Source organism: Mesorhizobium sp. WSM3224, from assembly GCF_000427725.1.
GTDB lineage: Bacteria > Pseudomonadota > Alphaproteobacteria > Rhizobiales > Rhizobiaceae > Mesorhizobium.
Window position 1 is genome coordinate 119,660 of sequence record NZ_ATYO01000009.1, and the last position, 54,761, is coordinate 174,420.

Annotated in this window: 55 protein-coding genes and 1 riboswitch (2 of these 56 running past the window's edge); of the genes, 27 read left to right on the plus strand and 28 right to left on the minus strand. The window is 63.7% G+C overall.

Features of this window, described 5'->3' with window-relative positions; all coding sequences use genetic code 11:
- Positions 1-1,751 carry the 3' portion of a TIGR02302 family protein gene (locus tag YU3_RS0117525; protein WP_027167473.1) on the plus strand. The gene continues 844 nt to the left of window position 1, outside the view, so only the last 1,751 of its 2,595 coding nucleotides appear in the window; its start codon lies off the left edge, out of view; its stop codon occupies positions 1,749-1,751.
- A 35-nt stretch (positions 1,752-1,786) separates the two neighbouring features.
- Here YU3_RS0117525 and YU3_RS36720 read toward each other — a convergent pair whose 3' ends face one another.
- Entirely contained in the window at positions 1,787-2,659 is an 873-nt protein-coding gene (locus YU3_RS36720) for a LysR substrate-binding domain-containing protein (RefSeq protein ID WP_051333977.1), read from the minus strand.
- Positions 2,660-2,701: 42 nt separating this feature from the next.
- On the opposite strand from YU3_RS36720, the gene YU3_RS0117535 reads away from it, so the two are divergent.
- Entirely contained in the window at positions 2,702-3,754 is a 1,053-nt protein-coding gene (locus YU3_RS0117535) for a permease (protein WP_245273531.1), read from the plus strand.
- Between the two features lie 162 nt (positions 3,755-3,916).
- Here YU3_RS0117535 and YU3_RS0117540 read toward each other — a convergent pair whose 3' ends face one another.
- Entirely contained in the window at positions 3,917-4,801 is an 885-nt protein-coding gene (locus YU3_RS0117540; RefSeq protein WP_027167475.1) for a LysR family transcriptional regulator, read from the minus strand.
- A gap of 188 nt (positions 4,802-4,989) precedes the next feature.
- Between YU3_RS0117540 and YU3_RS0117545 the strand changes: the two genes are divergently transcribed.
- Positions 4,990-5,943, plus strand: a complete 954-nt coding sequence (locus YU3_RS0117545; RefSeq protein WP_027167476.1) for a DMT family transporter — start codon at positions 4,990-4,992, stop codon at positions 5,941-5,943.
- Here YU3_RS0117545 and YU3_RS0117550 read toward each other — a convergent pair.
- The 3 genes from YU3_RS0117550 to YU3_RS0117560 all read right to left on the minus strand — a co-directional run bounded on the left by YU3_RS0117550 (position 5,926) and on the right by YU3_RS0117560 (position 7,582).
- Complete coding sequence (locus YU3_RS0117550) at positions 5,926-6,297, minus strand: response regulator (RefSeq protein WP_027167477.1); 372 nt, start codon at positions 6,295-6,297, stop codon at positions 5,926-5,928. The genes YU3_RS0117545 and YU3_RS0117550 overlap by 18 nt on opposite strands.
- 83 nt (positions 6,298-6,380) lie before the next feature.
- Complete coding sequence (gene hpt, locus YU3_RS0117555; RefSeq protein ID WP_027167478.1) at positions 6,381-6,923, minus strand: hypoxanthine phosphoribosyltransferase; 543 nt, start codon at positions 6,921-6,923, stop codon at positions 6,381-6,383.
- 23 nt (positions 6,924-6,946) lie between these two features.
- Positions 6,947-7,582, minus strand: coding sequence for a hypothetical protein (locus YU3_RS0117560; protein ID WP_027167479.1), 636 nt, complete (start codon positions 7,580-7,582; stop codon positions 6,947-6,949).
- A 180-nt stretch (positions 7,583-7,762) separates the two neighbouring features.
- Here YU3_RS0117560 and ftsE point away from each other — a divergent pair, with 180 nt between their 5' ends.
- The 3 genes from ftsE to YU3_RS36725 all read left to right on the plus strand — a co-directional run bounded on the left by ftsE (position 7,763) and on the right by YU3_RS36725 (position 10,329).
- Positions 7,763-8,422, plus strand: a complete 660-nt coding sequence (gene ftsE / locus YU3_RS0117565) for a cell division ATP-binding protein FtsE (protein WP_027167480.1) — start codon at positions 7,763-7,765, stop codon at positions 8,420-8,422.
- Positions 8,415-9,404, plus strand: coding sequence for an ABC transporter permease (locus YU3_RS0117570; RefSeq protein ID WP_027167481.1), 990 nt, complete (start codon positions 8,415-8,417; stop codon positions 9,402-9,404). Before ftsE ends, YU3_RS0117570 begins: the two co-directional genes overlap by 8 nt.
- Before the next feature lie 196 nt (positions 9,405-9,600).
- Entirely contained in the window at positions 9,601-10,329 is a 729-nt protein-coding gene (locus tag YU3_RS36725) for a YdcF family protein (protein WP_245273532.1), read from the plus strand.
- A 340-nt stretch (positions 10,330-10,669) separates the two neighbouring features.
- Here YU3_RS36725 and YU3_RS0117580 read toward each other — a convergent pair whose 3' ends face one another.
- On the minus strand, positions 10,670-11,293 hold the full coding sequence (locus tag YU3_RS0117580; RefSeq protein WP_027167482.1) for a pyridoxamine 5'-phosphate oxidase family protein: 624 nt from the start codon (positions 11,291-11,293) through the stop codon (positions 10,670-10,672).
- 130 nt (positions 11,294-11,423) lie between these two features.
- Positions 11,424-11,975, minus strand: a complete 552-nt coding sequence (locus tag YU3_RS0117585; protein WP_027167483.1) for a peroxidase-related enzyme — start codon at positions 11,973-11,975, stop codon at positions 11,424-11,426.
- Positions 11,976-12,077: 102 nt separating this feature from the next.
- On the opposite strand from YU3_RS0117585, the gene YU3_RS0117590 reads away from it, so the two are divergent.
- Positions 12,078-12,980 (plus strand): LysR family transcriptional regulator, encoded by a 903-nt coding sequence (locus tag YU3_RS0117590; protein ID WP_027167484.1) that lies wholly within the window; start codon positions 12,078-12,080, stop codon positions 12,978-12,980.
- An 81-nt stretch (positions 12,981-13,061) separates the two neighbouring features.
- Entirely contained in the window at positions 13,062-13,856 is a 795-nt protein-coding gene (locus tag YU3_RS0117595) for a 1-acyl-sn-glycerol-3-phosphate acyltransferase (RefSeq protein ID WP_027167485.1), read from the plus strand.
- Between the two features lie 4 nt (positions 13,857-13,860).
- On the opposite strand, the gene YU3_RS0117600 is transcribed toward YU3_RS0117595, so the two are convergent.
- The 3 genes from YU3_RS0117600 to YU3_RS0117610 form a co-directional block, all read right to left on the minus strand.
- Entirely contained in the window at positions 13,861-14,481 is a 621-nt protein-coding gene (locus tag YU3_RS0117600) for a LysE family translocator (RefSeq protein WP_027167486.1), read from the minus strand.
- A 231-nt stretch (positions 14,482-14,712) separates the two neighbouring features.
- Complete coding sequence (locus YU3_RS0117605; protein ID WP_027167487.1) at positions 14,713-15,660, minus strand: aldo/keto reductase; 948 nt, start codon at positions 15,658-15,660, stop codon at positions 14,713-14,715.
- A 269-nt stretch (positions 15,661-15,929) separates the two neighbouring features.
- Positions 15,930-16,451, minus strand: coding sequence for a gamma-glutamylcyclotransferase (locus tag YU3_RS0117610; protein WP_027167488.1), 522 nt, complete (start codon positions 16,449-16,451; stop codon positions 15,930-15,932).
- A gap of 124 nt (positions 16,452-16,575) precedes the next feature.
- Between YU3_RS0117610 and YU3_RS0117615 the strand changes: the two genes are divergently transcribed.
- Positions 16,576-17,574 (plus strand): DUF2125 domain-containing protein, encoded by a 999-nt coding sequence (locus tag YU3_RS0117615; RefSeq protein WP_027167489.1) that lies wholly within the window; start codon positions 16,576-16,578, stop codon positions 17,572-17,574.
- 7 nt (positions 17,575-17,581) lie between these two features.
- Positions 17,582-18,526, plus strand: coding sequence for a sugar kinase (locus YU3_RS0117620; protein WP_027167490.1), 945 nt, complete (start codon positions 17,582-17,584; stop codon positions 18,524-18,526).
- A gap of 188 nt (positions 18,527-18,714) precedes the next feature.
- Here the strand turns inward: YU3_RS0117620 and YU3_RS0117625 are convergent, their stop codons facing one another.
- The gene (locus YU3_RS0117625) at positions 18,715-19,650 is read right to left on the minus strand and encodes a prephenate/arogenate dehydrogenase family protein (RefSeq protein WP_027167491.1); all 936 of its coding nucleotides are present in this window, start codon (positions 19,648-19,650) and stop codon (positions 18,715-18,717) included.
- 5 nt (positions 19,651-19,655) lie between these two features.
- Positions 19,656-20,759, minus strand: a complete 1,104-nt coding sequence (hisC, locus tag YU3_RS0117630) for a histidinol-phosphate transaminase (protein WP_027167492.1) — start codon at positions 20,757-20,759, stop codon at positions 19,656-19,658.
- Between the two features lie 135 nt (positions 20,760-20,894).
- Positions 20,895-20,972, plus strand: a riboswitch (SAM riboswitch).
- A 94-nt stretch (positions 20,973-21,066) separates the two neighbouring features.
- Between hisC and YU3_RS0117635 the strand changes: the two genes are divergently transcribed.
- Both YU3_RS0117635 and metW read left to right on the plus strand, forming a co-directional pair.
- Positions 21,067-22,236, plus strand: coding sequence for a homoserine O-acetyltransferase (locus tag YU3_RS0117635; RefSeq protein ID WP_027167493.1), 1,170 nt, complete (start codon positions 21,067-21,069; stop codon positions 22,234-22,236).
- A 79-nt stretch (positions 22,237-22,315) separates the two neighbouring features.
- Positions 22,316-22,930 carry a methionine biosynthesis protein MetW gene (metW, locus tag YU3_RS0117640; RefSeq protein WP_027167494.1) on the plus strand — a complete coding sequence of 205 codons (615 nt, stop codon included), beginning with the start codon at positions 22,316-22,318 and terminating at the stop codon, positions 22,928-22,930.
- A gap of 50 nt (positions 22,931-22,980) precedes the next feature.
- Here the strand turns inward: metW and YU3_RS0117645 are convergent, their stop codons facing one another.
- On the minus strand, positions 22,981-23,301 hold the full coding sequence (locus tag YU3_RS0117645) for a DUF1330 domain-containing protein (protein ID WP_027167495.1): 321 nt from the start codon (positions 23,299-23,301) through the stop codon (positions 22,981-22,983).
- A gap of 335 nt (positions 23,302-23,636) precedes the next feature.
- On the opposite strand from YU3_RS0117645, the gene YU3_RS0117650 reads away from it, so the two are divergent.
- Positions 23,637-24,566, plus strand: coding sequence for a glycosyltransferase family A protein (locus YU3_RS0117650; protein ID WP_027167496.1), 930 nt, complete (start codon positions 23,637-23,639; stop codon positions 24,564-24,566).
- Positions 24,567-24,587: 21 nt separating this feature from the next.
- Here the strand turns inward: YU3_RS0117650 and YU3_RS0117655 are convergent, their stop codons facing one another.
- The 3 genes from YU3_RS0117655 to YU3_RS0117665 form a co-directional block, all read right to left on the minus strand.
- Positions 24,588-25,388: a DUF1194 domain-containing protein gene (locus tag YU3_RS0117655; protein WP_084508116.1), complete on the minus strand. Its 801-nt coding sequence runs from the start codon at positions 25,386-25,388 to the stop codon at positions 24,588-24,590.
- A gap of 53 nt (positions 25,389-25,441) precedes the next feature.
- On the minus strand, positions 25,442-27,259 hold the full coding sequence (locus YU3_RS0117660) for an ABC transporter ATP-binding protein/permease (protein WP_027167498.1): 1,818 nt from the start codon (positions 27,257-27,259) through the stop codon (positions 25,442-25,444).
- Positions 27,260-27,374: 115 nt separating this feature from the next.
- Entirely contained in the window at positions 27,375-28,136 is a 762-nt protein-coding gene (locus YU3_RS0117665; RefSeq protein WP_027167499.1) for a methyltransferase domain-containing protein, read from the minus strand.
- Between the two features lie 117 nt (positions 28,137-28,253).
- Between YU3_RS0117665 and gloB the strand changes: the two genes are divergently transcribed.
- Positions 28,254-29,021, plus strand: coding sequence for a hydroxyacylglutathione hydrolase (gene gloB, locus YU3_RS0117670; RefSeq protein ID WP_027167500.1), 768 nt, complete (start codon positions 28,254-28,256; stop codon positions 29,019-29,021).
- 34 nt (positions 29,022-29,055) lie between these two features.
- A complete protein-coding gene (locus tag YU3_RS0117675) occupies positions 29,056-29,487 on the plus strand; it encodes a cupin domain-containing protein (RefSeq protein WP_027167501.1) in 432 nt (143 codons plus the stop codon).
- On the opposite strand, the gene YU3_RS0117680 is transcribed toward YU3_RS0117675, so the two are convergent.
- From YU3_RS0117680 to YU3_RS0117690, 3 genes are all read right to left on the minus strand, one after another.
- A complete protein-coding gene (locus YU3_RS0117680) occupies positions 29,484-30,155 on the minus strand; it encodes a lysoplasmalogenase family protein (RefSeq protein WP_027167502.1) in 672 nt (223 codons plus the stop codon). The genes YU3_RS0117675 and YU3_RS0117680 overlap by 4 nt on opposite strands.
- On the minus strand, positions 30,152-31,039 hold the full coding sequence (locus YU3_RS0117685) for an EamA family transporter (RefSeq protein ID WP_027167503.1): 888 nt from the start codon (positions 31,037-31,039) through the stop codon (positions 30,152-30,154). Before YU3_RS0117685 ends, YU3_RS0117680 begins: the two co-directional genes overlap by 4 nt.
- 89 nt (positions 31,040-31,128) lie before the next feature.
- Positions 31,129-31,920 carry a DUF3108 domain-containing protein gene (locus YU3_RS0117690; RefSeq protein WP_027167504.1) on the minus strand — a complete coding sequence of 264 codons (792 nt, stop codon included), beginning with the start codon at positions 31,918-31,920 and terminating at the stop codon, positions 31,129-31,131.
- Between the two features lie 258 nt (positions 31,921-32,178).
- On the opposite strand from YU3_RS0117690, the gene rpmB reads away from it, so the two are divergent.
- The 5 genes from rpmB to YU3_RS0117715 all read left to right on the plus strand — a co-directional run bounded on the left by rpmB (position 32,179) and on the right by YU3_RS0117715 (position 36,918).
- A complete protein-coding gene (rpmB, locus tag YU3_RS0117695) occupies positions 32,179-32,475 on the plus strand; it encodes a 50S ribosomal protein L28 (protein ID WP_027167505.1) in 297 nt (98 codons plus the stop codon).
- A gap of 96 nt (positions 32,476-32,571) precedes the next feature.
- Positions 32,572-33,252, plus strand: a complete 681-nt coding sequence (locus YU3_RS0117700) for a queuosine precursor transporter (RefSeq protein WP_027167506.1) — start codon at positions 32,572-32,574, stop codon at positions 33,250-33,252.
- 64 nt (positions 33,253-33,316) lie between these two features.
- On the plus strand, positions 33,317-33,991 hold the full coding sequence (locus YU3_RS0117705) for a hypothetical protein (RefSeq protein WP_027167507.1): 675 nt from the start codon (positions 33,317-33,319) through the stop codon (positions 33,989-33,991).
- 121 nt (positions 33,992-34,112) lie between these two features.
- A complete protein-coding gene (locus tag YU3_RS0117710; protein WP_027167508.1) occupies positions 34,113-35,888 on the plus strand; it encodes a hypothetical protein in 1,776 nt (591 codons plus the stop codon).
- Between the two features lie 220 nt (positions 35,889-36,108).
- Entirely contained in the window at positions 36,109-36,918 is an 810-nt protein-coding gene (locus YU3_RS0117715; protein WP_036258771.1) for a hypothetical protein, read from the plus strand.
- A gap of 203 nt (positions 36,919-37,121) precedes the next feature.
- Here the strand turns inward: YU3_RS0117715 and YU3_RS0117720 are convergent, their stop codons facing one another.
- From YU3_RS0117720 to YU3_RS0117735, 4 genes are all read right to left on the minus strand, one after another.
- On the minus strand, positions 37,122-38,138 hold the full coding sequence (locus YU3_RS0117720; protein WP_027167510.1) for an esterase-like activity of phytase family protein: 1,017 nt from the start codon (positions 38,136-38,138) through the stop codon (positions 37,122-37,124).
- Positions 38,135-40,033 carry a cobaltochelatase subunit CobT gene (gene cobT / locus YU3_RS0117725; RefSeq protein WP_027167511.1) on the minus strand — a complete coding sequence of 633 codons (1,899 nt, stop codon included), beginning with the start codon at positions 40,031-40,033 and terminating at the stop codon, positions 38,135-38,137. Before cobT ends, YU3_RS0117720 begins: the two co-directional genes overlap by 4 nt.
- An 11-nt stretch (positions 40,034-40,044) precedes the next feature.
- Positions 40,045-41,031 (minus strand): cobaltochelatase subunit CobS, encoded by a 987-nt coding sequence (gene cobS / locus YU3_RS0117730; protein ID WP_027167512.1) that lies wholly within the window; start codon positions 41,029-41,031, stop codon positions 40,045-40,047.
- A 123-nt stretch (positions 41,032-41,154) separates the two neighbouring features.
- Complete coding sequence (locus tag YU3_RS0117735; protein ID WP_036258774.1) at positions 41,155-41,784, minus strand: J domain-containing protein; 630 nt, start codon at positions 41,782-41,784, stop codon at positions 41,155-41,157.
- A 177-nt stretch (positions 41,785-41,961) separates the two neighbouring features.
- Here YU3_RS0117735 and YU3_RS0117740 point away from each other — a divergent pair, with 177 nt between their 5' ends.
- Positions 41,962-42,264 carry a BolA family protein gene (locus YU3_RS0117740; RefSeq protein ID WP_027167514.1) on the plus strand — a complete coding sequence of 101 codons (303 nt, stop codon included), beginning with the start codon at positions 41,962-41,964 and terminating at the stop codon, positions 42,262-42,264.
- Positions 42,265-42,276: 12 nt separating this feature from the next.
- Here YU3_RS0117740 and YU3_RS0117745 read toward each other — a convergent pair whose 3' ends face one another.
- Positions 42,277-43,830, minus strand: a complete 1,554-nt coding sequence (locus YU3_RS0117745; RefSeq protein WP_027167515.1) for an acetolactate synthase large subunit — start codon at positions 43,828-43,830, stop codon at positions 42,277-42,279.
- Between the two features lie 113 nt (positions 43,831-43,943).
- Entirely contained in the window at positions 43,944-44,750 is an 807-nt protein-coding gene (locus YU3_RS0117750; protein ID WP_027167516.1) for an alpha/beta hydrolase, read from the minus strand.
- A gap of 309 nt (positions 44,751-45,059) precedes the next feature.
- Between YU3_RS0117750 and YU3_RS0117755 the strand changes: the two genes are divergently transcribed.
- The 3 genes from YU3_RS0117755 to YU3_RS0117765 are packed head-to-tail and all read left to right on the plus strand — an operon-like array spanning position 45,060 to position 49,896.
- Complete coding sequence (locus tag YU3_RS0117755; RefSeq protein WP_027167517.1) at positions 45,060-47,009, plus strand: PrkA family serine protein kinase; 1,950 nt, start codon at positions 45,060-45,062, stop codon at positions 47,007-47,009.
- A 19-nt stretch (positions 47,010-47,028) separates the two neighbouring features.
- Positions 47,029-48,339, plus strand: a complete 1,311-nt coding sequence (locus YU3_RS0117760) for a YeaH/YhbH family protein (protein WP_027167518.1) — start codon at positions 47,029-47,031, stop codon at positions 48,337-48,339.
- A gap of 12 nt (positions 48,340-48,351) precedes the next feature.
- Positions 48,352-49,896 carry a SpoVR family protein gene (locus tag YU3_RS0117765; protein ID WP_027167519.1) on the plus strand — a complete coding sequence of 515 codons (1,545 nt, stop codon included), beginning with the start codon at positions 48,352-48,354 and terminating at the stop codon, positions 49,894-49,896.
- Positions 49,897-49,949: 53 nt separating this feature from the next.
- Here YU3_RS0117765 and YU3_RS0117770 read toward each other — a convergent pair whose 3' ends face one another.
- Genes YU3_RS0117770 through YU3_RS0117780 form a run of 3 tightly spaced genes read right to left on the minus strand, consistent with a single transcriptional unit; the run spans position 49,950 to position 52,593 of the window.
- On the minus strand, positions 49,950-50,846 hold the full coding sequence (locus YU3_RS0117770; RefSeq protein WP_027167520.1) for a transporter associated domain-containing protein: 897 nt from the start codon (positions 50,844-50,846) through the stop codon (positions 49,950-49,952).
- Positions 50,843-51,985: a 3-dehydroquinate synthase gene (gene aroB, locus YU3_RS0117775; RefSeq protein WP_027167521.1), complete on the minus strand. Its 1,143-nt coding sequence runs from the start codon at positions 51,983-51,985 to the stop codon at positions 50,843-50,845. Before aroB ends, YU3_RS0117770 begins: the two co-directional genes overlap by 4 nt.
- Positions 51,982-52,593 (minus strand): shikimate kinase, encoded by a 612-nt coding sequence (locus YU3_RS0117780; RefSeq protein WP_027167522.1) that lies wholly within the window; start codon positions 52,591-52,593, stop codon positions 51,982-51,984. Before YU3_RS0117780 ends, aroB begins: the two co-directional genes overlap by 4 nt.
- 173 nt (positions 52,594-52,766) lie before the next feature.
- Between YU3_RS0117780 and YU3_RS0117785 the strand changes: the two genes are divergently transcribed.
- The 3 genes from YU3_RS0117785 to YU3_RS0117795 all read left to right on the plus strand — a co-directional run.
- Positions 52,767-52,931, plus strand: coding sequence for a hypothetical protein (locus YU3_RS0117785; RefSeq protein WP_027167523.1), 165 nt, complete (start codon positions 52,767-52,769; stop codon positions 52,929-52,931).
- A gap of 10 nt (positions 52,932-52,941) precedes the next feature.
- Entirely contained in the window at positions 52,942-53,856 is a 915-nt protein-coding gene (locus YU3_RS0117790; RefSeq protein ID WP_027167524.1) for a site-specific tyrosine recombinase XerD, read from the plus strand.
- A gap of 99 nt (positions 53,857-53,955) precedes the next feature.
- Positions 53,956-54,761 carry the 5' portion of an acetyl-CoA carboxylase carboxyltransferase subunit alpha gene (locus tag YU3_RS0117795; protein ID WP_027167525.1) on the plus strand. 145 nt of this gene lie beyond the right edge of the window, so 806 of the gene's 951 nt are visible here — the first part of the coding sequence; the start codon lies at positions 53,956-53,958; its stop codon lies beyond the right edge, outside the window.

A 54,761-nucleotide genomic window follows, 5' to 3' on the forward strand; every position in this document is an offset into this window, starting at 1 on the left:
CCGGTAAGCTGAACACGAACGGCACGCTGACGCTGAAATCCGCTGAAAGCGATCTCGGCCACTGGGCCTTTGCCGTCATTCCCGACAAGCCGCCGACGATCCGCTTCGTCGGCGAGCCGAAACGCGCCGTCAACGGCGCCATCGAGCTCAATTACGAGATTGCCGACGACTACGGCGCCGCTTCCGCCAAGGCCGTTTTCGAGCTGTCGGATCCGCCGGCGGCCAATTCGCATCCGCTTTACGGCCCGCCCGATATGCCGCTGACCCTGCCGCGCCGCGGCGGCAAGGCCAACGCTGCCAAGACGACCAAGGACCTGACCGAGCATGTCTGGGCCGGCAGCAACATCAAGCTCACGCTCACGGCTACGGACGACGCAGGCCACACCGCGACCACCGACACCAAGACGCTTGCGATGCCGGAGCGGCCCTTCGCCAACCCGCTGGCCCGCGCGGTGATCGAACAACGCCGGCTGCTGGCGCTCGACACCAATGCCAAGCCGCGCGTTCTCGACCTGATGGATGCGATCACGCTGCGGCCTGAGGACACGTTCGACAACATGTCGAACTATCTCGCCATCATGAGCGCCAGGAGCCGGCTGAAGCTCTCCGAGAGCGACAACCAGTTGCGCAACGTGGTGTCCTATCTCTGGGAGATCGCGCTCGGCATCGAGGAAGGCAATCTGTCGGCCGCAGAGCGGCGGCTGCGCCAGGCGCAGCAGGCGTTGCAGGATGCCATCAAGAACGGCGCCAGCGATCAGGAGATCGAAAAGGCGATGAAGGAACTGCGCGAGGCGATGAACCAGTTCCTGCAGGAATTCGCCCAGCGCGCGCAGCAGAACCAGAACGCGCCGCAGATGCAGCAGAACGGCCGCGAGCTGCGCCAAAGCGATATCGATCGAATGATGGACCAGATCGAGAATCTGGCCAAATCGGGTGATCGCGACAAGGCCCAGCAGCTTCTCTCCGAGCTGCAGGACATGATGAACAACCTGCAGGCCGGCCGCCAGCAGCAGGGCGGCGAGCAGGACAGCGAGCTGCGCCAGCAGATGGACAAGCTCGGCGATATCATGCGCCGCCAGCAGGAGATGATGAACGACACCTTCCGCCTGGACCAGATGCAGCGCGGCCAGCGTGGCCAGGGCGGCGAACAGCAGCAGCTTGGCGAGGATGGCGAACAGGGCCAGTCCGACGAGCAGCAGCAGCAGCCGGGCCCCGGCCAGGACCGCGATCCGCTGGGCCGGCCGAAAATGTCGCCGAAGGATCTGGCCGATGCGCTGAAGCAGCTGCAGGAAGGCCAGGGGCAGCTGCAGAGCGAGCTCGACCAGTTGAAGAAAGGTCTGGAAGGCCTTGGCATGGAACCCAATGAGGGCTTCGGCGAGGCCGGCAAATCGATGGGCAATGCCGAACAATCGCTAGGCCAAGGCGATGGCGACCAGGCGGTCGGTCACCAGGGCCGGGCGCTGGAGGCGCTGCGCCGCGGCGCCAAGGACATGATGAAGCAGATGCAGGCCATGCAGGGCGACCAGGGCGGCAGCGAGCAGGGCGGCCGCGAGCAGAATGCGGACCGCGATCCGCTCGGACGCCCACGCGCCACCAATGGCCCCGACGACGGCACTTCGGTCAAGGTTCCCGACGAGATCGACGTCCAGCGTGCCCGCCAGATCCTCGACGCGATCCGCAAGCGGCTCGGCAACGCGCTGAGCCCCGACATCGAGCGCAGCTATCTCGAACGGCTGCTGGAGCTGAAATAAAGCTCACCCACTCCGTTGTGCATGGTCACGTACGGCTAACTTCTCTCGAATGTCCGCGAGATGATCGCTGCCAATTTGTCGGCGAGCCGCCGAGGAGCCTGCGACGACTCGCTGAGCACCAGATGCGTTTCACCCAGTTGCGGCAGCCTCTCATCCGCCAACACCCTGATGCGATCTGTCAGTGTGCTTTGCGGCAACACGCCGATCGCTGCGCCTGCGGCGATCGCGGCGCGAACCCCTGAAACGCTCTGACTGGTGCAAACGATCTGATAGTCCAGTCCGGATTTCCGAAGGAGGTCGAGACAGCGCTCCCTCCACCAGCAAGCCTTGTCGAACAGCGCCACCGGCAGAGGTCGTCGGGCCTCCACATTGTGGAAAGTGGAGCCGGTCCACACGGCACGCTCACTATGGACAACGACGTCGTCTTTCGAGACCCGTTCAGGCGAGTGCAGAGCCAGATCCAATTCACCGGCAGCAAGCGCATGTGGAAACTCCATGCTCGAACTGCAGCGCACGAAAATTCGAGCCGTGGGCTCCACCTCCGTGAAGGTGGCCAGAATAGACGGTAGGATCGTGTCGCCATATTCCTCGGGTATACCGAGGCGGACCTCTTCCTCAGCTGGCGCTGCGCGCAGATCGGCCATCACCTGATTCAGCATTTCGACAACATCACGGGCGACGGGCAGCAGCCGCTCGCCGGCTGCAGTCATGGCAACTCCGCGGCCGTGCCTTTCGAACACGCGCTGCCCGATGACGCTCTCCAGCTTCTGCACTTGTAGGCTAACGGCGGACTGCGTTCGCAACAGGCGAGCCGCGCCGCCGCTAAGGCTCCCTGCCTTGGCCACGGAGAGAAACGTGCGCAGCAATTCGCTGTCCAGTTGAGGGTTTTTACCATCGTCAACGCTCATAGCTGATATTTAAGCTATTCGTTTCACCTATGGAAGCCCGCGATGTATGAATGGCCCAAAGAGGGTGATGCCATGATTGTCGCGCTCCCGAGGCTTCAAAGAAAGCAACTGATCTGGGCGACAGCAGCTGTTCTGACAGTTGTCGTCGCACTTACGTGGCCACAAAAGGCGTATGAGACGCTCCGTTTTGTCTTGGATAGTTTCGCAGACGTCGCGTTGATGATTGCAACGGGGCTAATTATCTCGGCTTGGGTTGCGGCCAGTGGGGCGGCGACGATCACAGCACGGTGGTTCAGGGGACGCCCTGTCGCAACTGTCTTGATCGCGTCGGGTATCGGCACCGTGACACCTGTGTGCGGCGTAACGGTGCTGCCGCTCACGACCGGATTGCTTGGATTTGGCGTTCCGCTTGCGCCGATCATGGCATTTTGGCTTTCTTCGCCTATTACCGGTCCCACAATGCTTACCGCGACGTGGGTGCTGCTCGGTCCTGGATTTGCAATCGGAAAGATGCTTGCGGCTTTTGCGCTGGGCGCCTTTTCCGGCGCGATGACGGCTTTCCTCGCTCGTACACAGATGGTCCAAAACCCGTTGCGGGCACAAGGGGCTATGAAGAGTGGACTGTGTGGCACGTGCCTGCCAACGGATCTATCTTTCCGAATCTGGCGAGACCCCGCGCGTATGCGTGCATTTGGAGCAAATCTTGTTTCCACAACAAGAACCGTCGTGATTTGTTTGACGTTTGCCTTTTCGGCTGAGTTCCTGTTGCGGGACCTTGTGCCGTCTCATCTCCTCACAAACTACATCGGCGAAGACTCACCCTACGCTATCCCGCTAGCAGTGCTGGTCGGTGCACCGATGTATCTCGACGGCCTTGCGGCACTGCCATTGGTTCGAGGCTTACTTGATCTCGGCATGTCGCCCGGCGCGGCAATGGCACTCCTCGTTTCAGGTGGCGCGGTGAGTATTTGGGGCGTCATGGCTGTGGCTTTGGTCCTTAGGCCGTCAACCATCGCCCTGTTCGTCGCACTCGCGGTTTCGGGATCATTGGCCATCGGCTATGTCTTCCAAGCGCTCTGGACGCTTTTTTCGTGAGCGTTGACTTTGTAGATTTGCAACAGAAGGCGCTCGGGCTCGCCGAGCTTTCTGGTCGACGCCGAGCTGTTCTGGGCGACGACTGACTCGACGACGCCATTCGCTGGCTGAAGTAGATGGAGAGCGCTCCCGCCCGACTGAGTTAGCTGCGTCTCTTGATTCTCAGAGACCCACCGTTGCACTCGCCTGTCTGGTCAGCATGAACGCCTCGCGGATCGCGTTCTCCATGCCGTCGATCGCTTCGCCGGTCGCCAGCGGATTGCGATGCAGCACGACATTTGAGGAATCGATGTCGCCGAAACCGTCCGCGACCGTCAGTTCGCGGCAATCGGGCGGGATGTTGCTGCGCGAGATCGGCGCGATCGCCAGACCGGAAGTGACCGCGAGCGTCAGGCCGCCATTGGTGTCGCTGGTGTAAGCGACACGATAGTCGAGGCCGCGCTGCTGCAGCGACTTGATGGCGAAGTCGCGACACCAGCCATTGCGGCTGTAAAGGGCGATCGGTACCGGCCGCTCCTCATGCATGTGGTGCAGCGTCGAGGCCACCCACACCGTCGGGTCGTGCATCAGCACCTCGCCGCCGGAAGAGCCTTCCCATTCGAACACCACGGCGAGATCGAGATCGCCGGCCGCAAGTGCCCTCACCTGCGAATCCGAATGCGCGTAGCGCACCGTGACCTCGACGCGCGGATGGCGCTTGGCGAATTCACCCAGCGCCCGCGACAGGATCGAACGGCCATATTCGGCCGGGATGCCGATGCGGACCAGGCCGCCGAGCGGCGGGGCCACCAGCGAAGCCGCCGTCTCGTCGAGCAGCGAGACGATCCGGCGCGCGTTCGAGATCAATTCGCTGCCGCGGCGCGTCAGCGCCACACCGCGCGAGCCGCGCTCGAACAGATCGTCGCCGACCATGTCCTCCAGCTTCTTCATCTGCATCGAGACGGCCGATTGCGTGCGCCCGGCCTTCTCCGCCGCGCGTGTGAAATTGCCGGTTTCGGCCACCGCCACGAAGGTGCGCAGAAGGTCGCTGTCGAGCACGGGCTTCATCGATCTCGCCATAAGAAATTTTGATTGCTGGCATCATTCCAATTCGTTTGCAACATGTCAAACGCCGAAGGATAGTCGCAGCACCCATTGGATATGCGGCCGCGAAATCGGCCGCGGACCAATCGAAGAGTCCTCACTCGTACCCGCTGCCTGAAAATGGTGGCGGGTTCTTTTTCACTGGATCGATCATGCAGAACCGGATGGTGCTAGGCATTCTGAGCCTCTGCCTCGGGGTGCTTGTCTTTTCGCTGCAGGATCCGCTGGTGAAGGCGGTGTCCGGCGGTTATCCGGTGACTGAGGTGATGGCGATCCGCGCCATCGTCGCGCTGCCGATCCTGATCGTGCTCGTCCAGGCCGACGTCGGCCTGAAGGCGGTGCTGTCGAAGCGCTTCGGCATGCTGACGCTGCGCGCCTTCATCCAGTTCTCGTCCTACACGGTCTACTATCTGGCGATCGCCGCCTTGCCGCTGGCCGACGCGGTGGCGCTGTATTTCATGGCGCCGCTGTTCATCATGGCGATGGCCGGCCCCTATCTCGGCGAGCGCGTCTCGTGGAAAACGCTGGCGACGGTGCTGATCGGCCTGGTCGGCGTGCTTGTGATGGTGCGTCCGGGCGCCGGCGTGTTCGACTGGGCGGCACTGCTGTCGCTGGGCTCGGCCTTCCTGTACGGCTTTTCGCAGTTGATGGCGCGCCGCATCGGCGACACCGAATCATCGACGGTGATGGCCTTCTATCAGAATGGCGCCTATCTCAGCGGCGCCATTGCGGTTGCGACCGTCTTTCATCTTGCCGGCATCACCCATGCGGCGCATCCGAGCGTCGAATTCCTGGTGCGGCCATGGGTGTGGCCGACGATGCCCGATTTCCTGAAGATGGCCGCCTGCGGCCTCGTCGCGTCCGCCGGCATGATCCTGTTGTCGCAGGCCTACCGCATGGCGCCGGCCAACCGCGTCGCCACTTTCGAATACACCGGCATCCTGTGGTCGCCGCTGTGGGGCTTCTTGTTTTTCGCCGAAGTGCCGCGTGAAACGACGGTGCTGGGCGCGGCGCTGATCATCGGCGCCGGCCTGCTTGCGCTCAGCGGCGGGCGCCGGCGAGGTGCCGCTCCGGTGGCCGGTGCGGTCTCAAGCGAAGCAGCTTAATGCCTTGCCGACGCGGGCGCGGATTTCGGCAAGCGTGAACGGCTTCTGCACGACATCGAGGATGATGCCGTTCAATTCCTCGGCGCGTTCGCGCTGGTCGGCATAGCCGGTCATCAGCATGATCTTCATCGCCGGAAACTGCCTTGCGGCAGCGGTCGCCATCTCGATGCCGTCCATCTCCGGCATGCGGATGTCGGACACCACAAGATCGTAGCCGCCCGCCGCCCGTTGGATCAGTTCCAACCCTTGCGCGCCGTCGGTGGCGATGGTGACCATATGGCCGTCGCGCTCGAGCGCGCGGGCAGCGAGGGTACGGACGGACTCATCGTCCTCGACGATCAGAAGCTTTGCCATGCCGAGATAGATGCCGCCGAAACGTTGATGTTTTCTGAAAATTCTAACGATCGGCAGTTTTTTGGGACGACCCCGGCGCCTCCTCAGGCATCGCCTTTCACCACCCCGACAAACGGCAGTTCGCGGAACGCATGGGCGACATCCATTCCATAGCCGACGACGAAATAGTCCGGGCAGTCGAAGCCGACATAGTCGGCGTTGAGCGAGGTCTGGCGGCGCATGCGTTTGTCGAGCAGCACAGCGATGGCGCAGCTTTTGGCGCCGCGCGAAAGCATCAGGTCGCGGGTGAAGGAAAGCGTCTTGCCGGATTCGAGGATGTCGTCGATCAAAAGCACGTCGCGGCCGGCAACCTCGTTATCGATGTCGCGCAGCACCCTGACCTCGCCGCTTGTGGTGCCGGCGCCATAGCTTGAGATGAAGATGAACTCGACTTCCGGCGACAGGCCGACATCATGCATGGCGCGGATGAGATCTGCGGCGAAGACGAACGAGCCCTTGAGAATCGAGATCACCAGGAGGTCGTGGTAGTCGCGCCCGGCGATCTCCTTGGCGAGTTCGAGATTGCGGCGGGCGATCGCCGACGCCGAAAACAGGACCTCGATGTCCTTGCCGCGTACAACTGGCATCAACCACCTTCCAGAGAGATCGCCTAGCCGGCGAAGATTACAGAGACTGTTCTGACGCCGTCTTTAGGCACATCGAGGCGGCTGGAAAAGCCAAATCTTTCGCCGGGCCTCAAGGAACGGTTGGACGTCCCCAGCCTGTAGCGGATGATGTTGCTGTTGTTGTCGGTGACGCGGATTTCGAGCGGCGGCAGCGCCTCCGGCCCTGCCCCGTCATTCGCCGCCTCGCCGTCGACGAACAGCACCGGCTTCAGGCCCGACGCATCGATGCGCGATGTCACGCCGGAAATAGTGAGCGCGCTGGCCGGCTCGGCGGCCATCCGGAACGAACCCTGCCTAACCAGCGCATGACCGCCCGATACCCACAAGGAGGCGAGCGCTATGCCGACGCCGGCGATCCAGAACATCGGACCGCCTCGCGAGGCCCGCGACGGCGCGGCCTCCGGTTTACGCAGCATGCCCATGCCTTCGATCGATGGCGTCGAGAGTATCTGCGGCGACGGCGACGGCGGTTCCGGGTGAGCGGCAAAACGCGGCAGCACGACATAGTCGGCATCGACGATGTCGCCCCCACCGAACGCGACCCGCTCCGGCGCGGCATTTGTAGCCATGCCGGTCATGATTTCGCCGGAAACAGGGCGCGCGGTTCTCTCGTCAGCCATTGCGGCACCAGTGCAGTCTTCGTTTCTTTTACGTAAACGGAATTGGTTAACGCTTCCCCACCGGAATGGCTTTGATGCACGCTGAGCGTCGCAAAATTAACCGCCGGTTAACCATGCCGGCCGATGGTCTTTTAATGTAGATTGTGGCGCGTCGCCGCCGAAAGTTTCAGGTCGCCGAACGTGATCCGCTTCGAAAATGTCGGCCTCCGCTATGGCATGGGTCCGGAGATCCTCCGCGACATTTCCTTGCACATTCCGGAGCGCTCCTTTCAGTTCCTGAGCGGCCCTTCGGGCGCCGGCAAGACGACCTTGCTGCGCCTTTTGTTCATGTCGCTGAAGCCGACGCGCGGCCTGATCACCATCTTCGGCAAGGACCGCTCGCGCATTTCGCGCGGCGAGCTGCCGTTGCTGCGCCGCCGTATCGGCGTGGTGTTCCAGGATTTCCGCCTGCTCGACCACATGACGACCTACGAGAACGTCGCCCTGCCCTTGCGCGTGCGTGGCCGCGAGGAGGCGAGCTACCGCACCGACGTCACCGAGCTCTTGAAATGGGTCGGCCTCGGCGACCGTATGCATGTGCTGCCGCCTGTGCTTTCCGGCGGCGAGAAGCAGCGCGCCGCCATTGCGCGCGCGCTGATCGAACAGCCGGAGATCCTGCTCGCCGACGAGCCGACGGGCAATGTCGACCCGCCGCTGGCGCGCCGGCTTCTGCGGCTCTTCATCGAGCTCAACCGACTGGGCACCGCCGTCGTGATCGCCACCCACGACCTTGGCCTCATGGAGCAGGTCGATGCGCGTCGCATGATTCTGGCCGGCGGAAGGTTGGACGTCTATGACTGATCTTCCGGCCGATCACTTCCAGCACGAAACCGTCGAGGAGACGGCGACGGTCCGCCGTGTCCAGCGCAAGATGGCGCCGATCGTGCCGGCCCAGAACATCGCCGGACGGGCGCTGGTGCTGGTCATCGCCATCATGACCTTCCTGTCGTGCCTCACCTTCGGCGCCGTGACGCTGGTGCGCGATACCGCTTCCGTCTGGGAAAACCAGATATCGCGCGAGGCGACGATCCAGATCAAGCCGGCCGACGGCCTCGACATGGAGGCGGCCCTTGCGCAGGCTTCGCAGATCGCCGGCGAGTTTCCCGGCGTGACGGGCACCAAGATCATCGATCGCGACGCGACGGCGCGGCTTCTGGAACCGTGGCTCGGCAGCGGCCTCAACATCGACGAATTGCCGGTGCCGCGCCTGATCATCGTCACCATCGACGAGGCCAGCCCGCCGGACTTCGCCGCCATGCGCGCCGCCATCACGCCTAAGATCCCAACCGCTGCGCTAGACGATCACCGCACCTGGGTCGACCGTCTGGTCGCCATGGCGCACACGACGGTGACGATCGGCATCGCCGTTTTGGTGCTGATGCTGTCGGCAACCGTGCTGACGGTGGTGTTCGCCACGCGCGGCGCCATGGCCGGCAACGGCCATATCATCGAGGTGCTGCATTTCGTCGGCGCCGAGGCGCGCTTCATCGCGCGCGAATTCCGCTGGCATTTCCTGGTCACCGGCATGAAGGGCGCGGCAGCCGGCGGCGCGTTGGCGATCGTCGTCTTCATCGTCTTTTCCTGGTGGTCGTCGCGCAACATGGCGACACCGCAGGCCGACCAGGCGACAGCGCTGTTCGGCAATTTCGCCATCGGCTCCGCCGGCTATTTCGGCGTCGGCCTGATGGTGCTGGTGATCGGCGCTCTGACCGCTGCGACCTCGCATGTGACCGTCGTCACCTATCTCAGCGACATCGACGTTCGCCAGCCGGATGGGGGCTGACCCATGAGCTATAGCCGAAAATCAGCGGAAAGCGTTATATACAAACAAGAAAACGATCACGGATCGGCCAGATGCCGTAACGCAAAGTGCGCTGTCTTACCTATCAAAGGTCGCATTTCAGAGTTAACCATGGGATGTTTTCAGGATTAACCTGGGGATGATGGACTTGCGGGACTCGACCGGGACGGCTGGGCGGATGCCAGTGGCGCTTGTGCGCGCCGCTGCCCCCGTCAGGTCCGGTCGTCTGAGGTTCGCCCTGCGCGTCTGCGGATTCGTCGTTCTCGCTATCCTGGTGGTTTTTGCCGGCGGCTTCGGGTGGTTCGCCGACAAGGTCAGCCATATGACGACCCCGCTCGACCCGGCCAGGGCCGATGCCATCGTGGTGCTCACCGGCGGGCAGTCGCGCCTCGACGCGGCGATGGAGCTGCTGGCGTCCGGCAAGGGCGAACGGTTGCTGATCAGCGGCGTCCATCCGTCGGCTACCAAACACCAGCTGCAGGCGGCAATGGGCGGCGACAAGCAGCTCTTCTCCTGCTGCGTCGATATCGATCGTGCCGCGCTCGATACCATCGGCAACGCCGAGGAAAGCGCCAAATGGGTGGAGAACCACGCCTATGGCAGCATCATCATCGTCACCAACAATTACCACATGCCGCGCAGCCTGCTTGAAATGGGCCGGCTGCTGCATGGCGCCCGGCTGGAGCCCTATCCGGTGGTCAACACCAATCTCGGCAATGGCGGCTGGCTGACCAAGCCGGAGGCGCTGCGCGTGCTGCTCACCGAATACAGCAAATATGTGCTGTCGCTGGCGCGCGGCTACCTGCCGCTTCGCGCGACGCCCGGGGGCGTCACCCTTGCCGAGGCCTCGGCAACCCTCCCTTCGTCATCCTTTGGCGAAGCAAGGAGCGAAGCGACGCGGCGCTGACCATAGGATCCATTCCGTGACTTCGACGCGCCGCCGCGGTGCAGAATTCTGCTCGGCTGCATTCCTCGGCTGAGGTCACGGAATGGATCCTCGGGTCTGAGCGTCCGCTTCGCTCCCGCTCCGCCCGTGGATGACGAAGTTGGGGAGGCTTCGGCCAATTCCCGGCGTTTGCGATGGTTCACCGAAACGAACGTCTCCGAGAAGCCTGCAGCCTTCCAAATTCCTGTGTCGAAGAACTAATGCATGTCGCCCAGAAGTGTGCAGCGGTTCTGGGACAACGACATGCATAAAAACAAAGACTTAAAGCGTGTCGCTTGAATCCATTTCAGCGCGACACGCTTTAGGCCTCAGTCCGCGCGCCACGCAGGCGCGCGACCTCCTGCTCCAGATCGGCGATGCGCCGGTCGCGCTCGGCAAGGGCGGCGGCGACATCCGCAGCTTCGAAGCGCTGTGGAATGTGCTGCGGGCAATTGGCATCCCAGGCTAAGACCGTGAACAGGATCGCCTGTTCCGGCCGCGCCTTGTAGTCCGGCGGCATAAGCTTCGCCGTCAATTCCGGATCATTTTCGACGATGCGCGCCCTGCCCCAGATCTTGATGCGCTGCCGCAGCATGTAATCGATCAGGAACAGGAAGGCTCTGTCGTTGTCCTCCAGATTGCCCTGGGTGATGAACTGCCTGTTCCCGGAAAAATCGGCAAAGCCGATCGCCTGCTCGTCCAACACCTTGAGGAAACCGGCCGGTCCGCCGCGATGCTGGATATAGGGCTGTCCTTCGGCGTTGGCCGTCGCCAGGAACACGCTGGTCTGCGCCTCGACGAAGGCGGCGAGGTCGGGCGTGATCGTCGCCCGCCAGCCGCCGCGCTGCTCGACCCGCGCATAGGAATCGCGCGACCCCTTGCGGGACTGGATGGCCTTGACGGTCGGTGTGAAGGCGACGTCGCTGGTGAAGGCAGGGGCAATCATGACAACGTCCTCTAATGGCTGGGCTCCGAAAGCGAGTGTGCAGCGGTTCTGGGACAACGACATGCATCGAAACAGTGACTTAAAGCGCGTCGCCTGAATCCGTTTCAGCGCGACGCGCTTTAAGTCCAGGTCAGGCCGCCTGACGAGATTGAACGACGGGGAAGTCGACTTCCGTATCCGCAACCTTGTTGATGTAGTTTGTCCAGACATTGAGAGCGACATGCTGCACGATCTCTATGATCTGCGCGTCGTCGTAGCCGGCACGTCTCACCGCATCGAGGTCAGCTTGGCCGACATTGCCACGCTCGCGCGCGACCTTGGCCGCGAAGCGGACGGCCGCTGCGGCCTTGCTGTCGTTGGAACTCCCTTCCCGGTTGGCAACCATCTCCGCATCGTCCAGACCGGCGAGATTCTTGCCCAGATAGGTGTGGGCGGAAAGACAGTAGATGCACTCGTTGATTTCCGCGACAGCCAGTGCGATGCGCTCTCGCGTCGGCGCCGGCAGCAGGCCCTTGGATAGCGCCGCCGACATTCCGAGATAACCCTCCAGCGCTGCCGGACTGTTGGAGACCAACCGAAACAGATTCGGTGCGACGCCCAGTTGTTTCTCGACGGCCTTGAGCATCGCCTGCGCGGTCTCAGGTGCGTCCGAGATGGTTTCAGGCGTGGGGATGCGTGGCATGTGAACTCCTGTCGAGCTGATGATGCGGCGAAGATGCATTCTTCCACGCACGAACTGTATATGGTATAACTGAAATCTATTATTCCATTTTCTGGAAGAACAATGGACCGCCTCGATGCCATGTCGCTGTTCGTCGCCACCGTGGAGGCCGGCAGCCTTTCCGCCGCCGCGCGACGCGCCGGCGTGCCGCTGGCGACTGTCAGCCGCAAGCTCTCCGAACTGGAGAAGCATTTGAAGACGCGCCTGCTCAACCGCTCGACGCGTCGTCTGACGCTGACCGATGCCGGCCGGTCTTATCTCGCCGCCTGCCGTCGCATCCTCGACGAGGTGAGCGAAGCCGAGCGCACCGCGGCCGGCGAATATTCGAGCCCGACCGGCGAACTGGTCATCACGGCACCGGTCGTCTTCGGCCGCCTGCATGTGCTGCCCGTGATCACCGGCTTTCTCGCCGTCTATCCGCAAGTGGATATCCGCCTGACCTTGTCGGACCGGATCACCCAACTGGTCGAGGAGCATATCGATCTGGCCGTGCGTATCGGCGAGCTGCCGGATTCGGCCATGGTCGCGATCCGCGTCGGTTCGATCCGCCGCATCGTCTGCGTCAGCCCCGCCTATCTCGCCAAGCACGGCATGCCGACGAAACCGCAGGAACTGGCGGGCCACGACTGCATCACCTTTGAAGGTCTCGCCGCGCCAGCAAGCTGGAGTTTTGGTTCAGGCAAGATGGAAATCTCGGTGCCGGTCCGCTCACGTCTTCAGGTCAACACCGCCGAGGCGGCGATCGATGCCGCGATTGCCGGCCTCGGTCTGACGAAAGTGCTCTCCTATCAAGCCGATGCCGCGGTGCGCGCCGGCGCGCTGCGTGTAGTGCTGGAACCGTTCGAGCCGCCGCCCTGGCCAGTGAGCCTTGTGCATGCCGGCCAGGGCCGGCTGCCGGTGAAGCTGCGCGCCTTCCTCGATTTTGCCGCACCGCGCCTGAAGGAGCTATTGGCGCGATCATTGTAGGGTTGGCAACCGACCACTGAGCCGTTTCCTTTTTGCCGCCGCTTGGTGTAACCAACGCACACTTCCTCACGGGCCCCTTGCATGCTCATCATCCGCTCGCTGGCGTTCAACTTCGTCTTCTATCTCAGCCTGATCGTCCAGATGATCTTCTGGACGCCCTATTATTTCCTGTCGCCGCGCCACCGCGCCTGGTTCGTGCCGAAATTCTGGTCCCGCACCTCGATGTGGCTCTATGACAAGATCGCCTCGACCAAGAGCGAAATCACAGGTGTCGAGAACCTGCCGGAAGGGTCCTTCATCCTGGCGCCGAAGCATCAGTCCTTCTGGGACGCGATCGCTTTCTTCCCCTATCTCGACGACGCGCTCTACATCCTGAAGCGCGAGCTGACCTGGATCCCCTTCTTCGGTTGGTACATCATGAAGATGCGCATGATCCCGGTCGATCGCGGCAGCCGCTCGAAAGCGCTCAAGGGAGTCGTCACCGCGACCAGGCAGGAGATGGATCGCAACCCGCGCCAGCTCATCATCTATCCCGAAGGCACCCGCCGCCCGCCGGGCGCCGAGCCGTCCTACAAATACGGCATTGTCGAGCTCTATACGCAGCTCGGCGTTCCCGTCGTGCCGGTCGCCCATGTCGCCGGCCTCTACTGGCCGCGCCGCAAGTTCCTGCGCTATCCGGGCACCATCAAGGCCCGCTTCCTCCCGGCGATCCCGCCAGGCCTCAGCAAGGAGGAATTCATGCAGCGGCTGATCGGCGAGACCGAGGCCGCCTGCGACCAGATGCTCGTCGAGGCAGCGCGGACGCCGAACCCGCCGCCCATGCCGCCGACGGCGGTGCGGCGGCTGGCGGAACTCGGCGTAGCCGCGAAGACCTGATCCTCTATCGCAGCGCCGCCAGGGCGGTGGTCAGCACCAGCGTTGCGGCAAACACCAGATTGATGATCCGCGAGGCCAGCGGATGGCGCAGGAAGCGCGCGAAAGCCGTTCCGGCGAGCAGCCAAACCACATGGATGGCGACGATCATCGCGGCGAGCACAACCAGCCTGGTTGAAGCGTCGAGCTTATCTGCCTGCGACGCGGCGCCGGCGAACATGGCGCCGATCGCCACGTAGGCTTTCGGGTTGGCGACGGCGAGCATGAAGCCGCCGGGAAAATCGGGCTTCGTCGCCGTGCTTGCGCGTTCGGCCAATGGCGGCGCGGTCGCGATTTTGAAAGCGAGATAAAGGATGTAGGCCGCCGAGGCGATCGCAAGCACCGGCGCCAGCCCCGGCACCGAAGTGAGCATGCCGAAAATCCCGGCCGCCACAACCAGAAGCACGGCGATGGTGCCGAGCGCCACGCCCGACGTGTAACCCAGCGAAGGCCGAAAGCCGAAAGCCGCGCCGACCGCGGTCACGCTGATGGTCGCGGGTCCCGGGCTGCCCATGACGACGGTCGCCGCCACGATAAGCGCCAGCACTTGCTGCCAGGGCTGCGCTTCGCCCAAGATGCCACCGGCCATGCCGAACCCTCCTCCTGCCGCGATGCGACAGGACTTACGGGGATTTGTCATGGCCGTCTTGGATGATCGTGCGCGGCGCTTACCGCGATAAGGTGTGTTGAGATTCAGGTCAGGCCGAGCCGAAAATGGCGAATTCCGAGAACCGGAGCGGAGCGTACTTTTCGTACGTGAGCACCGGAAGCACAGGAAGCCGCCATTTGCAGGCCGGCCTCACCTGAATATCAGCACACCTTAGGCGCTGGCGCGGTCGAGCGCTCCGACATCGTCCGCCGAAAGCTTGAGCGAAGCGGCCCGGATCAGACTGTCCATCTGGGCCGGCGTCGTGGCGCTGGCGATCGGCGCAGTGACGCCCGGCCGCGCGATGATCCAGGCCAGCGCCACTTCCGCTTGCTTGGCCGAATGGCGCTCGGCCAGGGCATCGAGCGCGGAAAGGATGCGCATGCCGCGCTCGTTGAGGTAGCCGGCCACGTCCTCGCCGCGTGCGCTTTGCCCGAGATCGGCCTTGCTGCGGTATTTGCCGCTCAGGAACCCCTTGGCGAGGCTGAAATAGGTGATAACGCCGATGTCCTCCGCCTTGCAGAGATCGAGCAGCGGGCCGTCGAGCGACGAGCGATCGTACAAATTGTATTCAGGCTGCAGAACCTCATAGCGCGGCAGGCTGCGCAGGCTGGCGACGTCCAGCGCGGCGCGCAATTGGCCAGCATCGAGATTGGAGCAGCCCGGATAGCGGATCTTGCCCTTTTCGAGCAGCCGCTGATAGGCGCCGAGCGTTTCCTCGTAAGGCGTGGCCGGATCCGGCCAGTGCGACAGATAGAGGTCGATGACATCGACCTGCAGCCGCTTCAGGGATGCGTCGACCGCCTTTTCGATATAGGCGGCGGAGAGGTCCCGCTTGCCCTGGCCCATGTCGGAACCGACCTTGGTGATGACCACGACCTTGTCGCGGTTGCCGCGGCTTTTCATCCAGTTGCCGATGATGGTTTCCGATTCGCCGCCCTTGTTGCCGGGAACCCAGCGCGAATAGGCGTCGGCCGTGTCGATGGCGTTCAACCCCGCCTCGACGAACCGGTCGAGCAGATCGAAGGAGGTCTTCTCGTCGGCGGTCCAGCCGAAGACGTTGCCGCCCAGGACCAGCGGCGCGATGGAAAGGTCGGTGCGACCGAGACGGCGTTTGTGCAAGGCTGATCTCCGTGATGCTGGAACGGGCCTGATGCCCAAGGATGGGTTTGCCGCTAAGCTAGGTCGTGCCCGGCCGAGGTCAAAGGCATGGTTTTGCTTTTTGATCGGACCAGAGCAATTCCAGCAAAGTGCGAGGGGGTCAGGCCCGACGGTTTCGCCGTGGCCTTGCGTCCGGGATTGTGTAAAATCAAAGAGATAGAGGATTGGAGGCGATCTTGTTTCCGCCGGAAATGCCCTTTCACGAAGGCATTTCGCCAGAAATGCCCTTTTCACGAAGGCGCGACCAGACGGCCCACCTCCTCCAGCCAGTGATCGCGGATGCCGAGCGCCTCGAGGTGATCGAGCGTGCTGAGCACATAGTCCTCGTTCCGGCCGGATTGGCCGACGGCGCCGCGAACGATTTTTGCCGCATGGTCCGCGTCGAGCCCGCCGGCATATTGCTCATGCTGCCGGTCGACGATGTAGGCGATCGCCTCGACCGAACCGCCGCCATTCAGCCGGATATCCAGCATGCGTTCGAGATAGACGCTGGTCACCAGCTCGCGCCCACGCAGGTAGGAGAGCACCTCGTCGCGCAGATTGCCGGGAACACGGTAAGCGAGGCCGATGCAGGAGCCGCCACGGTCGAGTCCGAGCACCAGGCCTGGCCGCCCGCGCGTGCCGCGATGCACGAAGGAATAGACGCAAAGCGAGCGCCGGTAGCCGTAAAGCCGGGCGCGGCGCGTCTCGACATGGGCAAATCCAGGCCGCCAGATCAGCGACCCGTAGCCAAAAACCCAAAAATCGCCCATATCGCCAAGCCTGATCGCATTCGAGTGAACGACACCGCACCGTCAAGGTGCTTCTTCTGTCCCCCGCTCGTTTGCGTGAGTGAATCGCCCGCTCGCCACATGAGGGGTTAACGAGAGCCGCAGCATGACGTCAAGTGACGAGCGACCGCCCAGACTTCGCCGCCGGCTGTTCTGGCTTGCCGCGTTCCTTGTCGTGCTGTTCGCGCTCTACAGCGGCGGCTGGTTCTATCTCGCCGACAGGCTCAAGACCGAGGCCGACCAGGCTTCGGCGAAACTCCAGGCCAATGGAATCGTCGCCGGCTGCGCCAGTCTCGCCGTCAGCGGCTACCCAATGAGCTTCACGGTCTCCTGCGACAACATCGCCTATGAGGACGACGCCCGGAAAGTCGCCGCCTCCACCGGAAGCCTCAACGCCGTCGCCGACATTACCGCGCCCTTGTCGCCGGTCGCAGACCTGCGCGGGCCGCTGAGGACCATGGCGCCCGGCATGCCGCCGCTTTTTATCGATTGGGACCAGTTGCAGGCAAAGGTGAAAGTGTCATGGCCGCTGCCAAGGAGCGTTTCGCTGCGGGCCGAAGGGCTTTCCGGCCAGACCGACCCGCAGGACGATACCGACCCCATGCAATTGTTCAGCGCCGGCAAGGCCGCCGGCCAGTTGCAGCCGATCGGCCAGGACATCAACTATATCGGCAGCTTCGGCGATCTCGAGATCAATGCGGATGCCATTGGCGGGCGCGCCTTGCCGGCGCTTGACGGCAGCGGCGAGGTGACGCTGAAGAACGGCGTGGCGCTGATCGCAGCGCCGCCGAAGAGCCTGCGCGGCCAGTCGATCGATATCGCCAAGCTTGACCTGTCGTCGGGGACAGCGCGTATCACGGTGTCCGGACCCGTCTCGGTCGATGCGGAAGGCCTGGTCGACGCAAGTCTGACGATCAAGCTCAAGGATCCCAAGGCAGTGGCAGCCATCCTGGGCGGCGCCATCCCGGAGCATAAGGGCGAAATCGAGCAGGGATTTGCTGGCATTGCCATGCTGGGCAAGGAGCCGTCCTTGCCGCTCAGGATCGTCAAGGGCAAGGCCTCGCTGGGCTTCATCCCGCTCGGCAAGATCAAGCCGCTCGAGTAACGCAACGATGGCGAAGCCGGTCAGACTGCTCAGCGTCGGCGCCTTCACCCTCGACACTATCCTTCGCGTCGAGACTCTTCCGGCGCATCAAGGCAAGTTCATCGCCAGCGACGGCGTCCAGATCGCCTCCGGCATGGCGACGAGCGCCGCTTGCGCCGCACATCGCCTCGGCGCCGAGGTCTCGCTATGGGCAAGCGCCGGCGACGATCTGGTCGGCGACCAGTTGGTCGCCGACATTCAGGCCGAAGGTATCGATTGCAGCCTCATCCGCCGCGTCGCCGGCGCGCGATCAGCGCTGGCCGCGATCCTGGTGGATGCGCATGGCGAGCGCGTCATCGTGCCCTTCTATGACAAGAAGGCGCAGGCCGATCCCGAGGCGCTGCCGCTCGCCGACCTCTCCACCTTCGATGCCGTGCTGGTCGATGTCCGCTGGCCCGGTGCCGCCGCCCTCGCACTGGGCGCAGCCAGATCGATCGGCCGTCCGGCGATCCTCGATGCCGATACCGCGCCGGTCGAGGTGCTGGAGCGCCTGCTGCCTCTGGCCACGCACATCGTTGCTTCCGAGCCGGCGGCGCGCATCGTCTGCGGCCACGCGCTCGACCCTGAAAGCGCCTGCGCCGACCTTGCCTCGCGCACCGATGCCTTTGTCGCGGTGACAGGCGGCGCGGCCGGCACCTGGTGGCACGACCGCGCGACCGCGCGCGTGCGCCATGTCGAGGCGCCGAGGGTCAAGGCGGTGGACACGCTCGCCGCCGGCGACGTCTTCCACGGCGCCTTCGCCGTCGGACTTGCCGAGGCGATGCCGATGGAAGAAGCGCTGCGTTTTGCCAGCGCCGCTGCTGCGCTCAAATGCCTGCGCTTCGGCGGGCGACTGGGCGCACCGAACAGGGCTGAGACGCTAGCGATGATGGCGACGCACTGGCCGTCAGCCCGAGAAGGCAAAGGGAGCTGAGATTCAGGTCAGGCCGAGTCGAAAATGGTGGATTCCGAGAACCGGAGCGGAGCGTACTTGAAGTACGTGAGCACCGGCCTACGCCGGCCATAGCCTTAATTTCACTGCCACGCTACTGATGAATGCTTCGGCCGGCGAAGGCCGGAAGCGCAGGGAGCCGCCATTTGCAGACCGGCCTCACCTGAATATCAGTTCCCTTTGGGGTGCTCGACCGCCTGCCGGCCAAAGTCCGGCACATCGATGTCCTGGCCGGCCTCGATGATCGAGCGGCGAACGGCGCGGGTGCGGGTGAAGAGGTCGAACAGCTTCTCGCCATCGCCCCAGCGGATCGCCCGCTGCAGCGAGGCGAGGTCTTCCGAGAAGCGCGCCAGCATCTCCAGGATCGCATCCTTGTTGTGCAGGCACACGTCCCGCCACATGGTCGGGTCCGAGGCGGCAAGACGGGTGAAGTCGCGGAAGCCGGAGGCGGAATACTTGATGACTTCGCTCTTGGTCACCGCTTCCAAATCGTCCGCCGTGCCGACGATGTTGTAGGCGATGATATGCGGCAGGTGCGACACGATCGCCAAAGTCATGTCGTGGTGCTGCGGGTCCATCGTGTCGATGTTGGAGCCGCAGCGCCGCCAGAATTCGGAAAGCTTCTCAAGGGCTGCGGGATCGGTGCCCGGCAGCGGCGTGAAGATGCACCAGCGGTTCTCGAACAGATCGGCGAAGCCGGCGTCGGGTCCGGACTTTTCCGTGCCCGCCAGCGGGTGTCCGGGGATGAAGTGCACGCCTTCCGGCACATGCGGCTCAATCTGCGCGATCACCGAGGCCTTGGTCGAGCCGACATCGGTGAGGATGGCGCCCTTCTTAAGCGCCGGCGCGATCTCGGCCGCGACCTCGCCGGAAGAACCGACAGGCACCGAGACGACGACGAGGTCGGCATCGCGCACGGCTTCGCTGGCGTCGGTGCTGTAGGAATCGCCAAGGCCAAGTTCCTCGGCGCGCTTCAGCGTTGATGCGCTGCGCGTCGCGATGGCGATGTGGCGCGCCAGGTTCTCGCGGCGGATGACGCGGGCGAGCGACGACCCGATCAGGCCGATGCCGACCAGCGCTACTTTCTCGAACATCGGTGATGCCATGGTCTTTAGCTTTTCAGGAAGGTCTTGAGCGCGTCGATGACGCCGCGATTGGCCTCTTCGGTGCCGATGCTCATGCGCAGCGCATTGGGAAAGCCATAGCCGGTGACGCGGCGCAGGATATAGCCGCGCTGGCTGAGGTAATCGTCCGCGGCCGCCGCCGAGTGCTTCTTGCTGTCGGGAAAATGGATCAGCACGAAATTGCCGACGCTGGGTGTGACGCGCAGGCCGAGCCCGGTCAGCTCCGCGCTGAGCCAGGCCAGCCATTTCTCGTTATGCGTCACGCTGCGCTCGATATGGGCCCGGTCGCGGATCGCGGCGATACCGGCCTCGATCGCGGTCGCATTGACGTTGAAGGGACCGCGAATGCGGTTGATCGCGTCGACGATATGCGCCGGCCCGTACATCCAGCCGATGCGCGCGCCGCCGAGGCCGAGCTTGGAGAAGGTGCGGGTCATGACGACGTTTTCGGAACTGCCGGCCAGCTCGATGCCGGCTTCGTAGTCGTTGCGCCGCACATATTCGGCATAGGCCGCGTCGAGCACCAGGAGCACGTTCTTGGGCAGCGACGCATGCAGCCGGCGCACCTCCTGGAACGGCACATAGGTGCCGGTCGGATTGTTGGGATTGGCGAGGAACACGATGCGCGTCGCCGGCGTCACCGCGGCGAGGATCGCATCGATGTCGGCGCGCTCGTCGGTCTCCTTGACCGCGACTGGCTTGGCGCCCGCCGCCTGGATGTAGATCTTGTAGACCATGAAGGCGTGCTCGGTGAACACGGCCTCGTCACCCGGTGCGAGATAAGTCTGCGCCAGGAGCCCCAGAATCTCGTCGGAACCGTTGGAGCAGATGATGTTTGCCGGGTTGAGGCCATGCACCTCGGCGATCGCCTCGCGCAGCCGCCGGGCGGAGCCGTCCGGATAGACGTCGAGCTTCGCCGCCACTTCGCGCGCGGCCTCGATCGCCTTCGGCGAGGGTCCGAGCGGATTTTCGTTCGACGACAGTTTGTAGACCTTCGTCACGCCGGCTGGCGCGGTGCTTTTTCCCGGCACATAGGCCTCGATGTCCATGATGCCCGCACGGGGCGTCGGACGGGGCTGATCCTGCTTCATGTCACAAATCCGTCGAGAAGGCCTTCAAGGCCGCAGCGGAAATACAGGCCACAGGCTGGAATGTCGAGTGCCGGCGCTTGCGCCAGGACTCTGCCCACCCGTTGACGAAGCGCGGCGCTGGCCCTAGAAGAGCTGCCAGATTTCCGTGGTGATTTGGCCGGTCGGCTTGCAGCCACGTTAAACAACTCGCTAAAGGGCCGTTTGCAACCTGTAACCGGCTTTGCGACGGCAAGCCGGTTTTTTGTTGTCCGTGGCCGGTCGGACAACCGCATCGAACGAAACCGATGTGGACAGGATGAGGATGGTCATGCCCGCTCAGCGCGCTGCAAGAACCAACGACGAGGCCGACCATCCGTCGAGCCCGGTGCTGCAGTTCGGCTCCGACAAGCCGCTGAAGCTCGACGCCGGCTCGCTGCTTTCGCCGTTCCAGATCGCCTACCAGACCTACGGCACCCTGAACGACGCGCGTTCCAACGCCATCCTCGTCTGCCACGCGCTGACCGGCGACCAGCACGTCGCCAACACCCATCCGGTGACTGGCAAGCCGGGCTGGTGGGAAGTACTGATCGGCCCCGGCAAGATCATCGACACCAGTCGCTTCTTCGTCATCTGCTCCAACGTCGTCGGCGGCTGCCTTGGCTCGACCGGCCCGGCCTCGACCAATCCGGCGACCGGCAAGCCCTACGGGCTCGACCTGCCGATCATCACCATCCGCGACATGGTGCGCGCGCAGGCGATGCTGGTCGATCATTTCGGCATTGAAAAGCTGTTTTGCGTGCTTGGCGGCTCGATGGGCGGCATGCAGGTGCTGGAATGGGCTGCCAGCTATCCGGAGCGCGTGTTCTGCGCCCTGCCGATCGCCACCGGCGCCCGCCATTCCTCGCAGAACATCGCCTTCCACGAGGTCGGCAGGCAGGCCGTCATGGCCGATCCGGACTGGCATGGCGGCAAATATCTCGATTTCGGCAAGCGCCCGGAAAAAGGGCTCGCCGTCGCGCGCATGGCCGCCCACATCACCTACCTTTCGGAAGCCGCGCTTCATCGCAAGTTCGGCCGCAACCTGCAGGACCGCGAGGCGCTCACCTTCGGCTTCGACGCCGACTTCCAGATCGAAAGCTATCTGCGCCATCAGGGCATTACCTTCGTCGACCGCTTCGACGCCAACTCCTACCTCTATCTGACCCGAGCGATGGATTATTTCGATCTGGCCGCCGATCACGGCGGGCGCCTTGCCGACGCCTTCGCCGGTACCAAGACGCGCTTCTGCCTCGTCTCCTTCACCAGCGACTGGCTGTTTCCGACCGAGGAGAGCCGCTCGGTCGTGCATGCCTTGAACGCGGCGGGCGCTTCCGTCTCCTTCGTCGAGATCGAGACCGATCGCGGCCACGACGCTTTCCTGCTCGACGAGCCGGAACTGTTCGCGGCCATCAACGGCTTCATCGGCTCGGCGGCGCGCGCCAGGGGGCTCAGCGCATGACCCCGAACCGAAGGTCAGCGAACGCAAAAAGCTGCGGACTTTTCGGACCGGGATCATGCGCCATCCAGGAGGCGAAGCCATGACCGTCAACCGCGCCCAGCGTGTCGACCTCGAGGTCGTGACCGATCTCATCCCGGCCAATTCGCGCGTGCTCGATGTCGGCTCGGGCGACGGCCTGCTTCTGGAGCTTTTGCAGGAGACCAAGCAGGTCGACGGCCGAGGGCTGGAACTGTCGCAGCGCGGCGTCAACGAATGCGTGGCGCGCGGCCTTTCCGTCATCCAGGGCGACGCCGACACCGATCTCGAATTCTACGCCGACAAGGGCTTCGACTTCGTCGTCCTGTCGCAGACCCTGCAGGCGACGCGCAACCCGAAGGTCGTGCTCGACCAGTTGCTCAGGATCGGCAACCGCGCCATCGTCTCCTTCCCCAATTTCGGCCACTGGCGCGTGCGCTTTTCGCTGCTGATCAAGGGCAGGATGCCGGTCACCAAGGACCTTCCCTATTCCTGGTACGACACGCCCAACATTCACTTCTGCACCATCCGCGACTTCGTCAACCTGTGCGAGGAGCTCGGCGCGACCGTCGAGAAGGCGACCGCGCTCGACGCCAACGGCCAGAAGATCGGCCTGTCGATGCCCTGGTGGTTCTGGAACTTCTTCGGCCAGCAGGCGGTGTTTTTGTTGAAGCGCTGACGCGAGATCCAAAAGCGTCTGGTTCTTGCCGGGTCCTCCTCGATGTCCCGCTAGCCAAGCACATCCGTGGCCTTGTGCGGATGCTCGATGCCATCGACGAAGATGACGTCGGATTCGGAGTTGTCGGTGCGCAGCTTGAGGATTTGTTGATACGCGGACGACCGGTACCAGTCCCGCGCATGCTGCCTGTCCGGAAATTCGATGACGATCAAATGCCCGGGCCAGCTGTTCTCGACGACCTCGACATCGCCGCCATGGACCATGAAGCGCCCGCCGAACGGCGCCAGCGTGGCGTCTATCTTCTCGAGATACTCGACCATCCAGGGGCCTGGCGTGACTTGGCGCATATGGGCAACGGCGTAAGCGGTCATGATCCTGCTCCTTTATGGATCGAAGCCGATCGGCCGGCCTCGTGGCATCACCATGCAAAAGCCAGGTAGTCCAGTCGATTACCTTCGACGTCATCGGGACAAGGCACCCTCCTTGGCCATGGCGAGCGGACCATCACACCGGCCGGAATGCCGATTGTGTTGCCGTCAAACCGCAATGTTGCGGAAAAGCCACCAGCTCCGGCATTTCCTGGCGGGCGCGGCGTGACACAAGAGTGGCTTTTTTGTAGCTTCAGCCCGCAAATCAAAGGTGGGACACGAAGATAGCCATCAGACCCATCCGGCAAACATCAGAACCGACCGGCAGTGGCAGCCCGATGTCGAGCGAAGACGGTCCGCTGATTACCGTGATCACGCCGACGCACAATCGGCGCAGCCAGGTCGTGCGCGCGGTGGAAAGCGTTCTGGCGCAGACATTTACCCGCTTCGAGCACATTGTTGTCGACGACGGTTCGACGGACGGGACCGCCGCCGCGCTTGCCGAAATCCGCGACCCAAGGCTGATCTATGTCGGCGCCAAATGGCGCGGCGCCAATGCCGCGCGCAATGCGGGCATAGAACGCGCGCGAGCGCCTGTTGTGACCTTCCTCGATTCGGACGATGTCTATCTGCCCGACCGGCTGGAGCGGACGCTGGCGCGCTTCGACGAGAACCCTTCGCTCGAAGTGCTGATCAGTTCCTACCTGTCGGTGAAGGGCAGCCGCAGCACCAAATGCATCAATCGCAACGCCCTTCTCGACAAGAGCACGCTGCAGCGCGCCCTGGTCTCGCAGACCATCTTCATTGCCGGCTCCGCAATCACGGCCCGGCTCGGGTCACTGCTGGCGATCGGTGGCTACGACAGCGACGTGACGCGCATGCAGGATCGCGAATTGCTGCTGCGCTTTGCCCAGCGCAGCGGCGCCTTGCTGTCCGAGGACATCGACTGGAAAAAATACAATTCGGAGAATTCGATCTCCGGCCGCCGCGACGGCTATGTCGAGGCCTATGCCAATCTGATCGGCAAGCACCCTTATATCGCCGACCGCTATCCCGACGTTCCACCTTACATGATCGCGCGGCAGATCATCGCCGACATCCTCAAGGGCAGGTTGCCGCAGGCGTTTTCAGGCTATCATGCCAACCGATCGTCCAAGTCGCTCGGCTACTCGCCGGCCGAACTGTTGCGCGGCTATGTCGTGGGCCGCCGCTGGCGCCGCGACTGTTACGACGAGTTCCGGGCAAAATACGGCGCGCGGGCGATCTGAAAGAGCAAGGTCGTTGGCCCTCTATCTGTCGAGTTCCGGAAAATATGGATCGGAAAACCGCTGCCGAAGGCGCTCGCCCAGCAGGCAATCGACAGGCGCCGCATCCTCGACGCGGATGGATCTGGCGTCGGTGAGGCCGCTCACCTCCTGGATCAGTTTGCGGCGGATGGCCGTCGAGAATTCAGACGCCGCGTAGATCGGCAACACGAAAGAGCCGGCGCCTCCAGTCACGCAGTCGGCGTAGTAGCGGTCGAGACGGCTGACGCTCGGCGACGGGCTGATGAGAATCGGCAAGCCGTTGATGACGACACCCCTGGCGACGGCGGCATCGCGGATTGCAGTGACGGGCAGTCCGGTATTGTTGGGCCCGTCGCCCGATATGTCGATGACGCGGCGCGGTGCCGAAAAGCCGGTTCGCTCCAGAAGCCCGGCGCCGAAGCCGAGGGCCCCTGAAATCGAGGTGCCGCGGAAGCTGCGGAATGGCCGCGCGGCGATCTTGTCGGCGAAGGCGTAGGCGCTGTCCTCGCCATCGATGATCTGCCAGGCAATGACCCCGTCGTCGCGCACCACGCCCGCCCATTCGAAATAGGCGAGCGCGATGCGGCCATTTCGACCCGAGCGCACGGCATCGATGAAGTCGGGGTGACGCAACGCTTCGACATAGCCGGCACGCTGCAGGGCGAACTCGCGCTCATCCATCGACTGCGAGATGTCGACGGCAAGCACAAGTTCCACATCCACCGGCGCGCCATCGCCTGGTGCGGGCAACGGCGCCGCCTCGGCGCAGGCAAGGCAGGCAAGCAGACCGAGCATCGCAAGCATGGCAGCCTCGAATGACCCTCGGAATCTTCCCAGCGATAGCGGCGAAAATAAAGCTATTTCTTTTTGACGCGGGCAGTGGCGGGCGGCGGCTCGATCGCCCCGGCGCGGACACGCGCCGGCTTCAACGCCGGTGCGCCGGTATCCTTCACGATACTCAGCGCGCGCGGAAAGAACTGGCTGTTGTGCAGGCCGCGCCCGATGTTGAGGATGGCGGCATCGGGCAGCCGGGTCTGCAGCATCGCCAGCACGCGCCGCAGCGACGGGCCGTCGAATGCGTCCAGGGCTTCGTCGATGATCACCCATTTCGGCTTGCGCAAGGCGACCCTGGCGAACGCCAGCGCGCGTTGTTCGTCGTCGCCCAGGTCGCGTTCCCACCGCCCGGGATGGTCAAGCGCGGTCGACAGTCGATCGAGGCCGACCTCGGCAAGCACCGCCGAAATCTCGGCATCGCTGGCCGGGGCCTGCCCGTTCGGGTGGTCGAGAACCTCGCGCAGCGTGCCGGCCGGGAAATACGGCACGCGAGGCACGAAGATGGGGGCCTCGCCGGCGGGCAGGCCGATCCGGCCGCTCCCCCATGGCCAGAGGCCGGCAATGGCGCGGAAGAACAATGTCTTGCCGGCGCCCGGCTCGCCGGTGATCATGACGCGCTCGCCGGCATGGATTTCGACATCCGTCTGGGCAAGCTTGGTGCAGCCTTCCGGCGAAGCCACTTCAAGGGTGTCGAATGTCAGGCTGCCATTGGCGTTTTCGCCGAATTGGATACGTTTTTCCGTGTCATGCAGCGCATCGGTTTCGGTGAGCGCGATTCGGAAATCCGCCACGCGCATCAGCGTTGCGCGCCAGTCGGCGATGCTGCCGATGTTGTTGATGAACCAGCGCAAGGACGAATGGACCTGGTTGAAGGCGCCGACCGCCATCATCAACCCGCCGAAGCTGATGTCGCCGGCGAAATAGACCGGCGAAGCCACTAGTATGGGCGCCACGACCGTTATCCAGCCATAAGTGTCGGTCACCCAGGAAAGGTTGATCTGCGCGGTATAGATGCGCCGCATGGCGCCCAGCACCGTTCCGAGGTCAAGTTCGAGCCGTCGCCTGGCATCGGGCTCGCCATGGTAGAGCGCTATGGCGTCGACGTTCTCGTTGACCCGCACCATGGAGGAGCGCAGTTCCGCTTCGCGGGTATAGCGCTCGCTGTTGAGGCTGATCAGCGGGCGTCCAACCAGCCAGCTCAGCCAGGAGGCGGTGCCTGCATAGAGGAAGGCGGCCCAGACCATGTAGCCCGGTATCGCCAATGAATAGCCGCCGACGTGGAACACGAAGCCGAAAGACAGCTCCCACAGCACGCCGATGAAGGAGACGAGCAGGATGAACGACTGCAGCAGGCCGACGCCGAGATCCGTCGACAGGTCCGACAGATGCGCGGCATCCTGCTGCATGCGCTGGTCGGGATTGACGCCGATGGCGCCGGCATTGGCCAGCCGAAAAGCCCGCGCCGGCCGCATCCACTGATCGATCAGGTCCAGCGTCAGCGCCTCGCGCAACCGCAGACGGATCCTCTGGTTAAGCCAGGTCTGGCCGATATTGAGCACCAGAAGTCCGCCGGCAATGGCCGCGAAGACCAGAAGCTGGTGCAGGAAGTCCGCCATGTCGCGCCGCGCCAGCGCATCGTAGAAGGGCTGGTTCCAGCGATTGAGCAGAACCTGTCCGATCGAGGTCGCGACGATAACCGCGACGATGCCGATCGAGACCCAGGCAAGTTGCCTGCGCACCGGCGAGGACTTCAGCCCCGATTTGACCGTCGCCACCTGGTCGGCGAGGCTGCTCGCCTCGACCGAGAAAGTGGCTGGCTTTTTATCGGTCTGGTCGGCCATGAAGCATAGTCCTGGTTTCCGCAGCGGTCACGAATACCGCGCCAAGCGAGCATTCCCCAGATAGGGTGATGATCGTTGCGCGATGCAAGGCGCGGCGGCGATCACGAACGCGTCACTAGGCCGGTCCGGCGTCGGCCGCGCGCCGGCCAAGCCGCGTCGCCCCCTGCGGCGAGAAGACCGGCACGAAAACGCGGCGCGAGGCGCGCTGCGCCACCGGCACGCCCTGGTAGAGCCGCTTCTGCGCCTCGACGACGATGACGCCGGAAAAGATCGGCCAGAACCGACGGCCGGCCCGCTCCAGCACATTGTGGAACTGCATCATGAAACGCCGCGGCGACGGCGGGAAGAACAGCGCGTCGCTCCATGTCGCCGGGGTGAAATTGGCCTCGCGCAGCAACTCGGTCAACTGGCCGCGCGAGAACGGCCGGCCGTTGCCGAAGGGCGTATGCTCGAACCGCGCCCAGACGCCGCGCCGGTTGGGCACGACGATGACGACGCGCCCTGCGGGCGACAGCACGCGCCAGATCTCGTTCAGGGTTTCGCGCGGGTTCTCGGCATGTTCGAGCGAATGGACGAGCAGCATGCGGTCGATGCAGGAATCGACCAGCGGTAGTTCCTCGTCGAACACCAGCGCCGTCGCCGTCGGGCCCGACGCCGGCCACACCACCGCGCCCTGCGTCGCCGGCATGAAGGCGAAGACGCGCTCGGCATCGGTGCCGAAGCGTTCCAGCCATGGCAGCGTGTAGCCGAGGCCGACCAGCCGCTCGTTGGGCACGGTTGCCCATATGGCCGACAGCGCCATGGTGATCGAACGCTCGGCCAGGCGGCCGAGCGTGGTTGAGTAGAAGGAACGCAGATCGACGATATCCGAATGCATGCGCGGGACGGTAGCTGTGAAGCATGCCAAGTTCAACAAAGGCGCCAAGTTCAACAAACCCGGATGACATCGGCGGCGCGCCGCCCTATCTCTGCGGCGACAACGGAGAAAGATGCAATGCCCGTCGAGATCGAGCAATTCATGTGCCGCACCGACAATTTCGGCGTGCTGGTTCACGACCCTGAAAGCGGTCAGACGGCGATCATCGACGCGCCGGAAGAGGCGCCGATCCTGGCCGCAATCAAGCGCACCGGCTGGACGCCGACATTGATCCTGACCACGCATCACCATACCGACCATGTCGAAGCCAATCTGGCGCTGAAGGAACACTTCAAGCTGCGCATCGTCGGCCCGGAAGCCGAAAAGGCAAAGATCCCCGGCATCGACGAGACGGTCAGCCAAGGCTCGGTCGTGTGCCTTGGCGAGGAAAGGATCGACGTCATCGAGACGCCCGGCCATACCGCCGGCCACGTCTCCTACCATCTTCCGGCCTCGAAAGTGGCCTTCACCGCCGACACGCTGTTTGCGCTGGGTTGCGGCCGCCTGTTCGAATGCAAGCCGCCGGTGATGTATGAATCGCTGAAGAAGCTGGCGGCGCTGCCGGCCGAAACCGCCATCTATTGCGGCCACGAATACACTTTGGCCAATGCCCGCTTCGCGGTGACGGTCGATCCGGGCAACCCAGCGCTGAAGCAGCGCGCGGCAAGGATCGAGGCGCTGCGCGCCGACAACAAGCCGACGCTGCCGACGACCATCGGCGAGGAACTGTCGACCAATCCGTTCCTGCGCTGGCACGACCCGGCGATCCGCAAGCATCTCGGCATGGAGAAAGCCAGCGACGCCGAGGTGTTTGCCGAAATCCGCAAGCGCAAGGACAATTTCTGATTCCAACGCTCGTGTCGCCCAAAAGGTACGACCAATGACCAGCGCCGCCGAAATCATCGCAACGCTTGGCCTGCAGCCGCACCCGGAAGGCGGCTGGTATGCCGAGACGTTCCGCGACGCCGCCTCAGGCGGGCGCGGCCATTCGACCGCGATCTACTTCTTGCTCGAGCAGGGCCAGCTTTCGGCCTGGCATCGGGTGAAGGACGCGGCCGAGGTCTGGCACTTCCATGCCGGCGCGCCGCTGGCGCTGTCGATGCATGAGGAAGGCTCCGGCAGCGTCATCGAGCAGGTGCTGGGCGCAGCCCTTGCCACTGGCGAGCGGCCGCAGATCGTCGTGCCGGCCGGCTGGTGGCAGTCGGCGCGCAGCCTCGGCGAATGGACGCTGGTCGGCTGCACGGTGGCGCCGGGTTTCGATTTCGCCGCTTTCGAACTGGCCGAGCCCGGCTGGCAGCCTGAAAACGCCTAGCTCAATAGAAAGCCCAAGGTGATCGCCAGCTGCGCGACGTAATAAAGCACCCAAACCGCATAGCGCATCCATACCCGATGCGGCGAGAGCGCCGCGAGCAGGAAGCGTTCGGCCGCCAGCAGCCCGTCCGAGGCGATGAACAGCACCGCGCCGGCGATCACCCAGACCTTGTCCGTGGTGAGCGCTGAAATGCCCATGGCGAGGATCGCGGCGACATAGACGGCGATCGGGACGCGCAGCTGCGGGCCGACGCGGCGCCAAAGCGCGGCAAGCATGACGATGCTGAACGCGGCCATGGCCAAGCCGATCGCGCCCCGCCAGGATTGCGCGCTCAACAGTTCGAGACCGCCACCTGCTTGTACAAACAGCGCGACATAGACGATGTGGCCGGCGAGAAAGCTCGCCAGTCCGCCGAGAAATGCCTTTTCGCCGTCACGCGACAGAAAGGCGTCGCCGATGGCGCTGAGCGCCAGCGCCACGACAAGCAGCAGCGGACCGCCCTGCATAGCGGCAAGCACGGCCAGGAGAGCGACGGCAAGCGTCTTTGCCGCCGTGCGCGTCCATTTCGGCGGCATGTCGAGCGCAAAGGCGTAGATCACGGCCGCGATGAACGAGAACAGAAGCGTCGCATTGGCGTTGGCCTCGATGCCGCCTGGAAACGGCATCATGCGTTCACCTCTTTAGCCGCCGGCTTGCGCATCAGCAGCGACTTCGCCGCGAGCGCCGCACCGCCGGTGATGAGCACGCAGGCCGCAAGGATACGAAGCGACGGCTCGGCGACGCCGGCGGCGATCAGCACCAGCGTCGACAAAAGCGGCGCGGCATAGCTCGCGGCGCCCAGCACCTGGATGTTGCCGCGCTTGACGCCGATATCCCAGGCGTAGAAGGCCGCGCCGACCGGCATCAGGCCGAGCCCGATGATGGCCAGCCACTGGCCAGGACCGTCCGGCAGCACGGTCTTCTCAAGCAGCAGGTGGCAGGCCAGCGAAAGCACCGAGGTCGCCGCGCAGAACCAGGTGACGATCGAGGTCGGCACCGAGGGAAAACGCCGTGACAACAGCGAATAGGACGACCACAAAAGCGCGCAGACGGCCGCCATCGCATAACCGAAGGTGTAACGCGCATCGAAGGCCAGTCCGCCGCCCTTGGTGACGATCAGGAAGGTGCCGGCAAGGCCGAGCAGCGCGCCGACGACATGGTTCCAGGCCAGCCGCTCGCCCGGCATCAGCGCCGAGCCGAGCACGATCAGCAGTGGCCACAGATAGGCGATCAGGCTCGCCTCGACCGCCGGCGCGTTGCGCAGCGCCGTGAAGTAGAAGAAATGGTAGCCGAACAGCCCGGCTATGCCGATCACCCAAACCTGCGGTGGGATCTTCTGGCTCCGGTCGGGCGCCGGCATCACCAGCCGCGCCGCAAGGCCGACGCAGGTGCCGATGGCGAAAGTGATGGCCGACAGCAGGAATGGCGGCACTTGCCCGGAGGCATCGGTGAGCAGCGCCAGCAGCGCCCACATGGCGACCGCCGAGAACCCGATCAGTGTTGCGCGCCCCATATCTGCTCCCCGCGGCGCGCGGTGGCGCCTCGAGCAATTCCAGGAAAAGTGCCTTGCGGTTTTTCCGTCCGGAATTGCGTAAAACTGAATTAGTTCACCGCTTCGAATTGCCTCGCGCTGATGGTCAGCGGCCCGATCTGGGTCCCGACCGTGGCGCGGATCGGCGCATATACGCCGGATTGGCCTAGCGGCGCAAACGTCACCAGCATGCGGCTCTTGTTCTTGAGGAAATTCAGCGCCTTGCGGCCCTTGCGATAGCCCGCCACCGGCTCGAAGCCCATCTTGCAGGTCACCGTGTCGCCCTTGTAGCCCGGCACCGAGATCGAACCCTTGGAGGCATAGGTCAAGGTCAGGTCGGCGCGCATCTCGCCATCATAGAACTTGACCGTCCGTCCGCAGACCTTGTCCAGGCTGTCGGCGTGGATGACGGTCGCGGCCATCGGATCGAGCACCGATTTCAGGTCTGCGTCGCCGAGCGGCACCCAGCTCTTCGAATCGCGCTTCTTCGGCGGGGGAATGACCTGCGTGGAGGTGACCGCGCCGTTGCTGAAGCGGATGTCGACCGCAGAGGCCTTCTTGCCGGACGTATAGTCGGCCCGGAACGCCTGCGGCATCATCTGCTTGCCGGAAATGGTGCCTTTCGACGAAATCGTGCCTTTCGTGTCGTCGAACAGCTTGCCGAGCCCGGCGGCGGAGACGGTGCCGTTGATGGCATAGGCGTCGCCTTCGTAGCGGCTGGAAAAAGTCGCCCTGGCGATCGAAAGGCCGAGATACGACACTGTATATTCGCCCTTGAAGGACTGCGGCGCCGCCGCGGCGAAGCTTGTTGCCGGCACGGCGAGGGCAAGAAGGGCGGCGAGTGCGTGAGATGGACGGAGCATGGCGGCTGGCGAATCCCTGGCGGTTCGGCCGGAACTAAAGAGGTCCAGCCTGGCATATCCCTTCGCGATGGGCTTATAGTATGAAATCCGGCCTTTATATGGAGCGTGTCTGGCAACTGGCCTCGCGCCGGAGCTTGACGCAGTGGTGAAATGCCACTAAGGAACGCCAACTTTTCCAAAGGCCGCCTGACCGAGACCGCGCGCCGCCCGGCGCGGGCAGAATGGTTTGGCAGGTTTAGAAACTGAAGGTTAGACAAGATGTCCCGCACCTGCGAACTCACTGCCAAGGCAGTTCAGACCGGCAACAATGTGAGCCACGCCAACAACAAGACCAAGCGTCGCTTCCTGCCGAACCTGGTCAATGTGACGCTGATTTCCGAAGCGCTGAACCAGAACGTTCGCCTGCGCATTTCGGCCAACGCGCTGCGTTCGGTCGAGCACCGCGGCGGCCTCGACGCCTTCCTGGCCAAGGCCGACGTCAAGGAATTGTCGCAGCGTGCTCGTCTGCTCAAGAAGCAGATCGCCAAGAAGCTCGCCGAGCAGCCGGCCGCCTAAGCAGCTTTCAGGCGCCGCCCCGAGCACCGGATCGATCCGGTGTTCGATATTGGCGAGCGGCAACGCTCAGCTGGTTCCATTACCCAGGATAAAAAAATGAACTTCCTGACGCGATACCTTCCCTTCGTGGCCGCCATGGCGCTTGTCGTCGTGGCGTCGAACATCCTCGTGCAGTTTCCGATGCAGGGCGAGATCCATGGCCTGTCGCTGGCGGATCTGCTCACCTGGGGCGCCTTCACCTATCCTTTTTCCTTTCTCGTCACCGACCTTGCCAACCGCCGCTACGGCCCCGCCGTGGCGCGCAAGGTGGTGTTTGTCGGCTTCATGACCGCGGTGATCTGCTCGATCCTGGTCCCGCCCTTCCTGTTTCGCCATGGATTGATCGAGTTCGAGACCGCCGCCGACCGGCTGGTGCGCATCGCCGCCGCATCCGGCGCGGCCTTCCTGGCCGCGCAGCTGCTCGACGTCACCGTCTTCAACCGGCTGCGCCGGCAGAGCTGGTGGCGCGCGCCGATCGTCGGCACGCTGGTCGGCTCGGTGTTCGACACCGTCATTTTCTTCGGCGTCGCCTTTTCCGCCGCCTTTGCCTTTGCCGGTCCCAACGACAGCTTCGCGCTGGAGAACGCACCGCTGATAGGCGTGCTGCCGGTCGAGACCATGCGCTGGGTGTCCTGGGCGCTCGGCGACCTCTCAGTGAAGCTGATCATCGCCGCGGTGGCGCTGATCCCTTACCGGCTGCTCGCCGCCCGCTGGAGCCAGCCGGCAATAGCGGTTTAACTATGATCCCGCAAAGTGGAGCCCGGTTTGCGGAAAAGATCATGGTCAGACAAAGAGTTCGCTATTGATACCCTGGGTTCAGCTTGACTCGGCCCGCACGCCCGACGGCGGCCAGGAACTTCGCCTGAAGCAGCGCGGTGCCGAATTCTCGATCATGCTGGGCGCCAATGAGCTGATGAACAGCCGCCTCAGCGGCTCCGAAGAGGCTCTGGCCAGGCTTTCCTGCGAGCGGATCGCCGGCCGCGAGCGGCCAAGGATCCTCATTGGCGGGCTCGGCATGGGCTTCACCTTGCGCGCCGCTCTCGCCGCGCTCGATGCAGACGCCGCCGTCACCGTTGCAGAACTTGTCCCCGCGGTCGTTGCCTGGGCACGTGGCCCGATGTCCAGGATCTTCGAGGGCTGCCTCGACGATCCCCGCGTCACCATCCGCGAGGCTGACGTCGGCCAACTGATAAGAGCGCAGAACGCCACCTGGGACGCCATCCTGCTCGACGTCGACAATGGTCCCGAAGGCATCGTCTACAAGGGCAATGATACGCTCTATGACGCCGTCGGCCTGGCGGCTACGCATGCCGCATTGAAACCCGGCGGCGTTCTGGCGGTCTGGTCGCAGGGGCCGGACAGCGGTTTCACGCGGCGGCTGAAGCAGGCCGGCTTCGCGGTCGAAGAGATCAGCGCGCGGGCCCACGGCAAGCGCGGCGCCCGCCACGTGATCTGGGTTGCAACCAAAAGGCTGTAACCTGGATCGCAGTCAACCGCGCCGTCGCCTGACGATTCCGTCGACCGGAGACCGACGCTTTACGCTTTGTTACGGCCGATGATGCAGGATCGCGGAAATTCTCCAGGGCGTCGCGACCAGCATGACCGTGCAAGGCACCGGTTGGAAAAATGATCTCTTGCTTGCGTTGTGCGCCACGCTGGTGGTGCTGACGATCAACGCGGCTTCCGGCTTTCCCACTCTCACGGACTATGGCGCGGACAACGACAGCATGCTGCGGCTGGTCGAGGTTCGCGACCTGCTCGGCGGTCAAAGCTGGTTCGATCTCCATCAATACAGGATGGGCATCTCGGGCGGCTTCGTCATGCACTGGTCGCGCCTGGTGGACACGCCGCTCGCGCTGATCATCATGGCCTTCGATGCGCTGGGCGCCAGCAGCGCCGCCGCCGAACGAGCCGCGCAGATCATCTGGCCGACCTTGCTCTACGGGCTGACCATCTTCGTGCTCATGCGCGCCTCGCACCGCTTCGCCGGCGCGAATGTCGCGATGCCGTCGGTCATCCTGTCGACGGCGGCACTTTTCTTCCTGGTGATCTACAGCCCTGGCGTGATCGACCACCATAATGTCCAGCTGCTTTTGACGGCGGCCAGCCTCTGGCTTCTGATGGAATCGCCCTCCTGGCGGCCCGCTCCGCTTCTCTCGGGCATTTGCGCCGGCTTGACGCTCGCTGTCGGCATGGAGACCGCCCCCTATGTGGCGGTGCTCGGCATCTGTGCCGCGGTCCTGTTCATCCTTGATGACAAGGAACGCGTCACGGCACGGGGCTTCGGCCTCGGATTTGCAGGCGTCGCCTTCCTCGTCTTCGTCGCGACCATCCGGCCGGCCGACTGGGGCGTCGCCCAGTGCGACGCCTTCTCGTCCTTCCAGTTCGCGGTTGCCGGTCTGTCCGGCTTCGGCCTCGCGATCGCCGGCACATTGGCCGCATCGACGGCCCGGACGCGGCTCGGCTCGATGCTGACACTGGCGGTGGCGGTCGCGGTCGTTGTGATCGTGTTCTTCCCGCAATGCCTGGCATCGCCCTATGCGGGCATGGACGAGCGTATCCGCACCTATTGGCTGAACGATGTGGTCGAAGCGCAGCCCTTCTGGAGCGTCGCCGTGCGCCAGCCGAAGCTGATGGCGACGCGCTACGTGACGCCCTTCATTGCGATCCTGCTGATCGGCTTTCAACTGCGAAGCCGTCGCCTGGGTCGCGAGGAGATACTCGCCGCCATCCTGCTTGTCGTCGCCCTTGGCGTCAGCCTCTGGCAGGTGCGCGGCTCGACCTTCTCCGTCGCCCTCGCCGTGCTGCCGCTTTCGGCCTGGATCGCGAAAATCCGCCTGCGGGCGAGCACCGCGCCTTCATGGCGCCTGTCCATCGGCATTGTCATGGCGTGGCTGGTCTCGCTCAACGCGACCTGGGCCGGTGTGGCGGTGGCGGCGCAGTCCGTGGTCCAGAAGGCGCCGCAGCGGATCAATTCCGATCCCGATCATGCCGTCACCTGCGGCAAGCCGGCCGACTTTCGCGATCTTGCCGCCTTGCCGGCGACGACGGTGCTAGCCTCGTCCAATCTCGGCTCGGGGATACTGATGTTCACCGGCCACCGGGCGCTGGCCGGCCCCTATCACCGCAATGCCGGCGGCAACCTTGCCATGCTCGACGCTTTCATGGGAACGCCGGACGCCGCCCGCGCCGTCATCGGGCGCGAGCGTGTCGGACTGATCGCGATATGTCGCAGCAACACGGAAGAGATATCGCTGGGGCTGGACGCTCCCAACGGTCTTGCCGCCGAGCTGCTGCGAGGCGATGTGCCGGAATGGCTCGAACTGGATCGCTCGACCGCAGGAAAGTCGATCGAGATCTACAAGGTTCGTTGAATATCGGCCTGACGCCAAATCAGCATCGTCGACGGCGCCCCGTTCGCACCGTCGCTTAACGCCGATACATCTTCACTTTGTGATTTAGAAAACCGCGATTGAAATCAGTCCGGTGGATCGTTGCAATCCAGCCTGTACTTTGGTTAGCATTTCACCCGAGCAGCGATATATGTATCCAGGAATTTTGGATTCGGGGTTTTAGCTTGGGGGAAGGATATCCATGTCGGCCATAGACGGCGCGGTGGCGCCAGCGTCAGCCACACAAACACTGCAGCACGTCGTGTCCCACATGGTGGGAGCTGTCGACCGCGCCACCTTTGTGGAAACGCCTTTCTGGCACCTGGAAATGACGGATGTTTTCCCGGCGGACCTCTATCTGCGCATGCGCGTCGCCATGCCCGAAGCGCGCGAATATCGCGCTCTCAAGGGGCGCAACAACGTGAATATCAAGGCCGACGGCACCGCAACGCGGATCAAGATCGACCTCTACCCCGAATATATTCGCCATCTGCCGACAGAAAAGCGGGCCGTCTGGGCCCTGGTCGGAAAGGCGCTGCACGCGCCGGACCTGAAAGACGCATTCATGCGCCGCCTTGCCCCGGGCCTAGAACGCCGGTTCGGGTCGGACTTCATGAAGGTCGGCATGTATCCGGTGCCGATGCTGACGCGCGACGTGGCGGGCTACAAGATCGGTTTCCACACCGATACGAAATGGAAGGGTATCACGGTCCAGTTTTACCTGCCGGAGGACGACAGCATCAACCACATCGGCACCCGCTTCGCCGAGCGCATGCCGGACGGGCGTTTCGAGAATTCGCACCGGATGTCGTTTTCGCCGAACACAGGCTATGCCTTTGCAGTCGGCACCGACACCTGGCACGCGGTCGATACCGTCGGGCCGGAGGTCCGCACCCGCGACAGCATCCTCCACACCTATTTCGTGGACAACACCGCGACGCTCAAGATCCGCAACCGAAGCAAGCGCGCGGCCAATTTCGTGATGAACGAGGTCCGTCACGTCGGCCGCTAGTGCATGTTGCCCAGAAGTGTGCAGCGGTTCTGGGACAACGACATGCGTCAAAACAAAGACCTAAAGCGCGTCGCCTGAATCCGTTTCAGCGCGACGCGCTTTAGAGCAATTCCAGGAAAAGTGTGACACGGTTTTCCGTCCGGAATTGCGTTAAAGCAAAGCCTCTCGGCGGGCGGCGCACGTCGCCGGCAGCGCCGACGCGGTCAGTCCTGGTGCAGGATGAATTCCAGATAGAGGTTGCGCTGCAGGATCGAGTGGTTGTCGTCGGATATCAGCGACACCATCAGCGCGCCGTCGTCGCGGGTCCAGACATCGAGGCCTTCCATATTGTCGATCTGGTAGCCCATGTCGGCCTCCATTAGCACCGGCCCGTCGGCGACCGCGCCCTTCTCTATAATTTCGCCATAGATGCGCCGCAGCCGCATCTTCACGCCGCGCCCGATCGAGAAGCTGCGCTCCAGAAGCAGCAGATCGCCGCCCGGCAGGAAGGCGCCGTCGGTGATGTCGAAATCGCCGCCGCGCTTGACGGTGAACACGCCCTTATGCGGTCCCTCGATGATGGCGGCATAGACGTTGCCGGCCTTGTCGAGGCTCCTTTCCGAGACCACGACTAGGCCGCCCGCGTGCTGCCCGTAAGGGTTGGCGTGGGTGACCGTCTCGAAGCCGCGGTTCTGGCGCAACTCCTGGGCGGGAATCAGATAGTCGAGCTGCCTGACCGGTGCTTTCATGTTGTCGGGATCGATCTTGAACTGGGCGACGCGCTGGTCGCGCTCGAAGCCGACAGTGGCGACGCCGTCCTTGACCGCGAGCCCTTCCGCGTCGACCTCCCACTTCCGGTCGATCGGTCGGCCCGAAGCATCGACCATCTGCTGCATGCGGAAATTCTCGATGCCCGAGGGGCGCTTGTCGGCGTCATGCACGATCGTGCCGAAGAACCAGAAGCCGGTGTCGGCGACACCGATGAAGTCGCTGCCCGGCTTCAGGAAGCGAAATCCCGACAGCGCGCCGAAATCGCGCGCCGGCGAGGTCATTTCCAGCCCGCCGACGAACTCGAGCGGCCCGAACCGCGTGTCGTCGTGGCCGACATGGAACTGGCTGATCGGCCGCGCCGAAATCTCGACTGTCTCGACGGGGGCGCTCTGGCCGGCAATCGCCGGCGAGGCGCAGGCCAGCATGCAGGCGAAAAGCGTCCGCCGCGCACGCCGCCAGGAAAAGATCATCCGGCGCGCCGCAACCCGCCGCGCCGCGTGTCGCGCGCGCTCTCCTCACCGAACAGCGAGGCGAGCTGCTCGGTCATGGCGCCGGCCAGCTCCTCGGCATCGACGATGGTGACGGCGCGGCGATAATAGCGCGTGACGTCGTGGCCGATGCCGATGGCGAGCAACTCGACCGGCGAGCGCGTCTCGATCAGCTCGATGACGCCGCGCAGGTGCCGTTCCAGATAATTGCCCGGATTGACCGAGAGCGTGGAATCGTCGACCGGCGCGCCGTCCGAGATCATCATCAGGATCTTGCGCTGCTCGGGCCGGCCGATCAGGCGGTTATGCGCCCAAAGCAGCGCCTCGCCGTCGATGTTTTCCTTGAGCAGGCCCTCGCGCATCATCAGGCCGAGATTGCGCCGCGCCCGCCGCCACGGATGGTCGGCGGATTTATAGATGATGTGGCGCAGGTCGTTGAGCCGGCCCGGATTCGGCGGCTTGCCGTCCTTCAGCCACTTCTCGCGCGCCTGCCCGCCTTTCCACGCCCGCGTGGTGAAGCCGAGGATTTCCACCGAAACGCCGCAGCGCTCCAGCGTGCGCGCCAGAATGTCGGCGCAGGTCGCGGCGACCGTGATCGGCCGGCCGCGCATGGAGCCGGAATTGTCGAGCACCAGCGACACCACCGTGTCGCGGAATTTTGTGTCGCGCTCCTGCTTGAAAGACAGCGGCTGCATCGGATCGATGACGACGCGCACGAGGCGCGCCGGATCGAGATAGCCTTCCTCCAGGTCGAAATCCCAGGAGCGGTTCTGCTGCGCCATCAGCCGGCGCTGCAGCCGGTTGGCGAGCCGCCCGACGACGCCGGAAAGGTTGGCGAGCTGCTTGTCGAGGAAAGCGCGCAGCCGGTCGAGCTCCTCTTCCTCGCAAAGATCCTCGGCGCCCACCGTCTCGTCGAAGGCGGTGGTAAACACCTTGTAGTCGATCTCTTTCGGCAGGTTGAGGAACGGATTGTCGTTGCGCTTGGCCTCGCCAGGCGTCTCTGCATCGGCATCATCCTCGTCGGAGAGGTCGTCGGAGGTGGCGTCGGTCGCTTCGGTCTCGGCCGACTCTTCCTCGTCGGAGGAGGCCTCGGCATCTTCGGACTGCGACTGCTCGGAGCCGGAATCGTCCTCGCCCCCCTCCTCGCTCTGGTCCTCGCCCTGCTGTTCGTTCTCTTCGTTTTCCTCGGAGTCGTCGGTTTCCTGGTCGTCGCCGAGCTCCTCGGCCATTTCCATGGAAACGAGCATCTCGCGCACGACGCGGGCAAAGGCCTGCTGGTCCTCGAGCTTGGCCGACAGGCCGTCGAGGTCGCCGCTGGCCTTTTCCTCGACCCAGGGGCGCCAAAGATCGACCAGCCGCTCGCCGCTCTTCGGGATCGCGCGGCCGGTGAGTTTTTCACGCACCATCAGCGCGATCGCCTCCTCGAGCGGCGCATCCGCCTTGTCCTTGACGTCGAAGAGGTTCGCCTTGGTGTATTTGTCCTCAAGCATCGAGCCGATATTGTCGGCCACGCCCTGCATGGCGCGGCTGCCGATCGCCTCGACGCGGGCCTGCTCGACGGCATCATAGATCGCACGCGCCAGCTTGCCTTCCGGCGCCAGCTTGTTGTGGATGCGCTGATCGTGGCAGGCGCGCTTCAGCGCCATGGAATCGCCCAGGCCGCGCGTGATCGCGATGTCGTTGCGGGAGGCCTTCTTGGGCAGCTCGGGCAGGCGTGCCCGATTGCCGGCCAATGCCGGCCGGTCCTTGGCGAAGCCAACCTCGAGGTCCTTGTCGCCGGCGACGGCGCGCATGCAGACGGTGACGGCGCGCTTGAAGCTGTCGGCTTCAGACCCGTTCTTCGGCTTGTTGCGCGTGTTGTCGCCCGGACCCGCCATCGAGGCTCCGCTTAGCCCAGCACCACGTTTGCGGCGCTCTCGGGCAGTTCCTCGCCAAAGGCGCGCTGGTAGAACTCGGCCACCACCGAACGCTCCAGCTCGTCGCACTTGTTGAGGAAGGTCAGCCGGAACGCCATGCCGATATCGCCGAAGATTTCGGCGTTTTCGGCCCAGGTGATGACAGTACGCGGACTCATCACGGTCGACAGGTCGCCATTGATGAAGGCCGAGCGCGTCATATCGGCGACACGTACCATCTTGTTGACGATGTCCTTGCCCTTGGTGTCGCGGTAGTGCTTGGCCTTGGCCAGCACGATGTTCACCTCATTGTCGTGCGGCAGGTAGTTGAGCGTAGTGACGATCGACCAGCGGTCCATCTGTGCCTGGTTGATCTGCTGCGTGCCGTGATAGAGGCCGGTGGTGTCGCCCAGCCCGACCGTGTTGGCGGTGGCAAACAGCCGGAACGCCGGATGCGGGCGGATGACCCGGCTCTGATCGAGCAGCGTCAGCCGTCCCGACGATTCCAGCACGCGCTGGATGACGAACATCACGTCCGGGCGGCCGGCATCGTATTCGTCGAAGCATAGCGCCACATTGTGCTGATAGGCCCAGGGCAGGATGCCGTCTCGGAATTCGGTGATCTGCAGGCCTTCCTTGACGACGATGGCGTCCTTGCCGACCAAGTCGATACGGCTGACATGGCTGTCGAGGTTGACGCGCACGCAAGGCCAGTTGAGCCGCGCCGCCACCTGCTCGATATGCGTCGACTTGCCGGTGCCGTGATAGCCCGACACCATGACGCGGCGGTTATAGGCAAAACCGGCGAGGATCGCCAAAGTCGTTGCCTTGTCGAACAGATAGTCCGGGTCGATGTCCGGCACATGCTCGGTCGCTGCCGAATAGGCGGGAACCACCATCTTGGAGTCGAAGCCGAATTTCTCCTTCACCGACGCGGTCGTGTCGGGCAGGTTGGCGATGTCGCGATCGACCTTGTTCATCTCTATCAACGTCTCCACGGGCGAAACGCCGCGTTTCGCCAGCAATCGATTTTGTCCGGGGGCGGTCTTAGAGCCTTTTCCAACCTTATGAAAGTTGGAAAACGACACGAACCGTAGGGCCGCTCAGCACAATCCTGCTTGCTTGAGCACGCGATAGGCCTGCAGCACATCGCGGAACCGGTCTTCCGAACCTCTGTCGCCGCCATTCGCATCCGGATGGTGGCGCTTAACGAGTTCCTTATAGCGCGCCTTGATGTCCTGACCAGTCGCCTTTGTATTAAGGCCAAGCGTTTCCAGCGCCTTGGCCTCAAGCGGCTTTGCCTTGCGCTCGCGCGGTTCCCGCGGATCCTTTGGCCCTTTGAACAGGTCGAAAGGGTCGCGCATGCGGTTGTAATAGCCGGCGCGGCCGGAGCGCATCTGCGCCATATCGGGCGAGGAGCGTGTCGAGGCGCCGGCGAGGCCCATCTTCCATGTCGGCCGGTGGCCGGTCATCGCTTCCTTCTGGAAGCGGGCGATCTCGGTATCAGGGACGCCGGAGAAGTAGTTGAAACCCTTGTTGTATTCGCGCACATGGTCGAAGCAGAACTGAAAATACTCGCCTTCCTTCATGCGACCGACCGGCGCGCGATGGGTGCCGGCCTCCTTGCAGCCGTCCCACTGGCAGATTGGCGAGCGCGACTTCAGCTCCGCGTCCTTTTCGGGACGGATCCGAATCTTCTCGAAATATTTGGGATACGCTTTCATCTCACCCATTTATGGGCTGTTCGCACGTGCGAAACAAGAATTGACATTTCGCCGATGATCGCCCTAACCGCTGAATCGCGGCTTAAAAGCGGTCGAAAACATAGATTTTGCGGCTGCGCCACAGATAATTTGCGGCCATGCCGTCAACTTGCGGCTATTGCCGTCAAGTGGGGAAGGAAAACCAGGATGTCCATACAGTCGACGATGGAAAACAAACTGAAAGCGGCATTTTCGCCCGAAAGGCTGGCCGTCATCAACGAAAGCCACCTTCACGCCGGCCATCACCACGTCGAGTCCGGCCACCATGCGACGTTCGACGGCGCCGGCGAGACGCATTTCCGCGTCCGTGTTGTCTCAGCCGCCTTTGCCGGCATGGGCCGCGTCGAGCGCCACCGCGCCGTCAACGATCTGCTCGCGGACGAACTGAAAGCCGGCGTGCACGCGCTGGCCATCGAACCGGCCGCTCCCGGCGAAAAGACCCGCTGGTAAGTCTCTACCGGCTCAGATCACCGCTTCGATGAGAAACGGTCCCGGGCGCGACAAGGCGCTGTCGAGCAACGCATCGAACCTCTCGCACGTATCGGCGCGGGCCGCCTCGACGCCCATGCCGTTGGCCAGCGCAACCCAGTCCAGCGCGGGATGGTCGAGGTCGAGCATGCGCCTGGCGTTCTCGCCGAACGCATTCACACCGACATTGCGCATTTCGCCATGCAGGATGGCGTAGGTCCGGTTGGAGAAAATGATGGTGACCACGTCGAGCTTTTCCCTGGCCTGCGTCCACAGTCCTTGCACCGTGTACATGCCGCTGCCGTCGGCTTCGAGATTGATCACCTTGCGATCCGGGCAGGCGATAGCCGCCCCGGTCGCCATCGGAATGCCGCCGCCGATCGATCCGCCCGTGCCCATCGTGTAATCGTGCGGCGCCGCATATGCCGACAGCGCAAAGAACCGCCTTGCCGAGGTGACCGCCTCGTCGCAGACGATTGCATTGGCCGGAAGTCTGCGCGCCACGGAAAGCGCGATCGCATCGTCCGTCAGCGTGCCGCTTGGCGCTGGTTCATCTGGGAAGGCTGTTGCGACGGTGAATTGCTGCGCCGGCTTGATGCCGAGTTCGTCGGCCAACGCCTCCAGCGCCGCCTTCAAATCCTCGCCATGCGTCGCCAGCGCAAGCACCTCGCAATCGTCCCGAACCAGCCGCCCTGGCTTGCCGGGATAGGCGAAGAAGGCCACCGGCTCCTTGGCGCCAACCAGCACCAACACGTCGATATCCCGGAGCGTAGCTGTCGCCGCATCGACCGGATAGGGAATGCGCGTCGGCGCGAACCGTCCGCGGCCGCGCTGTATGCGGGCGATCAAAACCTCGCTGAACAGGCGAACATCGCCGGCCGCCGAGATTCGACCTGCGATTTCAAGTGCATCGGATCGCGCCGCCTGCCCGCGAACGACCATGCCAACGCGGCCCGGCGCGGCGCGGATGGCCTCGGCGACCTTGCGCATGGCATCCATATCGACGGCGGGCGGCGGCGCCAGCTTCACCTTGTCAGGCGAAGTCGCAGCAACTTCGCCCCAGGCGGCATCCGCCGGCAGGATCAAGGTCGCGACACCCGGCGGCGTTAGTGAGGCGCGGAGTGCCGCTTCCGCAGCCGGTGCGATGTCGCCCGACCCCTTGACGCGGCCGACCCAGTTCGACATCGGCGCCGCCAGGCTCTCTATGTCGCTGGTCAGCGGCGCGTCGAGCGGCAGATGGTAGGACGCGTGGTCGCCGACAATGTTGATCATCGGGCTGCGTGCACGCCTGGCATTGTGCATGTTGGCGAGGCCATTGGCGAGACCCGCTCCGGTATGCAGCAGCGTCGCTGCCGGGCGGTCGGTCATGCGCGCATAACCGTCGGCGGCACCCGTCACCACGCCTTCGAACAGGCCGAGCACGCACCGCATCTGAGGTTTGCGGTCAAGCGCGGCAACGAAATGCATCTCTGACGTGCCGGGATTGGCGAAGCAGACGGTGACGTCATTGGCCAGGAGCACGTCGCACAACAGGTCAGCGCCATTCATGCAGTTTCCCTCCCGTCGACAGTCGACGAGTGCAATAGCACCTGCAAATGCCGGCACCGCAATATCCCGCCGGCGCTTTTGGCCTGATCCAGGACGCCTTCGCAGATTAACGATCAGCTGACCGCAGATTTGAGGAACGCCAGAGCGGCGGTGGTCAACGCATCGCCGTCCTCGCCGAAATCGCGATTGATCGACAGGTGCGTATAGGCGCTGCCGTCGAACAGCGTGACCTTGGTGCCGGTGGCGCGCAGGCGCTCCGCGAAGGCTTTCGACTCCTCGCCACGACCTGGAGCGCGCGAATAGGCGATGAAGGTGGGCGGATGCTTCCTGCCATCGACATAGCTCGCCGGCGACAGCGCCGCCCATTGCGCCGGATCGGAGAAGGCACGCGCATAAGCCCGAACCATGCCGCCATCCCTGGCAAGCGCGGCAAGGTCATAGGCCCTGGTGTCGTCCAGGATCAGCCCGGCGACGCCAGACAGCTCTCCCCGCATGCCGGTGAGCGCAATCAGATGGCAGCCAGCCGAATGGCCCATGCCCACAATGCGGTTCGGATCGCCGCCATGCCGGGCGATATTGGCGCGCACATAGGCGTAAGCCTTTTCGACATCGCCGGCCTGGGTGGCCACATCCGCTTCCGGCAGCATGCGGTAATCGATCGAGGCAAACATAAAGCCATTGGCGAGCAGGAAGCCCGGCTTGGAGCCGACCTGGCTGCGTTTGCCGAACCGCCATGCGCCGCCATGGACGAAAAACACCACCGGCAGGTTGTTCGCGCCATCGGCTGCATAGATATCAAGCTTGGCCGGACCGTAATCGAGGGTTTGCGGTATTGGCTGCCCCGAACGCCCGACGGCTGACGCACCTGCCGGCAACAGCGCCGCAAGGGATGCCGCGATGAAGCTGCGTCGATCGATCATGCTCACCTCCGGCCCGGGTGCGGCGGCAGCGGGCGGACGCTCGCCATGCACTTCAGTTAAGGGTCGATGCTTCAGTAAGGGTCAATATTGGCAACTTATCGGTGCGAAACCGATTCCCGCCCTTGAAGCTTCGCCGGCAATCCCCCACGTTCTTTTCAGGCGAGCATTTTTCGGCCATGTCGGGTGTGCCCCAAGGTCGATGCTGGAAAGCATCGCGTTCTCCTTCATATGAAGGGAACCACAATGCATTCCGGCAGTTGAATGAGCGATGAGCCGATTGGCAGCCTATCGGCTCCGAGGCAGAGCATCATGCGAGAGAATCAATCAGACGTCTTCGATCTGTTTTCGGAGATTTATTCCGACGCGGCCCAGGAAGAGATCAGCCTCCAGCAATATCTGCTAGCCTGCCGCGAGGACAAATCCATGTATGCCTCGGCCCCCGAACGCATGGTCGAGGCAATCGGCGAGCCGAACCTGGTCGATACCAGCAAGGACGAGCGGCTCGGCCGCATTTTCTCCAACCGCACCGTCAAAGTGTATTCCTCCTTTTCCGACTTCTACGGAATGGAAGACACGATCGAGCGCATCGCCGGATATTTCCGCTATGCCTCGCAAGGCCTCGAGGAGCGCAAGCAGATCCTTTATCTCCTGGGCCCTGTCGGCGGCGGCAAATCGTCGCTGGCCGAACGGCTGAAGAAGCTGATGGAGCAGCGCCCGATCTACACGCTTAAGGTCGGCAACCAGATCAGCCCGGTCTTCGAATCGCCGCTCGGCCTTTTCCATCCCGACCGCATGGGCGATCTGCTGGAAGACAAATACGGCATAGCCCGCCGCCGCCTGAACGGACTGATCTCGCCCTGGGCGGCCAAGCGCCTGGACGAACTGTCCGGCGACATCTCCAAATTCAGCGTCGTCAAGCTGTTGCCGTCACGGCTGCGCCAGATCTCCATCGCCAAGACCGAACCCGGCGACGAGAACAATCAGGACGTCTCGGCCCTGGTGGGCAAGGTCGACATCAGGCAGTTGGAGAACTTCAGCCAGTCCGACCCGGATGCCTATTCCTACAGCGGCGGCCTGAACCGGACGACGCAAGGGTTGCTCGAATTCGTCGAGATGTTCAAGGCGCCCATCAAGGTCCTGCACCCATTGCTGACAGCAACCCAGGAAGGCAGCTACAACGGCACCGAGAATTTCGGTGCCTTCCCCTACCAGGGCATCGTCGTTGCCCATTCCAACGAATCGGAATGGCAGCAATTCAAGAACAACAAGAACAACGAGGCCTTCCTCGACCGCATTCTCGTGGTCAAGGTCCCCTATTGCCTCCGCATCACCGAAGAGAGGCACATCTACGAGAAGCTGCTGCGCGAAAGCGAGCTGGCGAGCAGCCCCTGCGCGCCCGAGGTGCTGGACATTCTCAGCCGCTTCACCGTCTCGACCCGACTTGCCGAGCACGACAATTCGCCGCTCTACACCAAGATGCGCGCCTATGACGGCGAAAACCTCAAGGAGATCGACCCGAAGGCGAAGTCGGTCCAGGAATATCGCGACGCCGCCGGCGTCGACGAAGGCATGACCGGGGTCAGCACGCGCTTCGCCTTCAAGATCCTGTCGCAGACGTTCAACTACGACACCAAGGAGGTCGCCGCCGATCCCGTGCACCTGATGTACATTCTCGAGGAGGCGATCAAGCGCGAGCAATTCCCGAAGGAGACGGAAGCCGCATATCTCGATTTCATCAAGTCGGAGCTTGCAACGCGCTATGCCGAGTTCATCGGTCACGAGATCCAGAAGGCCTATCTGGAATCCTACAGCGAATACGGTCAGAACCTTTTCGACCGCTACATCGCCTACGCCGATGCCTGGATCGAGGATCAGGACTACAAGGATCCCGACACCGGGCAGATCCTCAATCGCGAGGTCCTGGACAAGGAATTGTCGCAGGTCGAGAAACCCGCCGGCATCGCCAACCCCAAGGACTTCCGCAACGAAGTGGTCAAATTCACCTTGCGCGCCCGAGCGCGCAACCATGGCCGCAACCCGTCCTGGACGAGCTATGAAAAGCTTCGCGAGGTCATCGAGAAGCGCATGTTCGGCCAGGTCGAGGACCTTCTGCCGGTGATCAGCTTCGGCTCCAAGCAGGACAGCGTCACGGAAAAGCGGCACAACGAATTCGTGCAGCGGATGGTGGAGCGCGGCTATACCCAGCGGCAGGTACGCAGGCTGGTCGACTGGTACATGCGCGTGAACAAGGCGGGTTGAGGGACGCCCGAACGGTGCCATGCCGATTTTCATCGACCGCCGCCTGAATCCGAAGGACAAGAGCCTGGGCAACCGCCAGCGCTTCCTCAGGCGCGCCCGCGAAGATCTCAAGCGCAGCATCCGCGAGCATGTCCGGACAGGCCGCATCGCCGAGGTCGATCGCGAACATGCCGTGCCGATGCCTCGCAAAGGCACCAGCGAGCCGACCTTTGGCGACGACAGGGAAAGCGGCCAGCGCCAGCACATCCTGCCCGGCAACAGGACGTTCAGCTCTGGCGATCTTATCCCCAAGCCGAGCGGCGGCGGAGGCTACGGATCGGCCCCGGGGACCACCGAATCCGAGGACGACTTTCGCTTCGTGCTGTCGCGCGAGGAAGTGCTCGACCTTTTCTTCGAGGATCTCGAACTTCCCGATCTGGTCAAGCTCAATCTCAAGCAGATTCTGAGCTTCAAGCCAAGACGGGCAGGTTTCACGGCAAGCGGGGCGCCGACCAACATCAATGTCGGACGCACGATGCGAAACAGCCACGGTCGGCGCATCGCGCTCAGGCGTCCCAAGCAGGCGGAGCTCGACGCCATCGCCCGGCAGATTGCCGAGTTGGAAGGCAAGCCGGCAAGCGCGGCGGTGCGCGAGCGCATCGCACGCCTGCGCGAGGCGCTTGACCTGCTCGAGCGCCGGCGCAAGCGAATTGCCTATGTCGATCCGGTCGACATCCGTTTCAATCGCTTCGATCCCCAGCCTGTGCCCAATGCGAACGCGGTCATGTTCTGCCTGATGGACGTCTCGGGATCGATGGGAGAGCGCGAGAAGGATCTGGCCAAACGCTTCTTCGTGCTGCTGCACCTCTTCCTGACACGGCGCTATGAACGCACCGACATCGTCTTCATTCGCCACACCCACGAGGCCAAGGAGGTGGACGAACATACCTTTTTCTACCACACCGAAAGCGGCGGCACCGTTGTCTCCACGGCGCTCGAGGAAATGCACCGGATCATCGAGCAGCGCTATCCGGTCGCCGAATGGAACATCTATGCCGCCCAGGCCTCCGACGGCGACAACTTCGCCACCGACTCCGAGCGCTGCATAGAACTGCTCGACCGCAAGCTGATGCGGCTTTGCCAATATTTCGCCTATGTGGAGATCATCGACGAGCGGGAAAGCCACATTTTCGGCTCGACCGAGAACGGGACGTCGCTCTGGCGCGCCTACAACGCCGTCGACGGGAAATGGCCGAACTTCCAGATGAGGCGCATTGCCGGCCCTGCCGATATATATCCGGTTTTTCGCCAGCTCTTCGCCAGGCAGCCTGATCTGCGCAAGACCGCGTGAGGGACTTCGGCAATGGTCAGTCAGGCGCGCAAATCCGAACTGCTGTTTTCCGGGTCGGACTGGAATTTTGCGAAACTGTCGCGAGTCTACGACGAGATCGAGGCGCTCGGCCTCGAAGAACTTGGCCTCGACATCTATCCGGTGCAGATGGAGGTCATCTCTTCCGAGCAGATGCTCGACGCCTATTCATCGGTCGGGATGCCGCTGATGTATCGGCATTGGTCGTTCGGCAAGCGTTTCCTCTACGACGAGCTTCTCTACCGCAAGGGCGCTCGCGGCCTGGCCTACGAACTGGTCATCAATTCCAACCCCTGCATCGTCTACCTGATGGAAGAGAACACCATGGCCCTGCAGGCCCTGGTCACCGCCCATGCAGCGCTTGGCCACAACCATTTCTTCAAGAACAATCATCTCTTCCGGCAATGGACGGATGCCGGCGGCATCCTGAGCTATCTCGATTTTGCCAAGAGCTATGTCGCCCGATGCGAGGAACGGCATGGCCTGGCCGCAGTGGAGGCGATCCTGGATTCCGCCCACGCGCTGATGGAGCAAGGCGTGTTCCGTTACCGTCGGCCGCCGAAGCTGTCATCGGAACAGCAGCGCGAAGGGCTGCGCGAGCGCCTCGAATACGAGGAGCGTTCCTTCAACGATCTTTGGCGAACGCTGCCGCCCGCGCCGGGAAAGAGCAAGCCGGAAGCCAGCGACGAAATCTTTGCCGAGCGGAAGAAATCGCTCAACCTGCCGGAGGAAAACCTGCTCTATTTCCTCGAGAAGAACAGCCTCGTCCTTGAGCCGTGGCAGCGCGAGATCATCCGGATCGTACGCGTCATCGCGCAATATTTTTACCCGCAGCGGCAAACCCAGGTGATGAACGAAGGCTGCGCCACTTTCGTGCATTACACGCTCATGAACACGCTTTTCGACCGTGGCCGCATCAACGAAGGCGCCATGCTCGAGATCTTGCGCAACCATTCGAACGTCATCTTCCAGCCGGCCTATGACGACCCGCGCTTTTCCGGCATCAATCCCTATGCGCTGGGTCTGGACATGATGCAGGATATCCAGCGCATCTCCACCGCGCCGACCGCGGAGGACCGCGACTGGTTTCCGGACATCGCCGGCCGTGGCGATTGGCGCGATACCCTGCTCGATGCCTGGGCCAGCCACCGCGACGAATCCTTTATCCGACAGTATCTGAGCCCGACATTGATCCGGAAGTGGCGGCTCTTCGTGCTGGCCGATGGTGCGGACGAACCGCACTACGAAGTCGCCTCGATCCACAATGAGCGGGGCTATGCCAAGATACGCTCAGCGCTCGCTCAGAGCTACGACGTGGGGGCGAGCCGGCCCGACATCCAGGTAGTTGACGTCGATCTCCTCGGCGACCGGCATCTGCGACTTCAGCACACGGTGAAGAATGGCATCATGCTCGAAGGCGAAAGCCGCGACGCGACCCTGCGCCATATCCGAAACCTTTGGGGCTACGAGGTCAGCCTGGCGGCGCTGGACGCTGAAACCGGAGCGATGCTGAGCGAACGCTCGACGAAGGAAATTTGAGATCGGAAGCCGCCACTCGCAGACCGGCCGTTTCTGTTGAACCGTGAAATGTCCTAGGGCTCGCCGGCGGGCCGGATCCTCAATCTTGCAATACGGTTCTTCTCGCGCTTCATCACCACGAAACGCTTGCCGTGGAAGGTGAAGGCCTGCTTCTCCTCTGGGATAGACTGCGTCTCGTGGATGACGAGGCCGGCGATCGTGGTGGCCTCCTCGTCGGGCAGGTCCCAGTCGAGCGCGCGGTTCAAATCGCGGATCGGCACCGTGCCGTCGACGACGACCGAGCCGTCGGCCTCCTTCTTCACGCCTTGCATGTCGACATCGTGCTCGTCGGCGATCTCGCCGACGATCTCCTCGATGATGTCTTCAAGCGTCACCAGCCCTTCGACCTCGCCATACTCGTCGACGACGATGGCGAAATGCGCCTTGCGGCGCAGGAAGGCGTTGAGCTGTTCCTGCAAGGTGGTGGTGTCCGGCACGAACCACGGCTTCGCCGCGATCTTCATCACGTCGATCTGCGAGAAGTCGTTGCCGACCTCGTTGAGGGCTCTGAGCAGATCTTTCGCATGCAGCACGCCGACGATGTTGTCGAGCGAGCCCTTCCACAACGGCATGCGGGTGTGTGGGCTCTGCAGGATTTCACGCACCACCGCTTCCGGCGCGTTGTCGGCATTGACCGAGCGCATATTGGTGCGGTGGACCATGACATCGGAGACTTCCAGCTCGTCGAGGTCGAAGAGACCCTCAAGCCGATTGCGCTCCTCGCGGGGAGCCTCGCCATCCCGGCGGGGTTCGTCTCTGTCTTCATCCTTGCCGTTGCGCTCGGACCGGTGCGGCGGCTCGATCGGCTGCAGCGCGAAGCCGAAAGCGGCAAGCAATCGGGCGCGCAACAGAAGCGCCAAAAGCACGATAGCGGCGAGGACAGCGGCAAAGATCCAGCCGGCGTCGGTCATCCAGGCCAGCTTTCCTGCTGGCCCGGATGGCTCGCCTTGAGGAACGAGAGCACTTCCGAGGACGGCACGTCCTTGGCGATGAAAGCCTGGCCGACGCCGTGCGTCAGAATGAAGGTGAGCGCGCCGCGCGACACTTTCTTGTCCTGCGTGATGAAGCCGAGCAGCGCCTCGGCGTCCGGCAGTTCGCCCGGAATGTCGGCCATGCGCCAGGGCAGGCCGACGGCGCGCAGATGCGCCTCGACGCGGTCTGCGTCGTCCGGGCTCGCCAGGTTGAGCCGCGCCGAGAAGCGATGCGCCAACGCCATGCCGATGGCGACGCCCTCGCCATGGACGAGGCGCGAACCGTCATACTGCGTGGCGGCCTCCAGCGCATGGCCGAATGTGTGGCCTAGATTGAGCAGCGCGCGGTCGCCGGTTTCGAACTCGTCGCGGGCGACGACATCGGCCTTGGCGCGGCAAGCCTCGGCGATCGCCTCGACCCGCGCCGGGCCGCCGGCAAAGACTTGCCCCCAGTTCTGTTCAAGCCAGGTGAAGAAGGCCGGGCGGTCGATCAGCCCGTATTTGGCAAGCTCTGCATAACCGGCGCGGAACTCGCGGATCGGCAGCGTGTCGAGCACGCCGGTGTCGGCCAGCACCAGCCTGGGTTGGTGGAAGACGCCGACCAGGTTCTTGCCGCGCGCGCTGTTGATGCCGGTCTTGCCGCCGACGGAAGAATCGACCTGCGCCAGCAGCGAGGTCGGCACCTGCACGAAATTCATGCCGCGCCGCACGATGCCGGAAGCAAAGCCGGCAAGGTCGCCAATGACGCCGCCGCCGAGCGCGATGACCACGTCGCGGCGTTCGAGTTTTGCCGCGAGCACGCCGTCGACCACCTCTTCGAGATGAGCAAAGCTCTTGGTCTTCTCGCCCGCGGGCAGCGTGATGATAGCTGATTGGATGCCGCCTTGCTCCAATCCCGCCTTCAGCGTGTCGAGATGCGCGCCGGCGACATTCTCGTCGGTGACGATGGCCGCGCGGGTGCCGGGGAGCCGGCGTGCGATCTCCTCGCCGGAGCGCGCGAGCAATCCTGAGCCGATCAGGATGTCATAGGCGCGCTCGCCGAGCCCGACCTCGACCTTCACCGGTTCGGCGCTGCTCACGGCTGTACCTCGTCGCCCGTCGCGATCGTGTCGACGCCGAGATGGGCGCAGAGCGCCGCGACCACTTCAGCCGCGATGATCTCCTTGCGGTCGTCGCGCGTCGGCACGGTCAGGTCGGCCGTGGCGTAGACCGGGTAGCGCTCGCTCATCAGCCGCTCCAGCACGCCGCGCGGATCGGGGTTTTTCAACAGCGGCCGGTTCTGTTTCTTCGAAACCCGCTCCATCAACAGATCGAGGTCGGCCTTCAGCCAGACCGACACGCCATGCGCCGAAATCGCCTCGCGCGTCTGCGCGTTCATGAAGGCGCCGCCGCCGGTCGACAGCACTTGCGGGCCATTCTCCAGCAGGCGCAGGATCACCCGCTGCTCGAGCGCGCGGAATTCCGGCTCGCCATAGCGCTCGAACAGTTCCGGCACCGTCATGCGCGAGACGCTTTCGATCTCCTGGTCGCTGTCCATGAAGGGCAGCGCCAGCATCATCGCCACCTTGCGGCCAATCGCCGTCTTGCCGGCGCCCATCAACCCGACGAAGATGATCGAGCGGCTGCCGAGCGCTTCGATCAGCGCGGCATAGCCTTCGTCCGTCGGATTTGCTGGCAGAGCGTTCATCGGGGCCTCTTTGCGCCGTATCGACATCAAAAGCCTGTTTGCGTCAAGCACGGCCGGACAAACGACCGCGAAGCTTTCCCGGCAAAACCTCTGTCCACATGAATCCTTCGTCCTTGAATTGGCCGGATTGGCGTCTCATAAGGGCACAGAACAACAAGACGGGCGAAAATTGAATGCCGACTTTGTTTCGCTTCGTCGTGACGCTGGCGGTTCTTGCGGGCATTGCCTATGGCGCGATGTTCGCGCTGGCGATGTTCGTGGAACCGAAAAAAGCGGAAATGAGCATCCGCATCCCCGCCGAAAAGCTCAACCCCAAGAAGAACTTGACGCAGAACTGATCCCGGCCAGATGAAGAGCGCGGCCCGCATCGAAGCTTTCCTCGAAATGATGAGCGCCGAACGAGGCGCGGCCGAAAACACGCTTTCCTCCTACCGCCGCGACCTGGAGGACGCTTCGGAAGCGATCAAAGGCGGACTTGCGGGCGCGGGACCGGCCGACATCCGCGCCTATCTCGACGACGTCGCCGCGCGCGGCTTCGCGCCGACTTCGCAGGCGCGCAAATTGTCGGCGATCCGCCAGTTCTTCAAATTCCTCTACGCCGAAGGCCTGCGCGGCGACGACCCGACCGGCACGCTGGACAGCCCGCGCAAGGGCCGGCCGCTGCCGAAGACGATGAGCGAGGCCGAGACCGGGCACCTGCTCGACCGGGCGGCCCAGGAAGCCGGCGAAGCCGGCCCGGATGGCGACAGGCTGGCCGCGCTGCGCCTGCATGCACTGGTCGAGGTGCTCTACGCCACCGGCTTGCGCGTATCGGAGCTGGTCGGCCTGCCGGTCACGGTGGCGCTGCGCGACGACCGCTTCTTCATGGTGCGCGGCAAGGGTGACAAGGAACGCATGGTGCCGCTCTCGGCCAAGGCACGCGCCGCCATGCGCGCCTGGCTTGCCGCAAGGGTCGAGCGGCCGGCCTTTGCCGACAGCCCGTTCCTGTTTCCAGCCTCCTCCGACAGCGGCCATCTCTCCCGGCAGGTTTTCGCCCGCGATCTCAAGGGCTTGGCTGCGCGGTCGGGGATAGCCGCAGCCAAGATCTCGCCGCATGTGCTTCGCCATGCTTTTGCCAGCCATCTCCTGCAGAACGGCGCCGATCTGAGAGCCGTTCAGCAACTCCTGGGCCATGCCGATATCTCGACCACGCAGATCTATACCCATGTGCTGGAGGAGCGGCTGGTGCGGCTGGTCAACGATCATCATCCGCTTGCCGACTAGGCCTCATATCGCTATGTGAGGGCGACGTTCCACCGCCCGGAGCCGGCATTTCAGCGGTTCCGCCAGCCATTGCCTTCCGACGGATCGGTCCGCTCAAGCATGTACAACTACCTCGACTTCGAAAAGCCGGTGCAGGATCTGGAGCTCAAGATCCTTGAGCTGAAGAAGCTTGCCGAGAACGGCGAGGCGGTCGACGTCGCCGAAGAGATCAGCCGGCTGGAAAAGCGCTCGCGCGACGCATTGCGCGATCTGTACAGGGCGCTCACACCCTGGCAGAAGGTGCAGGTCGCGCGTCATCCCGACCGCCCGCATTGCGTCGACTACATCAAGACGCTGTTCACCGATTTCACGCCCCTGGCCGGCGACCGCAATTTCGGCGACGACCAGGCGATCGTCGGCGGCTTTGCCCGATTCCGTGGCGAGCCGGTGGCGATTATCGGCCAGGAAAAGGGTTCGGACACGGCAAGCCGTATCAAGCACAATTTCGGCTCGGTGCGGCCCGAAGGCTACCGCAAGGCCGTGCGCCTGATGGAATTGGCCGACCGTTTCCAGATCCCGCTTTTGACGCTGGTCGACACCGCCGGCGCTTACCCCGGCGTCGGCGCCGAGGAGCGCGGCCAGGCCGAAGCGATTGCCCGCTCGACCTCGGCCTGCCTTTCGCTGAAAGTGCCGTCGATCTCCGTGGTCATCGGCGAAGGCGGCTCCGGCGGCGCCATCGCGATCGCCACCGCCAACCGGGTCTACATGCTGGAGCACGCCATCTATTCGGTGATCTCGCCCGAGGGCGCGGCGTCGATCCTGTGGCGCGACACCACTCGCTCGAAGGACGCGGCGACCAACATGAAGATCACCGCGCAGGATCTTTTCGAGATGAAGATCATCGACGCCATCATTCCCGAGCCGAT

Bases quoted from the DNA above. Each gene is read 5' to 3' on its own strand.
- YU3_RS36720 (WP_051333977.1), bottom strand. From the start codon at position 2,659: ATGAGCGTTGACGATGGTAAAAACCCTCAACTGGACAGCGAATTGCTG.
- YU3_RS0117535 (WP_245273531.1), top strand. From the start codon at position 2,702: ATGTATGAATGGCCCAAAGAGGGTGATGCCATGATTGTCGCGCTCCCG.
- YU3_RS0117540 (WP_027167475.1), bottom strand. From the start codon at position 4,801: ATGAAGCCCGTGCTCGACAGCGACCTTCTGCGCACCTTCGTGGCGGTG.
- YU3_RS0117545 (WP_027167476.1), top strand. From the start codon at position 4,990: ATGCAGAACCGGATGGTGCTAGGCATTCTGAGCCTCTGCCTCGGGGTG.
- YU3_RS0117550 (WP_027167477.1), bottom strand. From the start codon at position 6,297: ATGGCAAAGCTTCTGATCGTCGAGGACGATGAGTCCGTCCGTACCCTC.
- hpt (WP_027167478.1), bottom strand. From the start codon at position 6,923: ATGCCAGTTGTACGCGGCAAGGACATCGAGGTCCTGTTTTCGGCGTCG.
- YU3_RS0117560 (WP_027167479.1), bottom strand. From the start codon at position 7,582: ATGGCTGACGAGAGAACCGCGCGCCCTGTTTCCGGCGAAATCATGACC.
- YU3_RS0117570 (WP_027167481.1), top strand. From the start codon at position 8,415: ATGACTGATCTTCCGGCCGATCACTTCCAGCACGAAACCGTCGAGGAG.
- YU3_RS36725 (WP_245273532.1), top strand. From the start codon at position 9,601: ATGCCAGTGGCGCTTGTGCGCGCCGCTGCCCCCGTCAGGTCCGGTCGT.
- YU3_RS0117580 (WP_027167482.1), bottom strand. From the start codon at position 11,293: ATGATTGCCCCTGCCTTCACCAGCGACGTCGCCTTCACACCGACCGTC.
- YU3_RS0117585 (WP_027167483.1), bottom strand. From the start codon at position 11,975: ATGCCACGCATCCCCACGCCTGAAACCATCTCGGACGCACCTGAGACC.
- YU3_RS0117590 (WP_027167484.1), top strand. From the start codon at position 12,078: ATGGACCGCCTCGATGCCATGTCGCTGTTCGTCGCCACCGTGGAGGCC.
- YU3_RS0117595 (WP_027167485.1), top strand. From the start codon at position 13,062: ATGCTCATCATCCGCTCGCTGGCGTTCAACTTCGTCTTCTATCTCAGC.
- YU3_RS0117600 (WP_027167486.1), bottom strand. From the start codon at position 14,481: ATGGCCGGTGGCATCTTGGGCGAAGCGCAGCCCTGGCAGCAAGTGCTG.
- YU3_RS0117610 (WP_027167488.1), bottom strand. From the start codon at position 16,451: ATGGGCGATTTTTGGGTTTTTGGCTACGGGTCGCTGATCTGGCGGCCT.
- YU3_RS0117615 (WP_027167489.1), top strand. From the start codon at position 16,576: ATGACGTCAAGTGACGAGCGACCGCCCAGACTTCGCCGCCGGCTGTTC.
- YU3_RS0117620 (WP_027167490.1), top strand. From the start codon at position 17,582: ATGGCGAAGCCGGTCAGACTGCTCAGCGTCGGCGCCTTCACCCTCGAC.
- YU3_RS0117625 (WP_027167491.1), bottom strand. From the start codon at position 19,650: ATGGCATCACCGATGTTCGAGAAAGTAGCGCTGGTCGGCATCGGCCTG.
- hisC (WP_027167492.1), bottom strand. From the start codon at position 20,759: ATGAAGCAGGATCAGCCCCGTCCGACGCCCCGTGCGGGCATCATGGAC.
- YU3_RS0117635 (WP_027167493.1), top strand. From the start codon at position 21,067: ATGCCCGCTCAGCGCGCTGCAAGAACCAACGACGAGGCCGACCATCCG.
- metW (WP_027167494.1), top strand. From the start codon at position 22,316: ATGACCGTCAACCGCGCCCAGCGTGTCGACCTCGAGGTCGTGACCGAT.
- YU3_RS0117645 (WP_027167495.1), bottom strand. From the start codon at position 23,301: ATGACCGCTTACGCCGTTGCCCATATGCGCCAAGTCACGCCAGGCCCC.
- YU3_RS0117650 (WP_027167496.1), top strand. From the start codon at position 23,637: ATGTCGAGCGAAGACGGTCCGCTGATTACCGTGATCACGCCGACGCAC.
- YU3_RS0117655 (WP_084508116.1), bottom strand. From the start codon at position 25,388: ATGCTTGCGATGCTCGGTCTGCTTGCCTGCCTTGCCTGCGCCGAGGCG.
- YU3_RS0117660 (WP_027167498.1), bottom strand. From the start codon at position 27,259: ATGGCCGACCAGACCGATAAAAAGCCAGCCACTTTCTCGGTCGAGGCG.
- YU3_RS0117665 (WP_027167499.1), bottom strand. From the start codon at position 28,136: ATGCATTCGGATATCGTCGATCTGCGTTCCTTCTACTCAACCACGCTC.
- gloB (WP_027167500.1), top strand. From the start codon at position 28,254: ATGCCCGTCGAGATCGAGCAATTCATGTGCCGCACCGACAATTTCGGC.
- YU3_RS0117675 (WP_027167501.1), top strand. From the start codon at position 29,056: ATGACCAGCGCCGCCGAAATCATCGCAACGCTTGGCCTGCAGCCGCAC.
- YU3_RS0117680 (WP_027167502.1), bottom strand. From the start codon at position 30,155: ATGATGCCGTTTCCAGGCGGCATCGAGGCCAACGCCAATGCGACGCTT.
- YU3_RS0117685 (WP_027167503.1), bottom strand. From the start codon at position 31,039: ATGGGGCGCGCAACACTGATCGGGTTCTCGGCGGTCGCCATGTGGGCG.
- YU3_RS0117690 (WP_027167504.1), bottom strand. From the start codon at position 31,920: ATGCTCCGTCCATCTCACGCACTCGCCGCCCTTCTTGCCCTCGCCGTG.
- rpmB (WP_027167505.1), top strand. From the start codon at position 32,179: ATGTCCCGCACCTGCGAACTCACTGCCAAGGCAGTTCAGACCGGCAAC.
- YU3_RS0117700 (WP_027167506.1), top strand. From the start codon at position 32,572: ATGAACTTCCTGACGCGATACCTTCCCTTCGTGGCCGCCATGGCGCTT.
- YU3_RS0117710 (WP_027167508.1), top strand. From the start codon at position 34,113: ATGACCGTGCAAGGCACCGGTTGGAAAAATGATCTCTTGCTTGCGTTG.
- YU3_RS0117715 (WP_036258771.1), top strand. From the start codon at position 36,109: ATGTCGGCCATAGACGGCGCGGTGGCGCCAGCGTCAGCCACACAAACA.
- YU3_RS0117720 (WP_027167510.1), bottom strand. From the start codon at position 38,138: ATGATCTTTTCCTGGCGGCGTGCGCGGCGGACGCTTTTCGCCTGCATG.
- cobT (WP_027167511.1), bottom strand. From the start codon at position 40,033: ATGGCGGGTCCGGGCGACAACACGCGCAACAAGCCGAAGAACGGGTCT.
- cobS (WP_027167512.1), bottom strand. From the start codon at position 41,031: ATGAACAAGGTCGATCGCGACATCGCCAACCTGCCCGACACGACCGCG.
- YU3_RS0117735 (WP_036258774.1), bottom strand. From the start codon at position 41,784: ATGGGTGAGATGAAAGCGTATCCCAAATATTTCGAGAAGATTCGGATC.
- YU3_RS0117740 (WP_027167514.1), top strand. From the start codon at position 41,962: ATGTCCATACAGTCGACGATGGAAAACAAACTGAAAGCGGCATTTTCG.
- YU3_RS0117745 (WP_027167515.1), bottom strand. From the start codon at position 43,830: ATGAATGGCGCTGACCTGTTGTGCGACGTGCTCCTGGCCAATGACGTC.
- YU3_RS0117750 (WP_027167516.1), bottom strand. From the start codon at position 44,750: ATGATCGATCGACGCAGCTTCATCGCGGCATCCCTTGCGGCGCTGTTG.
- YU3_RS0117755 (WP_027167517.1), top strand. From the start codon at position 45,060: ATGCGAGAGAATCAATCAGACGTCTTCGATCTGTTTTCGGAGATTTAT.
- YU3_RS0117760 (WP_027167518.1), top strand. From the start codon at position 47,029: ATGCCGATTTTCATCGACCGCCGCCTGAATCCGAAGGACAAGAGCCTG.
- YU3_RS0117765 (WP_027167519.1), top strand. From the start codon at position 48,352: ATGGTCAGTCAGGCGCGCAAATCCGAACTGCTGTTTTCCGGGTCGGAC.
- YU3_RS0117770 (WP_027167520.1), bottom strand. From the start codon at position 50,846: ATGACCGACGCCGGCTGGATCTTTGCCGCTGTCCTCGCCGCTATCGTG.
- YU3_RS0117780 (WP_027167522.1), bottom strand. From the start codon at position 52,593: ATGAACGCTCTGCCAGCAAATCCGACGGACGAAGGCTATGCCGCGCTG.
- YU3_RS0117785 (WP_027167523.1), top strand. From the start codon at position 52,767: ATGCCGACTTTGTTTCGCTTCGTCGTGACGCTGGCGGTTCTTGCGGGC.
- YU3_RS0117790 (WP_027167524.1), top strand. From the start codon at position 52,942: ATGAAGAGCGCGGCCCGCATCGAAGCTTTCCTCGAAATGATGAGCGCC.